The sequence below is a fragment of the Streptomyces sp. NPDC019224 genome, assembly GCF_040632605.1.
GTDB lineage: Bacteria > Actinomycetota > Actinomycetes > Streptomycetales > Streptomycetaceae > Streptomyces.
Map to the genome: position 1 here is coordinate 1 of NZ_JBEYCF010000022.1, position 56,522 is coordinate 56,522.

The 56,522-nt window shown below is 70.7% G+C and carries 47 protein-coding genes, 1 tRNA gene and 6 pseudogenes (1 of these 54 running past the window's edge); 21 read left to right on the top strand and 33 right to left on the bottom strand.

Features of this window, described 5'->3' with window-relative positions; genetic code table 11:
- Positions 1-231: 231 nt before the first annotated feature.
- Positions 232-335 (bottom strand): annotated as a pseudogene (locus ABZ564_RS16230) (IS5/IS1182 family transposase); the annotation flags it as partial.
- A 142-nt stretch (positions 336-477) separates the two neighbouring features.
- Here ABZ564_RS16230 and ABZ564_RS16235 point away from each other — a divergent pair.
- The 6 genes and pseudogenes from ABZ564_RS16235 to ABZ564_RS16260 all read left to right on the top strand — a co-directional run.
- Complete coding sequence (locus ABZ564_RS16235; protein WP_360855981.1) at positions 478-690, top strand: hypothetical protein; 213 nt, start codon at positions 478-480, stop codon at positions 688-690.
- Between the two features lie 482 nt (positions 691-1,172).
- Positions 1,173-1,598 carry a hypothetical protein gene (locus ABZ564_RS16240; RefSeq protein ID WP_360855984.1) on the top strand — a complete coding sequence of 142 codons (426 nt, stop codon included), beginning with the start codon at positions 1,173-1,175 and terminating at the stop codon, positions 1,596-1,598.
- Positions 1,599-1,611: 13 nt separating this feature from the next.
- Entirely contained in the window at positions 1,612-2,484 is an 873-nt protein-coding gene (locus ABZ564_RS16245) for a hypothetical protein (RefSeq protein ID WP_360855987.1), read from the top strand.
- Positions 2,485-3,116: 632 nt separating this feature from the next.
- Positions 3,117-3,669: pseudogene (locus ABZ564_RS16250) on the top strand (energy-coupling factor ABC transporter ATP-binding protein); the annotation flags it as partial.
- A 249-nt stretch (positions 3,670-3,918) separates the two neighbouring features.
- Positions 3,919-4,830, top strand: coding sequence for a hypothetical protein (locus ABZ564_RS16255; RefSeq protein WP_360856262.1), 912 nt, complete (start codon positions 3,919-3,921; stop codon positions 4,828-4,830).
- 79 nt (positions 4,831-4,909) lie between these two features.
- A pseudogene (locus tag ABZ564_RS16260) lies at positions 4,910-5,148 on the top strand (hypothetical protein); the annotation flags it as partial.
- Positions 5,149-5,943: 795 nt separating this feature from the next.
- On the opposite strand, the pseudogene ABZ564_RS16265 reads toward ABZ564_RS16260, so the two are convergent.
- Together ABZ564_RS16265 and ABZ564_RS16270 are read right to left on the bottom strand one after the other, a co-directional pair.
- Positions 5,944-6,069, bottom strand: a pseudogene (locus tag ABZ564_RS16265) (3-hydroxyacyl-CoA dehydrogenase family protein); the annotation flags it as partial.
- A gap of 70 nt (positions 6,070-6,139) precedes the next feature.
- Positions 6,140-6,379 (bottom strand): helix-turn-helix domain-containing protein, encoded by a 240-nt coding sequence (locus ABZ564_RS16270; protein WP_360855990.1) that lies wholly within the window; start codon positions 6,377-6,379, stop codon positions 6,140-6,142.
- Between the two features lie 447 nt (positions 6,380-6,826).
- On the opposite strand from ABZ564_RS16270, the gene panD reads away from it, so the two are divergent.
- From panD to ABZ564_RS16285, 3 genes are read left to right on the top strand one after another with little or no spacing between them, the layout of a single operon-like run.
- Entirely contained in the window at positions 6,827-7,252 is a 426-nt protein-coding gene (panD, locus tag ABZ564_RS16275) for an aspartate 1-decarboxylase (protein WP_360855993.1), read from the top strand.
- Positions 7,253-7,293: 41 nt separating this feature from the next.
- On the top strand, positions 7,294-7,656 hold the full coding sequence (locus tag ABZ564_RS16280) for a GNAT family N-acetyltransferase (RefSeq protein ID WP_360855996.1): 363 nt from the start codon (positions 7,294-7,296) through the stop codon (positions 7,654-7,656).
- A 21-nt stretch (positions 7,657-7,677) separates the two neighbouring features.
- Entirely contained in the window at positions 7,678-8,316 is a 639-nt protein-coding gene (locus ABZ564_RS16285) for an aspartate/glutamate racemase family protein (RefSeq protein ID WP_360855999.1), read from the top strand.
- A 496-nt stretch (positions 8,317-8,812) separates the two neighbouring features.
- Here ABZ564_RS16285 and ABZ564_RS16290 read toward each other — a convergent pair whose 3' ends face one another.
- From ABZ564_RS16290 to ABZ564_RS16315, 6 genes and pseudogenes are all read right to left on the bottom strand, one after another.
- A complete protein-coding gene (locus ABZ564_RS16290) occupies positions 8,813-9,253 on the bottom strand; it encodes a hypothetical protein (protein ID WP_360856002.1) in 441 nt (146 codons plus the stop codon).
- Between the two features lie 2 nt (positions 9,254-9,255).
- Positions 9,256-9,654 (bottom strand): annotated as a pseudogene (locus ABZ564_RS16295) (MarR family transcriptional regulator); the annotation flags it as partial.
- Between the two features lie 4 nt (positions 9,655-9,658).
- A complete protein-coding gene (locus ABZ564_RS16300) occupies positions 9,659-11,050 on the bottom strand; it encodes a diaminopimelate decarboxylase (RefSeq protein WP_360856005.1) in 1,392 nt (463 codons plus the stop codon).
- 137 nt (positions 11,051-11,187) lie between these two features.
- Positions 11,188-12,804 carry a helix-turn-helix domain-containing protein gene (locus tag ABZ564_RS16305; protein WP_360856008.1) on the bottom strand — a complete coding sequence of 539 codons (1,617 nt, stop codon included), beginning with the start codon at positions 12,802-12,804 and terminating at the stop codon, positions 11,188-11,190.
- 214 nt (positions 12,805-13,018) lie between these two features.
- On the bottom strand, positions 13,019-14,116 hold the full coding sequence (locus ABZ564_RS16310; protein ID WP_360856011.1) for a lytic polysaccharide monooxygenase: 1,098 nt from the start codon (positions 14,114-14,116) through the stop codon (positions 13,019-13,021).
- Between the two features lie 433 nt (positions 14,117-14,549).
- Complete coding sequence (locus ABZ564_RS16315) at positions 14,550-15,572, bottom strand: LacI family DNA-binding transcriptional regulator (protein WP_360856014.1); 1,023 nt, start codon at positions 15,570-15,572, stop codon at positions 14,550-14,552.
- 239 nt (positions 15,573-15,811) lie between these two features.
- On the opposite strand from ABZ564_RS16315, the gene ABZ564_RS16320 reads away from it, so the two are divergent.
- The gene (locus ABZ564_RS16320; protein WP_360856017.1) at positions 15,812-17,197 is read left to right on the top strand and encodes a cellulase family glycosylhydrolase; all 1,386 of its coding nucleotides are present in this window, start codon (positions 15,812-15,814) and stop codon (positions 17,195-17,197) included.
- 271 nt (positions 17,198-17,468) lie between these two features.
- The gene (locus tag ABZ564_RS16325) at positions 17,469-18,071 is read left to right on the top strand and encodes a TetR-like C-terminal domain-containing protein (RefSeq protein ID WP_360856020.1); all 603 of its coding nucleotides are present in this window, start codon (positions 17,469-17,471) and stop codon (positions 18,069-18,071) included.
- A 406-nt stretch (positions 18,072-18,477) separates the two neighbouring features.
- Here the strand turns inward: ABZ564_RS16325 and ABZ564_RS16330 are convergent, their stop codons facing one another.
- The 3 genes from ABZ564_RS16330 to ABZ564_RS16340 are packed head-to-tail and all read right to left on the bottom strand — an operon-like array spanning position 18,478 to position 20,464.
- Positions 18,478-19,290 carry a hypothetical protein gene (locus ABZ564_RS16330; protein ID WP_360856022.1) on the bottom strand — a complete coding sequence of 271 codons (813 nt, stop codon included), beginning with the start codon at positions 19,288-19,290 and terminating at the stop codon, positions 18,478-18,480.
- Complete coding sequence (locus tag ABZ564_RS16335; protein WP_360856025.1) at positions 19,287-20,189, bottom strand: sigma-70 family RNA polymerase sigma factor; 903 nt, start codon at positions 20,187-20,189, stop codon at positions 19,287-19,289. Before ABZ564_RS16335 ends, ABZ564_RS16330 begins: the two co-directional genes overlap by 4 nt.
- Complete coding sequence (locus ABZ564_RS16340; protein ID WP_360856027.1) at positions 20,186-20,464, bottom strand: hypothetical protein; 279 nt, start codon at positions 20,462-20,464, stop codon at positions 20,186-20,188. The genes ABZ564_RS16335 and ABZ564_RS16340 overlap by 4 nt, the downstream gene beginning before the upstream one ends.
- Before the next feature lie 1,133 nt (positions 20,465-21,597).
- Here ABZ564_RS16340 and ABZ564_RS16345 point away from each other — a divergent pair.
- Both ABZ564_RS16345 and ABZ564_RS16350 read left to right on the top strand, forming a co-directional pair.
- Positions 21,598-22,062, top strand: a complete 465-nt coding sequence (locus tag ABZ564_RS16345; RefSeq protein ID WP_360856030.1) for a GNAT family N-acetyltransferase — start codon at positions 21,598-21,600, stop codon at positions 22,060-22,062.
- A 154-nt stretch (positions 22,063-22,216) separates the two neighbouring features.
- Positions 22,217-22,900 (top strand): alpha/beta hydrolase, encoded by a 684-nt coding sequence (locus ABZ564_RS16350; protein ID WP_360856033.1) that lies wholly within the window; start codon positions 22,217-22,219, stop codon positions 22,898-22,900.
- A gap of 21 nt (positions 22,901-22,921) precedes the next feature.
- Here the strand turns inward: ABZ564_RS16350 and ABZ564_RS16355 are convergent.
- From ABZ564_RS16355 to ABZ564_RS16390, 8 genes and pseudogenes are all read right to left on the bottom strand, one after another.
- A pseudogene (locus ABZ564_RS16355) lies at positions 22,922-23,831 on the bottom strand (IS630 family transposase); the annotation flags it as partial.
- Between the two features lie 75 nt (positions 23,832-23,906).
- Positions 23,907-24,221, bottom strand: a complete 315-nt coding sequence (locus ABZ564_RS16360; RefSeq protein ID WP_360856036.1) for a DUF4253 domain-containing protein — start codon at positions 24,219-24,221, stop codon at positions 23,907-23,909.
- Between the two features lie 24 nt (positions 24,222-24,245).
- Entirely contained in the window at positions 24,246-24,860 is a 615-nt protein-coding gene (locus ABZ564_RS16365) for a hypothetical protein (protein ID WP_360856039.1), read from the bottom strand.
- Between the two features lie 42 nt (positions 24,861-24,902).
- A tRNA-Lys gene (locus ABZ564_RS16370) sits at positions 24,903-24,978 on the bottom strand.
- Positions 24,979-25,031: 53 nt separating this feature from the next.
- A complete protein-coding gene (locus ABZ564_RS16375) occupies positions 25,032-26,390 on the bottom strand; it encodes a GH1 family beta-glucosidase (RefSeq protein WP_360856042.1) in 1,359 nt (452 codons plus the stop codon).
- Positions 26,391-26,410: 20 nt separating this feature from the next.
- Complete coding sequence (locus ABZ564_RS16380; RefSeq protein ID WP_360856256.1) at positions 26,411-27,250, bottom strand: carbohydrate ABC transporter permease; 840 nt, start codon at positions 27,248-27,250, stop codon at positions 26,411-26,413.
- A 61-nt stretch (positions 27,251-27,311) separates the two neighbouring features.
- The gene (locus ABZ564_RS16385) at positions 27,312-28,322 is read right to left on the bottom strand and encodes a sugar ABC transporter permease (RefSeq protein ID WP_360856045.1); all 1,011 of its coding nucleotides are present in this window, start codon (positions 28,320-28,322) and stop codon (positions 27,312-27,314) included.
- Positions 28,323-28,332: 10 nt separating this feature from the next.
- Positions 28,333-29,646: a sugar ABC transporter substrate-binding protein gene (locus ABZ564_RS16390; protein WP_360856048.1), complete on the bottom strand. Its 1,314-nt coding sequence runs from the start codon at positions 29,644-29,646 to the stop codon at positions 28,333-28,335.
- A 145-nt stretch (positions 29,647-29,791) separates the two neighbouring features.
- On the opposite strand from ABZ564_RS16390, the gene ABZ564_RS16395 reads away from it, so the two are divergent.
- The gene (locus tag ABZ564_RS16395; protein ID WP_360856051.1) at positions 29,792-31,150 is read left to right on the top strand and encodes an ROK family transcriptional regulator; all 1,359 of its coding nucleotides are present in this window, start codon (positions 29,792-29,794) and stop codon (positions 31,148-31,150) included.
- A gap of 205 nt (positions 31,151-31,355) precedes the next feature.
- Here ABZ564_RS16395 and ABZ564_RS16400 read toward each other — a convergent pair whose 3' ends face one another.
- The gene (locus tag ABZ564_RS16400) at positions 31,356-32,453 is read right to left on the bottom strand and encodes a LacI family DNA-binding transcriptional regulator (RefSeq protein WP_360856054.1); all 1,098 of its coding nucleotides are present in this window, start codon (positions 32,451-32,453) and stop codon (positions 31,356-31,358) included.
- Between the two features lie 8 nt (positions 32,454-32,461).
- Positions 32,462-35,017, bottom strand: a complete 2,556-nt coding sequence (locus ABZ564_RS16405; protein ID WP_360856057.1) for a glycoside hydrolase family 3 C-terminal domain-containing protein — start codon at positions 35,015-35,017, stop codon at positions 32,462-32,464.
- 655 nt (positions 35,018-35,672) lie between these two features.
- Here ABZ564_RS16405 and ABZ564_RS16410 point away from each other — a divergent pair.
- Positions 35,673-37,022 (top strand): transglycosylase family protein, encoded by a 1,350-nt coding sequence (locus ABZ564_RS16410; RefSeq protein WP_360856060.1) that lies wholly within the window; start codon positions 35,673-35,675, stop codon positions 37,020-37,022.
- Here the strand turns inward: ABZ564_RS16410 and ABZ564_RS16415 are convergent.
- Positions 36,992-38,248 carry a DMT family transporter gene (locus ABZ564_RS16415; RefSeq protein ID WP_360856063.1) on the bottom strand — a complete coding sequence of 419 codons (1,257 nt, stop codon included), beginning with the start codon at positions 38,246-38,248 and terminating at the stop codon, positions 36,992-36,994. The two genes, ABZ564_RS16410 and ABZ564_RS16415, sit on opposite strands and share 31 nt — an antisense overlap.
- A gap of 268 nt (positions 38,249-38,516) precedes the next feature.
- On the opposite strand from ABZ564_RS16415, the gene ABZ564_RS16420 reads away from it, so the two are divergent.
- Complete coding sequence (locus tag ABZ564_RS16420; RefSeq protein WP_360856066.1) at positions 38,517-40,865, top strand: GH92 family glycosyl hydrolase; 2,349 nt, start codon at positions 38,517-38,519, stop codon at positions 40,863-40,865.
- 72 nt (positions 40,866-40,937) lie between these two features.
- On the opposite strand, the gene ABZ564_RS16425 is transcribed toward ABZ564_RS16420, so the two are convergent.
- The 6 genes from ABZ564_RS16425 to ABZ564_RS16450 form a co-directional block, all read right to left on the bottom strand.
- Entirely contained in the window at positions 40,938-41,270 is a 333-nt protein-coding gene (locus ABZ564_RS16425; RefSeq protein ID WP_360856259.1) for an STAS domain-containing protein, read from the bottom strand.
- 329 nt (positions 41,271-41,599) lie between these two features.
- Complete coding sequence (locus tag ABZ564_RS16430) at positions 41,600-42,055, bottom strand: ATP-binding protein (RefSeq protein ID WP_360856069.1); 456 nt, start codon at positions 42,053-42,055, stop codon at positions 41,600-41,602.
- A 98-nt stretch (positions 42,056-42,153) separates the two neighbouring features.
- Positions 42,154-42,597: a response regulator gene (locus ABZ564_RS16435; protein WP_360856072.1), complete on the bottom strand. Its 444-nt coding sequence runs from the start codon at positions 42,595-42,597 to the stop codon at positions 42,154-42,156.
- Positions 42,594-44,213 (bottom strand): CHASE3 domain-containing protein, encoded by a 1,620-nt coding sequence (locus tag ABZ564_RS16440; RefSeq protein WP_360856075.1) that lies wholly within the window; start codon positions 44,211-44,213, stop codon positions 42,594-42,596. Before ABZ564_RS16440 ends, ABZ564_RS16435 begins: the two co-directional genes overlap by 4 nt.
- The gene (locus ABZ564_RS16445) at positions 44,203-45,456 is read right to left on the bottom strand and encodes a SpoIIE family protein phosphatase (protein ID WP_360856078.1); all 1,254 of its coding nucleotides are present in this window, start codon (positions 45,454-45,456) and stop codon (positions 44,203-44,205) included. Before ABZ564_RS16445 ends, ABZ564_RS16440 begins: the two co-directional genes overlap by 11 nt.
- Before the next feature lie 210 nt (positions 45,457-45,666).
- On the bottom strand, positions 45,667-46,569 hold the full coding sequence (locus ABZ564_RS16450) for an RNA polymerase sigma factor SigF (RefSeq protein WP_360856081.1): 903 nt from the start codon (positions 46,567-46,569) through the stop codon (positions 45,667-45,669).
- Positions 46,570-46,772: 203 nt separating this feature from the next.
- Here ABZ564_RS16450 and ABZ564_RS16455 point away from each other — a divergent pair, with 203 nt between their 5' ends.
- The gene (locus ABZ564_RS16455) at positions 46,773-48,257 is read left to right on the top strand and encodes an SDR family NAD(P)-dependent oxidoreductase (protein WP_360856083.1); all 1,485 of its coding nucleotides are present in this window, start codon (positions 46,773-46,775) and stop codon (positions 48,255-48,257) included.
- A 346-nt stretch (positions 48,258-48,603) separates the two neighbouring features.
- The gene (locus ABZ564_RS16460) at positions 48,604-48,780 is read left to right on the top strand and encodes a hypothetical protein (protein ID WP_360856086.1); all 177 of its coding nucleotides are present in this window, start codon (positions 48,604-48,606) and stop codon (positions 48,778-48,780) included.
- 113 nt (positions 48,781-48,893) lie between these two features.
- On the opposite strand, the gene ABZ564_RS16465 is transcribed toward ABZ564_RS16460, so the two are convergent.
- Genes ABZ564_RS16465 through ABZ564_RS16475 form a run of 3 tightly spaced genes read right to left on the bottom strand, consistent with a single transcriptional unit; the run spans position 48,894 to position 51,716 of the window.
- Positions 48,894-50,297 carry a lipase maturation factor family protein gene (locus ABZ564_RS16465; protein WP_360856089.1) on the bottom strand — a complete coding sequence of 468 codons (1,404 nt, stop codon included), beginning with the start codon at positions 50,295-50,297 and terminating at the stop codon, positions 48,894-48,896.
- 34 nt (positions 50,298-50,331) lie between these two features.
- A complete protein-coding gene (locus ABZ564_RS16470) occupies positions 50,332-50,868 on the bottom strand; it encodes a DUF1990 domain-containing protein (protein ID WP_360856092.1) in 537 nt (178 codons plus the stop codon).
- A complete protein-coding gene (locus ABZ564_RS16475) occupies positions 50,865-51,716 on the bottom strand; it encodes a YndJ family protein (RefSeq protein ID WP_360856095.1) in 852 nt (283 codons plus the stop codon). The genes ABZ564_RS16470 and ABZ564_RS16475 overlap by 4 nt, the downstream gene beginning before the upstream one ends.
- Positions 51,717-51,919: 203 nt before the next feature.
- Here ABZ564_RS16475 and ABZ564_RS16480 point away from each other — a divergent pair, with 203 nt between their 5' ends.
- Positions 51,920-53,086, top strand: a complete 1,167-nt coding sequence (locus ABZ564_RS16480) for a DUF6777 domain-containing protein (RefSeq protein WP_360856098.1) — start codon at positions 51,920-51,922, stop codon at positions 53,084-53,086.
- 243 nt (positions 53,087-53,329) lie between these two features.
- Positions 53,330-54,382, top strand: a complete 1,053-nt coding sequence (locus ABZ564_RS16485) for a chitinase (RefSeq protein WP_360856101.1) — start codon at positions 53,330-53,332, stop codon at positions 54,380-54,382.
- Positions 54,383-54,446: 64 nt separating this feature from the next.
- Here the strand turns inward: ABZ564_RS16485 and ABZ564_RS16490 are convergent, their stop codons facing one another.
- Entirely contained in the window at positions 54,447-55,814 is a 1,368-nt protein-coding gene (locus ABZ564_RS16490; protein WP_360856104.1) for an FAD-dependent oxidoreductase, read from the bottom strand.
- 274 nt (positions 55,815-56,088) lie between these two features.
- Between ABZ564_RS16490 and ABZ564_RS16495 the strand changes: the two genes are divergently transcribed.
- A protein-coding gene (locus ABZ564_RS16495; protein WP_360856106.1) for a SpoIIE family protein phosphatase crosses the window boundary here: on the top strand, positions 56,089-56,522 show its beginning. The gene runs 1,633 nt beyond the window's last position; only the first 434 of its 2,067 coding nucleotides appear in the window; the start codon lies at positions 56,089-56,091; its stop codon lies off the right edge, out of view.

Here is a 56,522-nt window from a genome sequence, read left to right on the forward strand (position 1 = left end):
AGTGGAACAAGAACCCCAAGCCGTTCATCTGGACCAAGACCGCCGACGACATCCTCGACACCCTCGCCGCATACTGCACACGAATTAACGACTCAAGACACTAGGCGGCAGCACTGTCAGTGCCCGCTGCTCTTCGCCCCCCGGCTGATCGTCATGCTGGCTCGTCACGCCATCCCCCTTGCTGCGCTTGGCGATTTCAAGAGATATCACCGGGACGCGGCCACATCCAGACCCCAACAGCGGCGCGAGCTGCCGAATGGTCAGGTCCGCCAGTGCGCTGCGACCAGCAGTGCCCGGTCCTCCAGCGGAAGACTCCAGGGCAGGCCGCTGCGGAGACCACATCCGCACTCCGCCCCTCTGCGGCCGTTGTCCTTGAGTTCGTCCTCTCCGCAGAGTCGACCGGAAGCGGTACTGGGTGCCGGCAACGAGCGCAGGCTCGCCCGAGCCCGGCTGGCGCTGGCCCGCGAGCTGAGGGATATGGAGGAGCGCCTCCCGGTCGCGGAGGAGTACCTGAAGCTCGTCGACATCCTGTCGGGCTGGCGGGAGGACCGCGAGATCCACATCATGGTGGCGGCCGAGGTGGCCGTCTCCTTCGCGTTGGTGGACCGCTGGGAGCCCGCCGCTACCGCGTACCGGCGGCCGTTGCGGTCCAGGCCGAGGCGCTGCACCTGTTCTCGGTCTCGGCGATGACGAGGAGGTTCTGGCCCGGGTGGAGACCGCCATCGCATCGTGCGAGGAGGGCGGTCGGAACGGCGAGGTCCCGCGGACCGAGGCACTGCGGGTCGCGGCCCTGACCGAGGGCAACACCCTCGGCCGCTACGGCGACGCGGTGGCACGCCTCTCCGCAGGTGTCGGACGCTGCCGCGAGGCAGAAATGGACACGATGCCTGGGGCAAACGTTCCCGTTCGAGCGTTCGGACGGCCGCATTCGCCGCCCTCGACAGCTGGGGACATCGCGATATCGCACCCAGCCGCGTTCACGCGGACGAAGCGAAGCTGGCGTTCTACGCGGCACGGCTCCTTCGGACATCAGTCATGAACAGCATCTTCCCCCAGCTCAAGATCGGCCAGACAGTACCGAGAAGAGGCTCCCCGCCGCTACAAGGCCAGCTAGGCTTCTCGGTCAAGTGCTCGCACGAAGCTGTCGGACGCACAACTTAAGGGGAACACTCTTGCTAGACCCCGTAACCGCCGCAATTGTGAGTGGCGCGGCTGCCAACCTTGCCGCCACCGGCATCAGCTACGGCGTTTCTCGCTTCAGTGACGGTGTGCGGAGTGCACGCGGACGTCTTCGCAGCGCCCTTAGCCGTGCCACCGAGGAAGATCAAGCCGATGCTCTGCGTACATACGACAGCGCAACGGCTCAACTGGTATTGCGCCTGACCGGAGAGCGAGACATTCCTCTTGCAGAAGCTGAACTGACCACCCTGCTGAGGCTGATTCTTACCAGCTATGCCGAGCGCTATCCACAGGCTCGATCAGCCATTCAAAGTCTCTCCGCCCCAGCGGCCGATTCCGCGTCGATCACACAAACCGGATACGACCGGGCAACAGTCATCGGCAAGGTTGATGGCGGCCTCACCATCAACCACGGATAGAACCTCAGGAGATGTGACCAACGAGCTCATACGCGGATCCAGCATGAAAGTCATTCACTGGCCCTATATCCGCGATCACCTCGATGCCATCGGGGAGCACAGTCCGGATCTTGCCGGAACTCTCGAGTGGGTGCTCTATACGGATGAAGAAGAGAAGACGATCAGGCTCACAGGAGATGATCGGGATCGCGACGAAGGGCAGCGGCACCAGTCTTGCGACACGGTGGTTGCTATCCGTCAAGCAGCCGAACTGCTCGCCACCCTTTCCGAGCTTCAAAAACTGGCGCGAAATACCCTAAAGCAACAGGATTTTGGAGATATTGAGCAACACAGAGAGGGTATTACTTCCGAAATCACCGCGATCGCCACAGGTGCAGCAGGCACCCTCACTGCACGCATGATCGACTTCTCTCCAGCAGCGTTGCGTGCCGAGGTTGCCCAGCTCTACAAGCACGGCCCTCGAGAACTGATCCGCGCGAGCCTCGCTACTGTGTTCGAAGACGCGCGCATTCTGCGTGATCTTGCCCGCGAAGCGGCGGGACCGTTCCAGGCCAGCACTGAAGGTGAAGCCGCATACATCGCCCGCATCACCCGTGCCGAACTGGAAAACAGCGAGAACTCCCTAGCCGATGCTTGGGCGTATCGGCTCGCCTTGTATGTGGTCGCCTACCCCGAGGCCCTCCCCACTCTTGTCGATTTCACCGACGGGTCCCTTCTTTACGAACATCCTGGTGGGGCCCCAATCAGAGTGCACCTTCGGCCTGGTGGCGACGAGCAGGACACCGTGCCCATCCACCAGACTGCGAACCACCGAGCCGCCTCGGTCGGCACCGCTCAGACCGTGAATATCAATCACTACAGCCCCGCCGATGAGAAAGACGCTTAGTCACTGTAGTTGCGGAACCAGATGAGTTGGAACTGAATCCGGTCTTGACCTCGGTCCTTGCGACGGGGCAGTCGCACCAAACCGCTGAACTATCGGATTCTGATTCCGCTCGCCGACGGAGATCCGTATGGCTTTGCTGTGCGGTGGGCGGTAGGAAAAACGACCGCTTTTCTGGCAGTTCATACCTCGGGGACTACGCGGTGCGCAACCAGTCCCAGTCTGCGGTTGAGCCTGCTTTCCTGGCCGTTCAGGACGCCGTGAAGTACATGGGTATCTCGGTGAACATCCTCTACATCTGGCGCCACCGCTGGCAAGGACCGCCCTGCTTCCGGATGGGGGCGTTGGGTAGACGGCGGGTCCCCTCATCGATCAGACGTGGTCGGCGTGACGCCACCGACATCGAACGTTGCGAGGTCGCTTCGGCGACAACTCTGCGTAAAGGGTGACGGTCGCTCAGGTTGTCCTGATGCGCCGTCATGCGTTCAAGATCATCTTGCACATGCGTTGCACAAGGTGCTGAAAAACAACAGTGATCAGCGAAGGGTCGTGAAGGTAAGTATTCGCAGCTCAGCTGGCATGTTGAGATGGCGTGCCCCTTGCCCTCAAGGGGCACGACACCCCGCTGGTCAGATGTCGAGGAAACTCTCGACCTGCTCGGGCTCGCCGACCTCCGACACCGCGCCCTGTGCGAACTCTCCGGCGGTCAGCAGCAATGCGTGGCCATCGGCTCCGTCCTCACCGCACACCCCCGCGTCCTCGTCCTCGTCCTTAACGAACCCACCTCCGCCCTGGACCCCGCCGCCGACGAAGTCCTCGCGACCACCACCCGGCTCGTCCAGGACCTCGGTGTCACCGTCCTCATGGCCGAACACCGATTGGAGGACGTCGTCCAGTACCCCGACCGCATCGTCAACCTCCCCGGCGACGGACACGTCGTCCACGGATCACCTGCGGACATCCTGCGCACGTCCTCCATTGTCCCGCCCATCGTGGAAGTGTCCCGTGCCGCCCACTGGAACCCGCTGCCCCTCTCCGTACGCGACGCCCGCCGCGCCGCCGCCCCCCTACGGACCCGGCTTGTCGGCGTCACCTCACTCGGTCCGCGCGCACCGGCATCCCGGAATGAATCCCGCACTGCTGACCGCACGCGGCGTCACCGTCAGTTACCGCTGGGTCCCCGCCGTATGCGAGGTCGACCTCCGGCAAGTCCTCCCCGCTCTGGGCACGTCAGGGCGCCGGCCCACGCCGAGCCGGAACCGTACGTGTCACGGGCTGGAGGAAGATACCTCCGGTGGATCCCCACTCCATGCTGGAGAGCGTCGGGCAGGTACTCGACCAAGCCTTCCTGTGGCCGCGATGGATCCTCGGCAGTGGGTCTGTGCGCTCCTCGGTACTGTGCAGCGGACGCGTGATGCACACAAGGGGGAACCGGCCATGCCTGATCTCAGCACCTTTATATCCGAGGGCTTCGGTTCCGTAGCGACTGCCGCGGTATCACTTCTGGCGATCCCGGGCGTCATCATCGCCGGCCATATCCAGGGCAAGAACGCCCGCCAGGCGGGAGAGGTGCAGGCCAAGGCGGCTCTCGACGCGGCGAAGGAACAGGCTCACCTCTCCTACCGCGCCGCCCTCGACAGCGCCAGGGAGGTCTCCCGGGAGAACCACGCCCAGTGGCAGCGAGACCGGTGCCAGGAAGTCTGGGCGGACTACGTGAAAGAGCTTGATCTGCTGTTGCCCAAGGCGGAAGCCAACGATCAGGAAGCCAGGTCCGAGGGCTTGTTGAAGGCGTACGCCATGGTGGAGCTGCTGAGCCCGCCAAGCGTTTTGGCCAAGGCGCGCGAGGCGAAGGATCGGGCGCTGGACTTCACCACGGCGCTGTACGCGGAACACACGGAGCGCAGGAACCACATCAGCTTGGCACTGACGAGGAGGCGGCTGGTGGAAAGCGTGGCAGCAGCGTCACGGCTGTCCCGAGCCGCAGGAGGCAGCTTCGTCGAGCAGGTTCAGATTGCAGCTGACGAGTGGGACTACGTGGGGCCGGAGTCCCCCTCGGATTTTGAGGACATGTCGGCGAGGTTCGAGCGAGGCGAGACCGCTCGCGCTGCCCTTGAGGCGCTCGACGAAGCGGCGCAGGCACTCGGAGACGAAGCGGCAGAAAACCGAGCCTGCGAGGCGCTCATGGCCGCTGGCCTGAGCGAATCGGAAGCCGCCTTGTTGTCCCATACCGCGTGCGTGGACCGTCAAGCACGTGGTGAATCGCTGGCACAGAATCGTGTGGTGTTGAGGGGTCTCAGGGACGCACTCGTTATGGAGGCCCGCACCGAGTTGGATGCCCTGGGAGCGTAGCCCGCTTGGTATGCCCGTCGACCCGCTCCGCGTCGCGCTGGACCCCACCACCCGACGAGACGTACGCCGAGAAGGTGCGGTCGTGGAGATCGGGAGCGCCTGGTCAAGAGACTTGTGCGGCGGCACCCGCGTCGAGCATGCCGCCCAGATCGGCACCGTCATCCTCACTGCGGAGTCCTCCATCGGCGCCGGCATGCGCCGCCCGGAAACCGCGGCCGGAATCGAGGACTCGGATACCTGGCGCGCGAACGCGACCTGGTGAGTCGTATAGCCGATCACTTGAACGCGCCCCGTGCCGAACTGCTCGAGAGATCGGCATCGCCGTCAGCGGGACCATGCTCGCAGCACTCTTCACCGGCGACATCGCCACCTCGAACTGGAGCGCTGACCAGACAGCGGAGTTCGGCGAGGCAGTCACCCTGGCCGGCCTCCTGCTCACGGCCTTGGCCGCGGCACTGGTGGGATGGGGCATTGCCCACACATGTCGCGGCATGGACACCACGACACAGTCGCCGTCAGCCGATCGGACGGCGTGTAGGAAGAGAGGGCCGCGAGGCCACAGGACCCATCGTAGATCGCGGCTCGCTTGCGGTACTGGTCTGGATGGCGATGGCCCCGCCCTCACCCCGCGCCTATCGGTAAACGACGGGGAGTTAAGGCGATCTGGTTGAGGCGGTGCAGCGGGCGCTCCGCGTCGACCAGGAGGGCTGGTGCGGGCGATCAGTTCAGTCCCTTTGAGCCGATCTCGTGCGCCCCGCTTTGGAAGCGCCCGATCAACTGGCCGGGCGCCTCCGGACGGAGCAGGGACGTGAGCGCTCATGGCCTTGTAGCGCGTTGGTCTGGAGGCGAAGGTCCAGGGATTTTTTAGGGACTTTCAGCTTTGTCGGAGGGATATCCGAGGGATTTTTCGCAGTACAAGCACGGAAGGCCGCGACAGCGCTGAAAGGCTCAGGGCTTCGAGTCCGAGCCTCCGCGCCCTCCCTCCAAAGCGCTCCGGCACGGCGGCGGGCTGGTAGTAGAAGGCGAGACCCTTGGGGGCCACCCATTGTCCTTACCTGGGGGAACGCGCTTTGTCAGGCTCGGCGTCGTCATCGCCGGGCCCGCCAGGAACGGTCAGTCGTACGGGTAGAAGCCCGAGCCCGTCTTGCGGCCCAGCCGGCCCGCGTCGACCGTTCGCTGGAGCAGCGGGGGAGCGGCGTACAGGGGCTTCTTGTACTCGGCGTACAACTGGTCGGCACTGTGTGTGGTCCTGTGGCCTGCGCTCCCGTCAGTGCATCCGGCGGCTTGTAGCTTCGAGTTTGATTGGCGTTCAGTGGACCTTCTGTTGCTCCAGCCATTTGAAGACCTCAGCCCTCTTGTACAGGACCTTGGCGTTCCTTCCTCGACCGAGTTTGTACCCTTTCAAGCCCAGTTTCGACGCCTCCCTGTACACCCAGCTCGTTGACATGCTGAGCATCGCGGCGACCTCGGAAGTCTCCACGAGGACGGCCTCGACAGGATGATGCTTGCGTTGTGGGCTGTCTTTGGAGGGGCGTGGCTGCGATTCCATGAGGGAGGTGCTCCTTGAGGCTGGGCGAATGGAGAGTTGCGGGTCGCGTTCCGTGGTGGCACGGGGTGGCGGGTGAGTCGTGGTCATGGTCGCGAGAATCGTCGGCTTGGCCGAACCGGGATTCAGTGCTATCGCCGCCTCGAAACGTCCGGCGGAGATGCGGCCCGGGAGCGTCGGGGCCGTCGTCCTGGCGTCGAGGTGACGCTGATCACGAGTGCTCTTGAGAGGGGCGCTGCGTAGGGGTGCGAGGGTCGTCGAGGTAGAGGCCCGAGGGGGGCGAGGCCTCCGTCGACGCCTGATGATGCGTCAGTAAAGTCAGCAAGTGGTCAGCATGAGTCCTGAAAAACCTGGGGAAAGCTGCCCGCACATGCGACTCGTTGTAGAGTGTGGAAGCAGCACTTGACCTGCAAAAACGCAGGCAGGGAGCCTATGCCCAGGAGTACCTCAATGCTACGAACGATATTCAAGTCCAAGATCCACCGTGCCACCGTGACCCAGGCCGACCTGCACTACGTCGGTTCCGTCACCATCGACGCCGAGCTGATGGAGGCCGCGGACCTGCTGCCCGGTGAGCTGGTGCACATTGTCGACATCGACAACGGGGCCCGGCTGGAGACGTACGTCATCGAGGGCGAGCGTGGTTCCGGTGTGATCGGGATCAACGGCGCCGCCGCCCACCTCGTGCACCCGGGTGACCTGGTCATCCTCATCAGTTACGCCCAGGTCGAGGATGCCGAGGCGCGCGCCCTCGTCCCGCGTATCGTGCACGTCGACGCGGACAACCGCATCGTCGCACTCGGTGCCGACGCCTCCGCGCCCGTGCCGGGCAGTGACACCGAGCGCAGCCCGCACGCGGTGCCCGCGGCGCGCTGAGGCGGCTCGTCCAGCGAGACCCCACCAGGGAGCAATCCGCCATGGCAGAGCAGACCGGGCCCGAGATCCGTGACGACCGGGCGGCGGGCAGGCTGTCCGCGTACGAGGACGGCGAGGCCGTCGGAGTCGTCGCGTACTTCGTGATGGACGGTGAGCCCGCCGGGCTCGTCGCCGTCCACACGGTCGTCGAGCCCGGACACGAGGGCAAGGGCATCGGAGGTGCTCTGGTCGGGGAGTTCTACGCCATGGCGGGGCGCGAGGGCGTGCCCGTCGTGCCGTTGTGCTCGTACGCCGCCAAGTGGGCCTCCCGCCATCCCGACGAGGCCCCCGAGGCCCCCGAGGCGCCGGACGGGCTGGTGGAGCGCGCGAAGACGCAACTCGCCACGCACCCCGAGCTGTACTGAACCGGAAGGAACGGGCCGTCCGTGACGCTCGCGCTGCTCCACACCTCGCCGGTCCATGTCCCGGTCTTCGACGCCCTGCGCGACGCCGACCACCCGGGGACCCTCCTCCGCCACGTCGTACGCGAGGAACTGCTGGCCAGGGCCGCGGCGCTGGGGCCCGATGCGGTGGCGGGCGAGGTGGAGGCGCTGGTCGCGGGGCTGGCCGCCGAAGGGGCGGGCGCCGTGCTCTGCACCTGTTCGACGATCGGTGCCGTGGCCGAGTCCGCCGGGATCGTGGTCGGCGTCCCGGTCCTGCGCGTCGACCGGCCCATGGCGGCGGCGGCCGTCCGCGCCGGGCGGATCACCGTCCTCGCCACCCTCGCCTCCACCCTGGAGCCGACCCGCGCACTGCTCGCCGAGGAGGCGGCCGGAGCCGGCCTGCCGGGGGCGGATGTGCGCACCGTGCTGGTGGAGGGCGCCTGGGACCGTTTCGCCGCCGGTGACCAGGACGGCTGCCTCGACCTCGTGGCCGAGGCGGCCGACGCGGTGAGCGATGCGGACGTCATCGTGCTCGCCCAGGGCTCCATGGCCGGTGCCGCCGAGCGTACGACCGCCGCGGTTCCGGTACTGTCCAGCCCCCGCCCCGGGCTGGCCGCCGCGGTGGCGGCCGCGGGGCGCTGAACGGACGGTGGGTGCGCTCGGCCGTGCGCTGGTCCCGGGCGGTCCGGGATCGGCAGGCCCCGAGCCGAGCCGGTCGTCCGGGCCCAGCCGGCCGTGAGCCGAGCCGAGCCGATCCGACCGCAGCGGCGCTCCCGCCGGCCACCCTTCCTCGTCCGGACGCAGCAGTCTTCCTCGGCCGTACGTATGGGCTCGCCGGGCGCGGGCAGCCGCTCCGGGAGACGGTGGAAGAGAGCTCCACCCGCGATCGTCCGGAGGCCCGAGATGACTCATCCGTTCCCCGACCCCGTCCCGCCGGCGCCGACCCCGGGTCCGCTGCCGGAGCCGACGCCGCCCGCGCCGACCCCGCCCGCACCCACACCGCCCGCGCCGAATCCGCCCGGGCCCCCGCCGCCCGGCCCGGCGCCCGATCCGATCCCGCAGCCGCCGTCCCCGAACCCCGACCCGGTGCCGCCGCCGGAGCCGGAGCCGTCACCGGTCGGCTGACCGGGGCGGCCGGTCAGCCGGCGGCCAGCATCGCGTCGGCCCGTGCGGTCACCTCGGTCAGCACCCGGCCCGCCGCGGCCAGGTCCTCGGGCGGCAGGTCCCCGTACAGCGCGGCCGTGATGTCGGCGACGCCCGCCTTGTACGTCTGGACCAGCGCCTCGCCGACAGGGGCCAGCTCCAGCAGGGGCCGGTCCCCGGGCCGCTCCTCCAGCAGTCCGGCGGACGTCAGCTCCGCGACGGTCCGCTCCGCCGCCGGGAGATCGAGCTTCACCGCGCCGGTCAGACGCTCGGTCAGCGCCCCGCGTTCGATGGTGCCGCCCGCGGCGTCGGCGGCGTTCAGCGCCAGGGACTGGTGGAAGGTGGTGCCCTGGGGCAGGAGCCGTTCGGCGAGGGCGCGGGTGGCGTAGTGGGCCATGCCGATGACCTGGCCGTTGACAGCGGGTGCGGTGGCCATGATTACTCCTCGTGAGAGACGGTGGCGGGAGGAACCGGCACATCGAGCAGGGCCGTCAGTGCCTCGGTGAACGCCTCGGTACCGGCGCCGCCGATACCGCCCAGCGGGGCGAGCAGCCCGTCGACGAGCTCCCGGACCACCGCGACCGCGCGGCCGGTCGCCGCGCGGCCCTCCTCGGTCAGGGAGAGCCGGACCGCCCTGCTGTCCGCGGGATCGGTGGTCCGTTCGACGAGCCCCGCGGCCTCCAGGGCGCGGGCCAGTTTCGAGACGTAGAGCGCTTCGAGTCCGGTGTGGTCCGCCAGCGCGCGCTGACTCGGCCGCAGCCCCGCATGCTCCATGCCCCGCAGGGAAGCGACCAGCGAGTACTGCGCGTGCGTCAGGCCGAGCGGTGCCAGGGCCCTTGCCTCAGACCCCCGGATTCAGCAGCGCGTCGGCGTGCGCGAGGCCGCTCTCGGCGGAGACCGAGTCCAGGGACTGGGCGTCGCGCACCGGCGCGAACCGCACCACCGGCTCCGCGCGCCCGCCCGTACCGGCGACGTCGAATCCGTACACCGCCGGGCGCGGCAGACTGTTGTACGACCACGGGGTGGAGAAGTAGTACGCCCCCGTGTCGTACAGCACCACGTAGTCACCCGCTCGCAGCTCGGGCAGTTCCCGGGCGTGCGCGACGACGTCCCCGGCGAAGCAGCACGGCCCCGCGATGTCCTGGACCACCATGGGCCCGTCCTTCGGCCGCCCCTCGGAATCGAAGGCGCCGACCCGCAGCGGCCAGGCCTCCGGCATGAAGACCGTACGGGTGGCGGTCTGGGCGCCCGCGTGGGTCAGCGCGATACGTCGGCCGCCCGCGTCCTTCGTGTACTCGACCAGCGCGCCGATGAAACCGTTCTTCGCCAGCAGGGACCTGCCGAACTCGGTGACCAGCTCGTACCGGCCGTCGAAGAGTCCGGGCACCGCGGCCCGCAGCGCCGCGGCGTAGGCCGCGAAGGTGGGGCGTACCTCGTCGTCGGCGAAGTTGACCGGGAGGCCGCCGCCGATGTCGAGCCCGGTGACCTGCCGGCGGCCCAGCGTCTCGTTGATCTCCTCGGCCAGCCGGTACGTCTCGCCGATCCCGGCCGCGATCAACTCCAACGAGCAGCCCTGCGAGCCGACATGAGCGTGCAGCCGGGTCAGCCAGGGGTGCGCGGCGAAGGTCTTCACGACCTGCTCGCGCGCGCCGGAGTCGCGCAGCGCCACGCCGAACTTCGACGTGGCCGTGGCCGTGCTCATCGCTCCGATGGAGCCGCCGCCGACCTGCGGGTTGACCCGGAGCCCGATGGCGGACACCGCGTCCGCGGGCCGCAGCGAGGCGATCCGGTCCACCTCGTCGAGGTTGTCGGCGTTGATCGCCACGCCCACGGCCAGGGCGCGGCGGATCTCGTCCCGCGTCTTGGCGGGGGAGTCGAGCACGATCTTCGACGGCGCGAACCCGGCGTCCAGCGCGAGCCGCAGCTCGCCCGGGCTCGCGACCTCGCAGCCCATGCCGCACCGGGCGAGCAGCCGCAGTACGGGGACCAGCGAGGACGCCTTCGCGGCGAACGTGTGCAGCACGGCGGGCACCCCGGGGAACGCCTCGTGCAGGGCGGCGACCGACGCGCGCACGCCGTCCGTGTCGATGAAGCCGGCGACCGGGCTGGACTCGCCCAGCAGACCGGCGGCCACGGCGTGGCGGACCACCGCCGCGACACGCGCGGACGGGGCCCCCGCCGAGGGCGCCGGGGCGGAGGGGGGCAGGGCGGAGGGCGGCGAAGAGAGGCTCATGGAGCCAGAGTCGGCGATGGATGCCCCCAGGTCTCTGTCCGGACGGCCAAGAACGGCGCACGGCCTTGGCCATCCGGCCAACAGCCGTCATGAACTGCCTGCTTTCTCGGCCGGCCAACGTACGGACAGACGGCAACCTACCCGCTGAGCCGGACGGCGAGGGCGACCAGGAGCCGGGTGTCGGGGTCGTCCAGGTCCACCCCGAACCGCTCCCGGGCGCGCCGCAGCCGGTAGCGCAGCGTGTTGGGGTGGACGACCAGCCGGGCCGCCGCCCGCGCGACGTCGCCCGACGCGTCGAGGTAGGCCGCCAGCGACCGGACCAGTTCGCCGCCGGCCGCCAGGTCCACCCGTACGAGCTCGTGCACGGGCCCGTTCCCCGCCTCCCAGACCGGCCGGGCCGCGTCCAGGACCCGGGCGATGTCCAGTGAGGGGCCCACGCCCGCCGCGTCCGCCGACCGCTGCGCACCGCCCCTCTCCGCCCGCTCGCGCAGCACCCGCACGATGAGCAGGGCCTCGTCGCACGAGGCCCGCACCCCTTGCGCGCCCGCGACCACCGGACCGGCCCCCGCCAGCACCCCGGCGGCCCCGTCCTGGCCCGCCAGCTCCCGGGCCAGCGCCGCCGCGCCGCGTTCCGCCCCCGCGTCCACGGGCAGCAGCACCAGCAGCCGCTCGCCGTCGCGCAGTACCCGCACGGAGGGGCGGTACGTCGCGGCCTGGAGCGCCGGTACGTCGAGCGCGCGACCGCCCGGGGCGGACGCGGAGCTCAGGGGTTCGGCGACCACCACCGCGCAGGCGGCGTCCGGGGACAGGCCGAGCGCCCAGGCGTGCGTGCGGGCGTCCCCGTCCCCGTACAGCAGTCCGCGCAGCGCGATCTCGCTGCGGCGGGCGGCGCCGCTCTCGCGCAGCCGGTGCCGCACCAGCAGGGGAGCGGCGACCTCGGCGGCCCTGCGCAGGGCGTCCGGCGCGTCCGGGCGCAGGGGACGTCCGTCGCCGGCCACCCAGATGGAGCCGAGGACTTCGGGGCCGCTGCGGACCGCGATGATCAGGCGGTCGGGCCCCTCGGCGTCGGCCGCGCGGTGGACGACGTCCCGGGACGTCCAGAGCGTCCGCAGGATCCCGCTGCGGCGCAACTCCGCGACCCGCCACTCCGGCACCCGGCCCCCCAGGATGGTGGACCGGCGGAGCACGTCGGCGTCGGGGCCGGTCGCGGAGTGGGCCAGGACCCGCAGGCGCGTGTCCTCGATGGTGATCGAACCGCCGGTGTACTCGGCGACGGTCGCCGCGAGGGCGCTCAGGCTCTCCGGGACTCCGGCCGCCATCCGTCCCGCGGCCCCGTCGTCCGCGCCCGCCCGTGCGCAGGCCAGCGCGGAACGCAACAGCGCTGCGGTGTCCGTCCAGTCGGCCCACTCCGCGCGGGTGAGCAGGGCGACCCCCGCCTCCTCGGCGACGGCGACCACCTGCGGCGCGGCGGCCACCCCCTCCACGGCTCGCAGCACCACGCCGGACGCGCCGCGGCGCGCGGCTTCGCGCACCGGGGCGGCGGCGTCGGGCGACGACGCGGGCGGACCGGTCACCAGGACCAGGCAGCCGTCCAGCGGCCGGGCGGGGCCCTCGTCGCCCACGGCCACACCCCGTACCCCGACGTCGCGGCCGGCGGGTGCGAGGAGCAGGTGCAGGCTTCCGCCGTCGTCGAAGGCGAGAAGCTCACGCAACGCGACGGAGGGCTCCGGCGGGAGGGACGCACGGCTCGTCATGGCAGCCGAGCATACGAGCGCGCCGGCGCGCGGGGACGGCGTGTCCGGGACCCGGCCCTCGCCCGTGCGGTGACGGCCGGCGGACGGGTGCCCGCTCGGGGGTGGGGTGTCCGGGGCCCGGTCGCGAGCGGCACGGCGGCCGCCGGTCCCCGGACGGGACGAGACGGCGGCGGCTCCCGCGTCACTCGGGAACCGCCGCCGTCCGCATCAGCGGCTACGGGGTGACGCAGCCGATCGAGCCGACGGGGAAGTCGTTGCCGGTGGAGGTCGCGGTGAACCCGAAGGTGACGCTGCCGTCCGGCGGGATCGTCCGGTTGTAGTCGGCGTTCGTGACCGTCAGCGTGCCGTCGGACGCTGTGCTCAGCACCCCGCTCCACACGCTGCTGACCTTGGTGCCCGAACCGGGCTTCCACCGCACGGCCCAGCCGTCCAGCGCCGTCGTGTTGTGGTTCATGACCTCGACGGAGCCCTGGAAGCCGCCGCTCCAGGAGTTGGTCACGCTGTAGACGGCCATGCACCCGGTGTGCGGGTCGGTGGGGTCGGTCGGATCGGGCGTCGGATCCGGCGTCGGGTCCGGGTCCGGAGTGCTGCCCGAGCCGCGGATGCCGGTCACTTCGCCGTGGCCGCCGTCGAAGACGATGTCGGAGCAGGAGAAGAAGTTCTCCTGACTGTCCGAACGGACCCACTGGATGAACATCACCGCGTCACCCGAGCGGCCCGAGGGAAGGGTCAGGTCCCAGTAGTAGTGACCGCCGTCGGTGCCCGGCGAGCCCACCTGGGGCGGGTTGGTGACGGTCTGGATCAACTCCAGGTCGTCCCAGCCCAGTTCGGTCGTGGGCGAGTACCCCGGCTTGGACACGTACACCCGGAACGAACCCGGGTGCGCGGCCCAGTTGCTGTGGTCGACCTCGATCGTGGCGCCCGAGGTCAGGTGCGTACGGGGCCAGTCGCCGCGCGGTGCGTTGTAGCCGGTGAAGTCGTACGGGGACCGGTCTCCGGCGCTGCACAGCTTGCCGTCCGGGACATAACCCTCGCCCCGGCCGCCCGCGTTGGAGTCGAGTACGGCGAACCAGTTGTACAGGGAGGTCGCGCCGCTCTCCGCGAGTGCGGCCTTGCACGCCGGGTTGGTCGGGTCCAGGGAACCCGTGCTGGTCTTGGCGTCCAGGTAGCAGAGGTAGGTGCGCGATCCCGGCGACATCGTGACGCCGTGGGCCTGCGCGCTGCCCTGGCCCAGCAGGGTGAAGGCGATGCCGCCGAGAAGCGTCGCCAACACCGCTGCCAGCGAGGCCAGTTGTGTCCTGCGTCTTGCCATGGTGTCTCCTTCTGCGTGTGCGGGGGCTGCCGTCGTGCGGGACGTGCGTCAGGAGGTCGTACCGGACTGGGGCCGGTCCGGCGGCGCCGTGGGTGGTGAGGCCGTACGTGGGGGTGGCGCCGGGCGGGCGGAGGGGCGCGGGGGCCGCCCTCCGGGCCTCGTCGGTGGGGAGGCGGGGTGGGGGGACTACGGATGAGGTGCCGCATGGGAGCGCTCCCATGCATTCATTGGTAGGGGACTGTAGGGCAGTCGCCGTGTCCCTGACAACCCTTTGGGCGTCATCGGCCGAAACGGGCTGTGGGCCGGCGGCCGCACCCCACGCGGATGCCGCACCCGGCGCCGCCGCCCGAAGCCGCGGCGTGCGCCGATGTCTCCGGGCCGCGCCGCGCCCGGGTGTGTACCGCCCCCCGAAGCCGTCGCGTGACGCGCCCCCTCAGCCCGACTCGCGCACCATCAGCCGCGTCCGCAGGATCACGTGGTGCCAGGCCACCTTCGGCCGGCTCATCTCCTCCAGCAGCAGCCGCACCATGGCCCGGCCGATCTCCTCCATCGGCTGACGGACCGTCGTCAGCGGCGGTTCGGTCCGCTCGGCGAGTTCGAAGTCGTCGAAGCCGACCACCGCCACGTCCTCGGGCACCCGGCGCCCCGCCGCGCGCAGGGCGGCCAGCGCGCCGGCGGCCATGCTGTCCGAGGCGGCGAACACGGCGTCGACCTCCGGATGCCGATCGATCAGGCCGGTCATCGCGCGCCGCCCGCTGGCCTCGGTGAAGTCGCCCTGCGCGACCAGGGAGGGCAGCTCCGTGAGCCCCGCCTCGCGCAGGGCCTCCCGGTAACCGCGCAGCCGGCACCGGGCGACGTACATCTCGGGCGGTCCGGTGATCGCGGCGATGGTCTTCCGGCCGCCGCGCACCAGATGGCCCACCGCGTCCCGCGCTCCGCCAACGTTGTCGGCGTCCACGTAGGTGACCCGCTCGTCATTCGAGCGCCGGCCCAGCAGCACCGTGGGCACTCCGGCGTCCGCGAGCATGTCCGGCAGCCGGTCCTCGGCCCGCACGGACATCAGCAGCACCCCGTCGACCCGGCCGCCGCGCACGTACTCCAGGAGCCGCTGCCGTTCGCTGTCCGTCCGGACGAGGGTGAGCAGCAGTTGCACGCCCCGTTCGTCCAGGGCGTCCCCGACCGCGCGGACGATCTCCGAGAAGAACGGCTCTCCGAACAGCCGCCAGTCGGTCTTCGTCATCACCAGGGCGACGGCGCCCGCGCGCTGCCCGGCCAGGGAGCGTGCGGCCAGGTTGGGTACGTAACCCAGTTCGTCGATGGCGCGCTGCACGGCGCGGCGGGTGGACTCCCTGACGCCCGAGGCGTTGTTGATCACCCGGGAGACCGTGCCCCGCCCCACCCCGGCGAGCGCGGCCACCTCTTCCAGCGTCGGCGTGCCGGAACTCCTGTTCAGCATCTCCCACCCCCAAGACCACCCGATCCTACGGCCAGGAGGGTGAACGGCCGAGTGGACGGGGTGATTGCCGGCAGGTGTCGGCGCCCTCTCTGGGAGCGCTCCCAATTTTATTTGTGCATGACAGCGTCGGATGCCTATGCGTGCGCTCCCGCGGCGTGTACGGTCTCGGGCCGATGGGTTCTGGGAGCGCTCCCATTCGAATGTTCCTCAGTTGTTCCCTTCGGACGAGGAGAGATGCTGTGAAACGCTTCTTGGCTTTACTGGCGAGCGGGGCGACGGTCCTGGGCCTCACGGTCCTGGCCACCCCTCCGGCGGCGGCGGCCACCGGATGCAAGGTGGAGTACACCGTCGCCAGTCAGTGGGAGGGCGGCTTCCAGGGCGGGGTGAAGGTCACCAACCTGGGTGACCCGGTCAGCGGATGGCAGCTCAAGTTCACCCTGCCGGGCGCGGGACAGAAGGTGGTCCAGGGCTGGAACGCCACCTGGACGCAGTCCGGCTCCACGGTCACCGCCGGCCCCGTCGACTGGAACCGCACGCTGGCCACCGGCGGCACGACGGACCTCGGCTTCGTCGGCTCCTTCTCGGGTGCCAATCCGGCGCCCACGGGCTTCTCGCTCAACGGTGTCGCCTGTACGGGCACCGTCGGCGGCGGGGACGACGACGACCCGCCGCCCACCACGGGCGGCGGCACCCCGGTGGAGACCAACGGCCAACTCCGCGTCTGCGGCGTGAACCTGTGCAACCAGTACAACCGCCCCGTGCAGCTGCGCGGCATGAGCACGCACGGCCTCCAGTGGTTCAGCCGGTGCTACAACAACGCGTCCCTGGACGCCCTGGCGAACGACTGGAAGGCGGACCTGCTGCGTACCGCCATGTATGTGCAGGAGGACGGCTACGAGACCGACCCGGCGGCCTTCACCGGCCGGGTCAACAGCCTGGTCGACATGGCCGAGGCCCGGGGCATGTACGCCCTGATCGACTTCCATACCCTCACGCCGGGCGACCCCAACTACAACCTGGCGCGCGCCAAGACCTTCTTCGCCTCGGTCGCCGCCCGCAACGCCGCGAAGAAGAACGTCATCTACGAGATCGCCAACGAGCCCAACGGCGTGAGCTGGGCGGGCATCAAGAACTACGCCGAGCAGGTCATCCCGGTGATCCGGGCCGCCGACCCGGACGCGGTCGTCATCGTCGGCACGCGTGGCTGGTCCTCCCTCGGCGTCTCGGACGGCTCCAACGAGAGCGAGGTCGTCAACAGCCCCGTCAACGCCACCAACATCATGTACGCGTTCCACTTCTACGCCGCGAGCCACAAGGACAACTACCGCGCGGCGGTCAGCCGGGCAGCCTCGCGACTCCCGCTGTTCGTCACGGAGTTCGGCACGGTGAGTGCCACCGGCGGCGGAGCGCTCGACCGGGCGAGCACCACCGCCTGGCTGGACCTGCTCGACCAGCTGAAGATCAGCTACGCGAACTGGACCTACTCCGACGCCGACGAGAGCAGTGCCGCGTTCAAGCCCGGCACCTGTGACGGCGGCGACTACAGCAGCAGCGGTGTGCTCACCGAGTCGGGCGCGCTGCTCAAGTCCCGGATCAGTACCCCGGACAACTTCCCCACCGGCTGATCCGTGAGGTGGGGGGCTCCGGCGCGACCGGGGCCCCACACCCGTGTGAAGACCGGCCGAACCTTGACACCCCGTCGACAGCGGCGAGATACTGGGACCGTTATTGGGAGAGCGCTCTCCCGGAGATTCCGGCCACCGTGTCGACCCACTCCCCGCCGTCGGCACGGTACAGGAGCCCGCGGTGGTCACGGCTCTCCGTGGCCGCCGCGGGCTCCTGTGTATATTCGGCCGAAGCCAAGGGGGTCCGGGAAACACGTCGGCAGGGGTGGGGATGGTTCGCGCGGGGCTCACGGCCGAACGGGTCGTGGCGGCTGCGGCCGATCTGGCGGACTCGATCGGCTTCGACAAGGTGACCATCTCCGCGCTGGCCCGCGGCTTCGGCGTCAAGGACGCAAGCCTCTACTCCCACGTCAGGAACCTGGGCGACCTGCGCACCCGCGTCGCGCTGCTGGCCGCCGAGGAGTTCATCGACCGGATCGAGGCGGCGGTGGCGGGCCGGGCCGGAAAGGACGCGCTGGTCGCGTTCGCCGACACCTATCGCGCCTTCGCGCTTGAGTGCCCCGGCCGGTACGCGGCCACGCAGCTCCGCATCGACCCCGCGATCGCCGCCGAGGCGCCCGCCTACCACCGCACCCTGCGGACGACCGCCGCGATGCTGCGCGCGTACGGTCTGACCGAACCCGACCTCACCGACGCGGTGCGGCTGCTGCGCAGCACCTTCCACGGGTTCACCGCCCTGGAGGCCGACGGCGGCTTCGAGGCCCCGCGGCCCGTGCAGACCTCCTGGGAGCGGGCGGTGGAGGGCCTGCACTTCCTGCTGTCGAACTGGGCGGGGGCGACACAGGGTGAAGTTTCCCCGGAAGCTTCCCCTTGATCATGGACACCTGGAGACTGGGATCTTGAGGCTCCAGGGGAAGCTTCACCTATCACGTATCCCCCTTGACCACGGTCTGTCCGGCTGCCGGCACCGGCGATGTCCAGGAGAAACGTCGCGGTAACAGAGCGGGACAAGGGGGTCGCGCGCGTCCGCCCCGCACCCCAGCCGTGCGCGTCCGGCCCGCACCCCGACAAGGGGGCGGCGGCTGGGCGCGCCGCTGCGGTGCGGAGCATTGGGTGCGGCGCACCGCAGCGCGCGAGAGTGCCGGGCGTCCTCGGTGGGGTGCGGTGGCGCACGTCTGTTTCACCGCCGGCCTGGGCCGCCTCGCCCAGGGCGGCTGCTTCCATCGGGTCATGAGACGGGCTTCGCTGAGGACCTGAGGGCCGGGTACCGGTGTCGCCCTTCATCGCTTCGCGGTTTCGTCCACAGCCCGACGAGCCACCGGTGTCTCCCGGGTGGAGGGGCGGGGGGTCGGTCTGCGCGCTTTTCTCTGCGTGGCTGGTGCGGAGATCAACGCCCGGACGTGCTGGGCGAAGGTGTTGCCGGGGAGAGGAAGCTCGGTTTCGGGTTCGCGGAGGTAGCCGGCGGCGACCGCGTCTGGGATGTAGGCCATGAGCTTGAGCACCGTGGCCGACCGTGAGCGGGTGGTGTGCGCGGAGAGGTGGCGCAGGATGCGGAGGATGGTGGTGGTGGAGGTACTGGTGACGGGGTGGTTTCCGGGGTGCCAGTGCTGGTCGTTGTGCGGCCTGGGCTCGTCGTCCTGATGAGGGCCTGGCAACTCGGGTGGGGGTTGGACGTCGTCTGTCTGGTGGTGCCACCACTCGGCTGCGTCGCCTTCTCCCTGGGCAAGGTGGTGGAGGTAGAGGCAGTAGGCGGCGGCTGCTTGTCCGGCGCCGGCTGCGTACTGCCACCAGAACCGTGCCCCTTCGTCGGTGTCGGACAGCTGCAGGACGCAGGCGAGGGCGAGGGCGCTGCGAGGTTCGGGGACCTGGTCGGTGAGGAAGTCGGCCACGGCGGTGGGTGAGGTGTGGGTCAGGAGGGTTTCGCACAGGGCGCGCAGATCTTCGGCCGCCTCGTTGAGAGGCCCGTCCAGGGTCGGGTCAGGGAGTGCCGGAATGCTGGCCGCAAGGGCTGGGGAAGTAGGGGCCGGTTCGCGGGGGACCGTGCGGTTGTGAACGAGCAGGGCGCGGGAGAGGAGCTGTTCGATGTGGCTCAAGGGGTGATCCCTTCGGTGCTGGGCGGCGGGATGACGCTGTCCAGGAAGCGGGTGGCATGGCGTTCGTCGGAGCGGATGGTGGCCAGGGAGGCGCCCAGGAGGGAGGACACCTGCTCGGGGGTGAAGCCGCGCAGGCGACGCAGCACCATGACGTCGAGCTGGCGGTCGGGCAGGCGGCTGATCGCGGCGAAGAGTTCGAGGGTTTCGGTGAGCTGGTGGGCGCAGTCGGCCGGTTCGGCGAGGCTCTGCAGGATGACGGTGTCGAAGGCCGCGTCGCCCAGCTCGGGCCGGCCGTCGCGGTGGGGGGTGCGGGCCATGACGGTGGTGCGCAGGACGTTCCAGGCGTAGCGGCGGATGTCGTGGCTGGCGAGTGCTTCGTTCCAGGAGAGCCAAAGGCGGTCGAAGGCGTCGCGAACGGCTATGTCGCGCTGGTCGTCGTCGAGGAAGGTCTGAGCGTAGAGCTCGTAGTCCTTCTCCATCAGCTGACGGAGCGCGGAGTGGTCCAGGGGCGGGGCGATATGGGTGGTCTTCACCGCGGTGCGGTTGGTGCATCCGCTGATCCAGTCGCTGCTCTTGTGGGTTTCCAGGGCTGCCTGTTTCCAGAGCCGGTACAGGGGCCAGTTCGGCATGTCCAGCTCGGTGGCGAGCCTGAGAACGATCTCCAAGCGGGGGTAGAGGCCGACGCCGCGCAGCATTTCGGAGATCTTCGACTTGGCGAAACGGACTCGGGTGCTGAGTTCGTTCAGGGTCAGGCCGCTGCTCAGGTAGGCGGAGCGCATCGGGTCGAGCCAGGCTCGGTGGGCGCTGCCGACGTTGTCCGCGACGGGCCCGAGCTTGCGCCCCGGCCGTGTGGAAGCTGGTCCGCCGGAGGGTGCGGGCGGTTCGGACGGCGTCGTCACGGGGCGTCGCCCTCCTCGTCCTCGGCCGCATCGAGGCGCGTGCCTCCTGGGGCGGTCGCGGTCTCGGCTGGGCCGGCATCAAAGGTCGCGGCCGGGTCGGTGTCATGGGTGCACACGGTGCGAGAGCGAATCGCCTGGAGGATCTGCTGGATGGTCAGGGCGAGAACCGGGGCGAGCGTGGCGATGGCGGCCGTCTCGCCGGCGGCTGCCATCGCCGGCGCCCACGCAAGCACGGCCACCGTGACCGCGAGCGCGATCTTCTGTCGAGGTGTCATATGAGTAACTCCGATCGGTGTGGGTCCGGCCTTCTGGACCCGGCGGCCTATCCGGAAGGAGGCGCCGGCATCCCGAGCAGGCGGGTGCCGACGCCGCCGCGCTGGGAAGGGCAACCAGCATGACTAGAAGGGGAGTTGCTACGCCACGTGATCAAGGAATCACGGAACAATGACAGTCGCGGTGTTCTCGTCGGCGAGGGAAGTGCGCCAGCTCGCTACAGGGGCACGTAGAAGCGCTGACGGGTGGAAGTTCCCAGTTCTCCTTGCAATTGCCCGCCCGACCGACGTCAATGGAAGTGACGCCGTTGGTGTCGGCCTTCCATCCGGAAGGGCCCCTCCCCGTGCCGAGAACAAAGGGGGAGCGGGCATCCGCTCTCGCCTGGCCGGGGTCAGAGGCCAGGCGAGAGCGCAGCGGCCCCACACCGGGGCCATGACGACCGTAGACCATGGCACTGACACTGCCCCCTGGACGCCTTTCCCTGCCTACTTGTTCTCGACGTCGCCGTCGCGGGCCGGCGAATGACTGGGAGGCCAGGCCTACTCGCTGAAGAGCAGCCGAGGGCGGCCGGGGCCAGTGCGGCACGAGAACCGACTGCGATGCGGTATCAGCGCCTTCTGCCAGCATGCTTCCGTGACAGCCATACGTGATCAACGCCCAGCCGCGACCGCCCTAGAGTTCCTGCATTCCGTGCCCCCTCCGGAATGGTGTGAGCCGGCGCTCGGTCACGCCGCCGTCGCGAACTGGGAGCGGGACAACGGCGTGGTCCTCCCCGAGCCGTACCGAACATTCATCGCCGAGATCAGCAACGGATTCAGCCTCGGCCCGGCCGGTGACGGCGGTCTCCAGCCACTCGATTGGCTCCCGACACATGGCCCGACCTCGGCCCCCGGCAGCCTGGCTTCGCTCACTTCTGACGGCTCTGGCGCAACTTCCGTGAAGTCCAAGCCGATCTCCGGTGTCAGAGGCTGGTGAGCCCAGAGAACTGACAGGCCAGCGGCTTGCCCCGAGGCGGGCGCCTGCTCGGCCGGCATGGCTTCACACAAGTTGTGCCAGAGCCCGAGATTCGACGGCACCGGGACTCTCCTCCCCGTCTCTGCGTCGGAAGCCGAGCTGGATCGCTAGGTTTGGGTCCATGGAGATACATTCCTGCACTTACGACCACCCGCACGTCTCCCAGTTGGTTGAACGTTTGCAAGCGGAGTACACCAAGATCTACGGGGCGCCGGACGAAAGCCCGACTGAATCAGGCCAGTTCTCGCCTCCCCGCGGGGCGTTCGCGGTGGGATACGTGAAGGGTGGGCCCGTCGCCATGGGCGGCTGGCGTGCCCGTGAGGACGGCCGTGCGGAACTCAAGCGTATGTACGTTATCGATGAGCATCGCGGCCGAGGATATTCCCGGTCCGTCCTGGAGTGGCTGGAGGAATCGGCCGCTGCCGCAGGAGCGCCGACCATGGTTCTGGAGACGAACCAACGGCATCCTGCGGCGATCGGTCTGTACCGCTCGTGCGGCTATACCGACGTTCCCGCCTTCGGTTACTACGCCGACGATCCGCTCACCGTCTATCTGGGCCGGCGGCTGCAACCTCAACAAATCTGACCGTCCGAGCGCCGACCGCGTCATGCAACGACGGTCGGCCTGGCTAGCGCTGTGACCGGGAAGGTTTGCCGGGTTGGGGTGGCGTGAGCCCGTTGTCAGAGCCTCCCGATAACGTGCCGGCAGCCAGATCCGACTCTTCTCCGGGAGAACACCCGTGGACATCTTGCTCATCGCCGGCCTGTGGTTCGACGGATCCGCATGGGACGAGGTCGTGCCCGAACTCACTGCACTCGGCCACCGTCCCTTGCCGCTCACCCTCCCCGGGCAGGGCGACGGCACCGCCTCCGCGACGTTCGATGACCAGCTGGCAGCAGTGCTCGACGTGGTTGACGCGGCGCCCGGGAAGCCCTTGGTGGTGGGGCACTCCGCTGCGTCAAGCCTGGCCTGGCTGGCCGCCGACGCGCGACCGGAAAAGGTGGCCAAGGTCGCACTGATCGGCGGCTTCCCGGCCGCCGACGGGCGGGCCTACGCCGATCACTTCGCGATTGAGGGCGGCACCATGCCGTTCCCGGGCTGGGGCCCGTTCGAGGGAGCGGACTCCGCCGACCTGGACCAGGAGACCAGGGACCGCCTTGCGTCCGCCGCTGTTCCTGTCCCCGAGGGGGTCGCCCGAGGAGTCGTGCACCTGACCGACGAGCGCCGTTTCGACGTCCCCGTTGTGCTCATCTGCCCCGAGTTCACCCCCGCCCAGGCCGAGGAGTGGATTACCGCTGGCGAGAGCCCTGACCTCGCCCGCGCGGCCCACCTTGAGTACGTGGACCTCGACTCGGGCCACTGGCCGATGGCCACTTGCCCCCACGAGCTCGCCCGCATCCTGTCGGAGGCCGCGAACTCGTAGTGCTGTGGCGCGGTTGGGTCGTCAGGCCGCTGCCGGTAGTGGTCTGACGCCCCAGCGGATGCCCTTTTCGCCGCGGACGCGGGCGCGTTCCTTGCGTGGGGCGGCGAGTATGCCGGGGTGTCGGGCGTTGGCGTTGCGCCGGCGCAGGTAGGCGTGCGGGGCCCGGGTCTGCACCGGCTGGTGCGGGTGGTTGGAGTTGGCCAGGGTGAACTGCCGCAGCGGCCCGAAGCGCGCCTCGATCGGGTTGGCCCAGGAGGCGTAGGCCGGGGTGAAACATAGCTCGACCGTGTTGCGAGCGGCCCAGGCGCGGATCTTCGTGCCGCAGTGCGCGGACAGGTTGTCCAGGATCACGTAGATCGGGGCGCCATCCGGACGGGCTGCCCGAATCGACTTGAGCGCGGCGAGGGGGCCGGCGCCTTTGCGGCGCCGGTTGACGCCCACTAGCCGATCGGTGCCCACGGTGTAGCAGCCGTGGAAGCAGGTGACGCCGTGGGTACGGTGGTAGGTGGCCGGCAATCGGTCCGGATTGCTCAGCCGGCCCAGCAGGATCCGGCGGTGAGCCGGATACCGAGCGGCCTGAACTCGTCGAAGGCGAAGGTCCTGTCCGGCCGCTCGTGCAACGCGAATTCGATCTGCGCCGGCTTCGCCTCGAAGTGAGGTCCGGTGACTCCTTCCAGGTCCTGGTGCGCTGGAAGGTGATCCCGCGGCGGGACAGTAAGCAGCGCAGCGCCTCGCGGCCCATGCGGATCGGCCGCGATGGCAGGCGCTGCAGGTGCTCTGTGAGCTTGCGGATCGACCAGTGGGTGAACGGCTTGCCGAGCCTGGTCGGGCGGGTAGTGGCCGCCGCCACGACGAGGTCCTCGTCGTCAGGCGTCAGTAAGCGGGGACGGCCTCCCGTCCCTCGAGGGTCCAGGCAGGCCAGGCCGATCTCACGGACAGATCTCCGCCATCCAATCCGGGCAGGCCCAGCCACCGGGCAGAAACCGGTGAACCCATGTGGTCACAGCTAGTCCCACCAGAACGACCACGATGTCCGTCCCATGAGGTCCATCGCGTACTCGGGGAACGGTGCGGGCGGGTCGTCGACGATGTTGTTGGCGGACGAGAGCACGTGTTCCAGAGCGAGCAGGTTTGCGTGCTCTGCTTCGACGGGTGGCCTGGCGACCGATACGTGCAGCTCGCTGCCGAACACCGCCACGACCCGGGCGCCGAAGCGGTCCTCCCAGCTCCGTAGGAGTGCACACAGCAGAGGCAGCGGTGCCTCGGCGGACCAGCCGATCGACGCCAGAACGTCGCTGCTGCGATGGGCCGGGACAAGCATGAGTCTGCACTGGCCCAGCCCGGACTACCCCGTTTCGATAAACCAGGACAGCAGATGTGCAGCCGCCTCCTCAGGCTTCGGGTCTGCGGACGCAGTCGGTATCTGCGGGGCCAGGCCCGGCCACTGCTCGAAGGGCGGTCCGGGATCGTGCGGCCATGGTTCCACTCCCTCAGGGACCGGGACCGGTGTCGGGTCCATCCAGAAGGGCAGCCTCCTGCGCCGGTACTCGGCGAAGTTCGTGGCCAGCACCTCCTCCAGACGGACGGCATCGACGTGGTTCAGGCCGAGCGGACTTCCCAGGACATCGGGCCAGCACAGGATCGGAACCAGGCCACGGGCCTCCTGATCGCTCAGCAGGCGAGGCCACAGCTGATCGATGTCTTGAGGAAATTCGTCAGAGACCCATACGTGTGTGGGACCGGAAGACAGGAACCGGCCGGGAGGCATACCGTCGGGCAGGACAAATGACATGGTCGCACCGTAGACCGTGGCGCTGACATCGCAGCTACCCACGAGACACAAGAGGACGCCCCGGCAGCAGTGATCCGAACGAATCGTCCTGGGGGAGGGGCGGTCGGCTGTGAGGGCAGAGCGGCTGGTGAAGCCGTGCACATCAAGCCCGAACATCTCGACGCTCATCAGTCCGAACGACGTCTTTTAGCAGGTCGAGGTCCGATCGCGTGGGCCGTAGGGCACTCGAACCCCCGACCACCCGATTAAAAGTCTGCCGGTCGCGACTTCCCGCAACGCGAAACCCCCGGCGGCGGCGATCCGTCGCGGCCGGGGGCTGCCCATGTGCCTGACCAGGAGTCAGGCAACCTTGCCGGAGCGGGTGGTTGTCGCCTCGCGGATCAGCTCCGCGTAGCGACGGCCGCTGCTCTTGACCGTACGGCGCTGTGTCGCGTAGTCGACGTGGACCAGGCCGAACCGCTTGTCGTAGCCGTACGCCCACTCGAAGTTGTCGAGGAGCGACCAGGCGAAGTAGCCGGCCAGCGGCGCGCCCTTGTGGACGGCGCGGGCGCACGCCGCGAGGTGTTCCTCCAGATACTGCGTCCGCTCCGGGTCGTGCACCGAGCCGTCGGCGAGGACGACGTCCTGGTAGGCCGAGCCGTTCTCCGTCACGTAGATGCGCTCGACCCCGTACTCCTCGGTCAGGCGCAGGAGCAACTGCTCCAGGCCCCGGGCGTGCACCTCCCAGTCCATGTGGGTGTGGCGGGAGCCGGGCAGGTAGACCTGCTTGGCGTGCGGGACCGGGCCGGACGGGTCGGCGGTGACGACCTGGCGGAAGTAGTAGTTGACGCCCAGCCAGTCCAGTGGCGCGGAGATCAGCTCCATGTCGCCTTCCTGGACCGGGAGTTCGACTCCGTACAGGTCCACCATGTCCTGCGGGTAGCCGCGTCCGAGGATCGGGTCGAGCCACCAGCGGTTGGTGTGACCGTCGCCGCGCACCGCGGCCGTCTTGTCGGCCTCGCGGTCGGTGGCGGGTTCCACCGGGCTGAGGTTGTTGACGATGCCGACCCGGGCGTCGGGGGAGATGCCCCGGATCGCCCGCACGGCCAGGCCGTGGCCCAGGTGCAGGTGGTAGGAGGCCCGGACGGCGGCGGTCAGGTCGGTGAGACCCGGCGCCATCGTGCCCTCCAGATGGCCGATCCACGCCGAACAGAGGGGTTCGTTGAGGGTCGCCCAGTCCTTGACGCGGTCCCCGATCCGTTCCACGACGACCGAGGTGTACGCGGCGAAGTGCTCCGCGGTCTCCCGTACGGTCCAGCCTCCCCGGTCCTGGAGCGCCTGCGGGAGGTCCCAGTGGTAGAGCGTGGCGAAGGGGGTGATCCCGGCCTCCAGGAGCCCGTCGACCAGCCGGTCGTAGAAGTCGAGGCCGGCCGCGTTGACCGGTCCGTCGCCGCCGGGCACGATCCGCGGCCAGGCGAGCGAGAAGCGGTACGCGTTCGCTCCGACCTCCTTGATCAGGGCGATGTCCTCCGGCACCCGGTGGTAGTGGTCGCAGGCCACGTCCCCGGTGTCGCCGCCGGCCACCTTGCCCGGGATGTGCGAGAAGGTGTCCCAGATGGAGGGGGCGCGGCCGTCCTCGGCCACGGCTCCCTCGATCTGGTACGCGGCGGTGGCGACGCCCCAGGTGAAGCCGGCCGGCAGGGTGCTGAGGTCGTTCACGGACTTCCTTTCCGGAGCGGTCACTTGACGGCTCCCGCGGTGAGACCGGCCACCAGGTAGCGCTGCAGGAGCAGGAAGCCGGCGACGATCGGCACGCTGACGACGAGCGAGGCGGCCATGACCTGGTTCCAGTAGACGTCGTTCTGGGTGGCGTAGCCCTGGAGGCCGACGGCCAGCGTGCGCGTGGTGTCGTTGGTCATGACGGAGGCGAAGAGGACCTCGCCCCAGGCCGTCATGAACGCGTACACGGCGACGGCCACGATGCCCGGCACGGCGGCCGGGACCACGACCCGGAACAGGGCGCGCACCGGCCCGCAGCCGTCGACGAGCGCGGCCTCGTCCAGATCCCGGGGGATCGAGTCGAAGTAGCCGATGAGCATCCAGATGGAGAACGGCAGCGAGAACGTCAGATACGTGAGGATCAGTCCGCCGCGCGAGCCGTACAGGGCGACGCCCGTGCTGTTGCCGATGTTGACGAAGATGAGGAAGAGCGGCAGCAGGAAGAGGATGCCCGGGAACATCTGGGTGGAGAGCACCGTGACCGTGAAGACGCGCTTGCCGCGGAACTTGTAGCGGCTCACCGCGTACGCCGAGAACACCGCGATGATCACCGAGAGGACCGTCGCCGCACCCGCCACGATCAGCGAGTTGACGAAGTAGCGGGCGAGGGGGACGGTCTCCCAGATGTCGAAGTACGGCTTGACGGTCAGCCCGGACGGGATCCAGCTGAACTTCCCCGACACGTCCTGGAGCGGCTTGAGCGAGCTGCTGACCATCACATAGACGGGCAGCAGGACGAAGGCGGTCAGGAACGTCAGGATGACCCGGCGGGTCCAGAGGAAGGACTGCGGCGCGGCCATCGGGGAACGGGTCCGCGGGCGCGGTCCCGTCTTCGCCGGCGGCGCGGACTGCTGGGCATGGCTAGGCATCGGCACCCTTCCTTCCGCGTGAGGTGACGAACAGGTAGACGGCCGTCACGACCAGCAGGAACAGCAGCAGGAGCACGGACATCGCGGATCCGGTGCCGAAGTTCCAGGTGACGAACGAGGACTGGTAGATGTGGATGGAGATGAGGTCGGCGTTCTCGGGGGCGGCCTTCCCGAACAGCACGTACGGGGTGTTGAAGTCGTTGAACGTCCACAGGAACAGCACGAGCACCAGGACCTGGTTGACCGGGCGCAGCGAGGGCAGCGTGATCCTGCGGATCTGCTGCCAGATGCCGGCGCCGTCGATCGAGGCGGCTTCGTACAGTTCGCGCGGGATGTTCTGCAGCCCGGCCATCACGATGAGGAAGGCGAAGGGCCAGCCCTTCCAGACCGAGACGATGATCAGCGCGTAGATGCTGTTGTCGCCGATCAGCCAGAACGACGGCTGGTCGGTGAGCCCGAGCTGGTCGTGGAGCACGTGGTTGACCAGGCCGTTGTCGCGCTGGAACATGAAGGCCCAGGTGATGACGGCCGCGTAGACCGGCAGGGCGTACGGGACGAGGAAGACCGCCCGCAGGAAGCCCCTGCCGCGGAAGTTCTCCTGCAGCATGATCGCCGCCGCGACCCCGAACAGCCACGCCAGGCCGACGGCGAAGAACGTGAAGACGCAGGTGACGAAGAACGAGTGGAGCAGTGCCTCGCCGATCGGGGCGTTGACGTCGACGGCGATCCTGTAGTTGTCGAAGCCACTCCAGGGCGCCCCGCCCCAGTTGTTGATGTAGAACTGCGTGAACTGGCGGAAGCTCATCACGATTCCGATGATCATCGGAATCACATGGATGAGGAGTTCGAGCAGGACGGCCGGCAGGAGCAGGAGATAGGGCAGTCCGCCCTGGCGGATCCGGTCGGGGACGCGCGGCAGTCTTCTGCGCGCACCCCCGCTGCCCCGGCTCGTCACCCTGTCCGACTTTTCCGTCAGGCTGTCGGTGGTCACGGTGGCGGTCATGAGGGGTGCCTTACTGCTGCATCGTCTGCTGGGCCTTTTCCAGGCGCGCCTTGACGGATTCGGTGGTCACGGGGCGTCCGGCCGCTGCGTCGGCCCACAGTTCCTTGACCGCGGTGCCGACGGCCGTCTCGAACTGCGACTCGTTGGGGACCTGCGGCAGCGGGGCCGCGCTCTTGGCCAGCGTGTCGCGCAGGACCGCGAGGTCGGGCGCCGAGAACGCCTCGTCCGCCTGGGCGGTCCTGACCGGCGGGATCGACCCGTAGGTCTTGTTGAGCAGCTTCTGCTCGGCGTCGCTGGTCATGAACTTCACGAACTTCTTGGCGCCGTCGAGGTTCTTGGTGTTCTTGAACACCGCCATGTTGATGCCGGCGACCATGGAGTTGACGTTCTTGCCCTGGCCGGGAGTGCCGGAGGGCACGGGGACGGGTGCGACGCCCCACTCCTCGGGCTTCATGCCCTGCGAGGCGAAGGTGGAGGCGGCGGTCTGCCACAGCACCATCGCGGTCTTGCCCTTGGCGAAGTCCGTCAGGGACTGGTTCTGTGCGTACTCCGCGTTGCCCGGGGCGATGATCTTGTCCTTGGCCATGAAGTCGATGTACTGCTTCACGGCCGCCACCGCGCCGTCCGAGGTGAAGGTCGGCTTGCCCTCGGCGTCGAAGAAGTCGGCGCCGTGCTGCTGGCCCAGGACGAAGGTCTGGTGGATGTTGCTGGAGAGGTTGGAGCCCTCGGCGCCCAGGCCCCACTTGCCGTTTTTGGAGAGCTTCTTGCCGTCCGCGACCAGCTCGTCCCAGGTGGCCGGGGGCTTGTCGATGCCTGCGTCGGCGAAGCTCTTCTTGTTGTAGTAGAGGGCGTACGCGAGGGAGTACAGCGGTACCGCGGCGGGGTCCTTGCCCTCCGCGCCGGCCGAGGCGACCGCCGAGTCGACGAAGCGGTCACGGCCGCCGATCGCGTCGAAGTTCTCCTTGTTCCAGGGGAGCAGCGCACCGGTCGCCTGGAGCGAGGCCGTCCAGGTGTTGCCGATGTTCAGGACGTCCGGGCCCTGACCGGACGTGGTGGCGGCGAGGATGCGGTTGAGCAGGTCGGCCCAGGGCACGACCTCCAGCTTGACCTTGATGCCGGTCCGCTTCTCGAACTTCTTCAGCTCGGGAGTCAGGATCTTCTTGTCGGCCTCGATGCTGGGGCCCTGATTGGAGGCCCAGTACGTCAGGGTCTTCGGCGAATCGTTGCTGCCGCCGCCCGAGGACGTACCGCCTCCACAGCCGGTGACACCGGCGGCTATGGAGAGTGCGAGGGTGACGGCTGCCGCGGCTCTGATGGTGCGCATGCGGGATGGCCCCTTTCCGGGGAGGAAGGCCGTGTTCGAGAACCGAACGACCTTCAGGACTTAATTTATGACGTGATTTAAGAGCTGAGAGAAGGTCGCGTCAAGTCCCCGGGGCGCGGTATGTTGCGGGCAGGGAAGGAGCCACATGGCTGAGCGCAACAGACGGACCGTGCGTGACCTGCGACGGGGCAACCGGGCGCGGGTATTGCAACGGTTGTATTTCGACGGCCCGCTGAGCCGCCAGGAGCTCGGTCCCGCGACCGGGCTGAGTTCGGGGTCCATCAGCAACGTCGTCGCGGAACTCGCCGCGGAGAACCTTTTGGAGGAGGCCGGCGTCGTCGACTCCGACGGCGGCCGCCCCCGCACCCTGCTGCGCGTCGCCCCCGGCGGCGGCCTCCTCATCGGCATCGACATCGGTGAGACCCGGATCAGGGTGGAGCTCTTCGACCTCTCCCTCACCGAACTCGCCCGCACCGAGCGTCTGCTGGCCCAGCACGGCTACGACGTGGACCGCATCGTCGGTCATGTCCGCAGCGGCGTCGCCGATGTGCTGCGGGACGCCGGCGCCGACCCGCACCGGCTGCTCGGCATCGGGATCGGCGTCCCCGGCATCATCGAGCGCGCCGCGCCGGACGGCGTCGTCGGCGACGTGGGCTCCGTCGTCCACGGCCAGACCATCGACTGGAGCGCCGTCCCCTTCGAGCAGCTGCTCCGCGACGCCGTACGGGTGCCGCCCGAGGTCCCGTTCTTCATCGACAACGGCGCCAAGACGCTCGGCCAGGCCGAGATGTGGTTCGGTGGCGGGCGGGGCGCGGGTGCCGCCGCGATCGCCCTCATCGGTTCCGGCGTCGGCGCCTGCGTGAATCACGGCGACCTCCTCGACGAGGACCGCAGCAGCCAGGCCCTGGAGTGGGGCCACAGCACCGTGCAGCTGCGCGGCCGGCGCTGCCGCTGCGGCTCGATCGGCTGCCTGGAGGCGTACGCGGGCGCCGAAGCGATGCGCGAGCGCTGGCAGGAGGCGGGCGGCCCGCTGCCCGCCGACGCCGACGACGAGACCGCCCTCGCCGCACTGCTCGCCGCCGCCTACCCGGCCGACGGCGGCGAACCCGACCCGGTGGCCGTCGCGCTGCTCGACGAGACGGCCGAGTGCCTGGGCGCGGCGCTGGGCGACCTGATCAACCTCTTCCTGCCCGAGCGCATCCTGCTCGGCGGCTGGGCGGGCCTGCTGATCGGCCCGCATCTGCTGCCCGACATCCGCCGGTACGCGCAGGAGTACGCGCTGAAACACGCGGCGGCCCGGACCACGATCGAGATGGGCCGCCTGGGTCCTGACGCGGTCACCGTCGGCGCGGCGACGCTTCCTCTGGCCGACTTCCTGGCCCGCGGCGGCAGCCGTCCCTCACCGGCGTCCCCGACCGGCTCCACGGCACCGGCGCCCCGGACCCCGGCGGCCGCCGTCCGCGGCAGAGAACGGCCCCGGACGGGGGCGGACGCGGCGGGGTGAGGCGAGGCGGACAGGCGCTGCGCCGGGTTCCCGGCCCGCGGCTTCACGGGCGCGGTCCAGGCGCTGGGCCGGGTCCGCCCCGGCCCGCGGCTTCACGGGCGCGGCCCCGGCGTTGCGGCAGGGCCCATCCCGGCCCGCGGCTTCACGGCACGCCCCAGGCGCTGCGCCGGGTCCGCCTCGCCCTGCGGCCGCACGGTCCCCGGTCCTATGCCGATTCCCGCACCACCAGCGACGGCTCGAAGATCACGGACGTCGCGGCGCCCTCCGGCTTCCCCAGCCGCTCGATCAGCAGCCGGGCCATCTCGGCGGCCATCGCCTCCACCGGCTGGCGGACCGTCGTCAGCGGCGGACGGCAGGCCAGGGCCGCGCTGCTGTCGTCGAAGCCGATCACCGCGACGTCCTCCGGCACCCGCTTGCCGCGGTCCCGCAGGACGTGGCAGGCGCCCGTGGCCATCAGGTCGTTGGCCGCGAACACCCCGTCCAGATCCGGGTGTTCGGTCAGCAGCCGTTCCATCGCGGTCTCGCCGCTCTCCTGGGTGAACCGCCCCTCGGCGATCGCGATGTACGGGTGTCCGTTCCGCGCCATCGTGTCCCGGAAGCCTGTCAGCCGCTCCTGCACGGCGGGCACGTCGAGCGGTCCGGTGATGGTCGCGATCCGACGGCACCCCCGGGCCAGCAGATGCTCGGCGGCCAGCCGCGCGCCGTCCTGGTGGGCGACGTCGACATAGCTGATCCGGGCCGCGCGGGCGGGCCGCGCGTAGAGCACGGCCGGCAGCCCGGCGTCCGTCAGCATGCCCGGCAGCGGGTCCTCCGCGTGCGTCGAGACGACCAGCGCGCCGTCCGCGCTGCCCTGGCGCAGGAACGCCACCACGTCCTCCCGTGCCCGTGACGTCTCGGCGAACATCAGGACCGGGTGCATGCCGCGCGGCCGCAGGTAGTCGACGACCCCGGTCACCACCCGGCCGAAGAACGGGTCGGCGAAGACCTGCCCGGTGAACGAGGCCCCCGCACTCCCGTCCGCCTCGTCCGGCGGTGTGTCCTCCTCCGTCTCCGTCTCCGGCTCCACGCCCGCGCCGGACACCACCAGCGCGATGGCGTCGGTGCGCCGGGTCACCAGCGAGCGGGCCGCGCGGTTGGGCGCGTAACCGGTGGAGGCGACCGCTTGGCGGACGGCCTCCTGGATCACCGGGTCGACATTCCGTACCCCGTTGATCACCCGGGAGACGGTGGCGCGGGAAACGCCGGCCGCCCTCGCCACGTCCTCAAGAGTGGGTGTACCGGCCGGTCGCAGATCATCCGTCATGAGCGCATTTATAGCATCAGCGGAGAGCGCTCTCCATCGTGCTCCGAACCGTTACCGGATCCTTTCCCGGCCGAGTCCGGGCCCGGCCGCGCCACGATCCGCGCGGTGAGCGGCAGATCGCCCGCGGAACGGCCGCCGAGCAGCGTGAACGCGCCCGCCTCCGTCTCCCACCCGTGCCTGCCGGGCGACCAGTGGGCCAGAGCCCGCCCGTCCATCCGGACCACCGCGACCACGCTCTCCCCGGGCTCCGCCTCGACCGCCGCGTAACCGATGAGCTTGCGCACCGGCCGTTCGACGGCGGAACCGCTGCGCGCCAGATAGACCTGCACCACCTCCCGGCCGCGCCGCCGCCCGCTGTTGCGCACCCGCACCCCCACGTCGAAGGGTTCTCCGGCCCGCACCGCCGCCGGGGCCGTCAGCTCCTCGTACTCCCAGCGCGTGTACCCGAGGCCGTGGCCGAACCAGTACGCCGGAGCGGCCCCGGACCGCAGCCAGGCCCGGTACCCGAGGTGCGGGCCCTCCGCGTAATGCAGCCGCCCGTCGGCGCCGGGAGCGGTGGTGAGCACCGGTACGTCGTCCTGGGCGGCGGCCCAGGTGGTCGGCAGCCGGCCGCCGGGCTCGGTCCGGCCGAACAGCACGTCGGCCAGTCCGTCCCCGGCCTCCTGGCCCGGGAACCAGGCGAGCAGGAGCGCGGGCACCCGCTCGTGCCAGGGCAGGGCGACCGGGCCGCCCGCGTTGACCAGGACGACGGTGCGCGGGTTGGCCCGGACCACCGCCCCTACCAGCGCGTCCTGACCCTCCGGCAGGTCCAGGCTCTCGCGGTCGTGCCCCTCCGACTCGCTCTGCTCCGTCGTGCCCACGACCACCACCGCCACGTCGGCGACCCGTGCGGCGGCGACCGCATCGGCGAGCGCGGCATCCGCGTCGCCGGCCGGCGGGGCGGCGGCGAGGACCGTCGCGACCCCCGACCCCGGGGCGAGCGAGCGCCGCGCGACCACCTCCACCTCCCGGCCCGCGGTCATCTCCACGCGGGCGGTGTACAGCGGCGGGGCCACGTGCACCCGGGTCGGGTCGTCGCTGTCCAGCGGGAACGTCCCGTTCAGCACCTCGTGACCGTCGACGGCCAGCGAGATGTCGCCCCAGCCGCCCACCGCCCAGGTCCACGTGCCGCTCTCGGCGGGCCGGAACAGGGCCCGGATCTCCACCAGCACGGCGTCCCCGGCCGGCACCGAGGGCTCCACGATCCGGCCGGACAGCCGGTGCTCCGCGTGGAGTTCGGCCCGCTGGGCGTCGAGCAGCCGCACGAGCACCCCGGGCTCCCCGTCGCGCGGATCGCGGGCCCGGTCGCGGCCGAGCGGCTGCGGCCGGACGGGCGGGGGGAGGCCCGGCCGGTACGTCACCGCCGCCACCCCGTCGAGCACCCGCTCGATCCCGGCCAGCGGCGTCACCACGTGCTCGGGGAACACCTCCGCGCTGCCTCCGCCCTGGATGCGTACCGCCGTGGCGTGCGGACCGATGACGGCGACGGACTTCAGCGCCGCCGGATCGAGCGGCAGCAGCCCGCCCTCGTTGCGGAGGAGCACCGCACCCGCGGAGGCGGCGCGGCGCAGCAGGGCGCGCCGGGCCCCCGGAGCCACCGGGGACCGGTGCGCAGGGTGCCCGGATCCGGACGCGCCCGCCCGGTGCGCCGGCCGGTCCGGTCCGAGTGCGCCCACCCGGCGGGCCAGTCGCAGCAGCCTGCGTACCTTGTCGTCCACGGCCTCGGCGGGGACCAGGCCCTGTTCGAGTGCGGCGAGCAGACCGGTCGCCCAGGGGCCGTCCGGGCCCGGCATGGCCAGGTCCTGGCCGGAGCGGGCGGTCTCCAGCAGGGTGCGCACGCCTCCCCAGTCGGAGACCACGAGGCCGTCGAAGCCCCAGTCGTCCTTGAGGGGGCGCTCAAGCAGCGGAGACGCGGACATGGTGACGCCGCCGACCTTGTTGTACGCGGACATGACCGCCCACACCCCGGCCGCCACGGCCTCCTCGAACGGGGCGAGATACACCTCGTGCAGGGTGCGTTCATCCATACGGACGTCGACGGTCAGCCGGTCCGTCTCGGCGTCGTTGCCGACGAAGTGCTTCGCGGTGGCCGCCACTCCGCCCGACTGGATGCCCCTGATGAGCGCCGCGCCCGTGCGGCCGGTGAGCAGCGGGTCCTCGGAGAAGCACTCGAAGTGCCGGCCGCCCAGCGGTGAACGGTGCAGATTCAGGGTGGGGGCCAGGAGCACGTCGACGCCCTTGCGTCGCGCCTCGGAGGCGAGCAGGGCGCCGAGGTCCGACAGCAGGCGCTCGTCCCAGGAGGCGGCGAGCGCGGTGGGGGAGGGGAGGACGAGCGAGGTCTCGCGTTCGTCCCAGGTCTCGCCCCGCACGCCGGCCGGCCCGTCGGAGAGGGTGAGCGGCCGCAGCCCGACGGCGGGTTCGCCGTAGGTGCGCCAGGTGCTGGCGCCGGTGAGCAGACGAATCTTCTGGGCCGCGTCGAGCTTGTCGAGCAGCGGGTCGGTCTCTTCGTCCGTCATGGCGGTCATGCTCCTTCGTGCACCGCGCTCCCATGTGTATCGGAGAGCGCTCTCCCAGGCTGTCGCGCCCAGCGTCGCCGGTCGCCGCCGATCGTGTCAATGGGGGCTGTGGGGGCGCCTTCGCGAAGGCGGGGAGGAGTTCCGGTGGAGGTCGCCGTGGCCGAGGGATCACGGGCACCCGCGCGCGGGCACGGGTCGGTCTGCGGGGCCGTCTCGGACAACCCGACGAACCACGGACACTCGCGTACGGGTACGGGTACGGGTCACGAGACACGCACCGCGGCGGCCGGTTCCTCGGCGCCGACACATGCGCACGCGCACGGGCACAGGCACGGGTCACGAGTCGACCGCTGCTCTTCTTCGCGATGGGCCACGAACACGCGGGCGGGCATGGATCCGTGCGGCCGGCCGCACCCCCGTGCCCCGGCCCGCCGAACCCGGCCGGGAGTACAGGCCCGCACGCCCCCGGTCGACGGGAAGGTCGTCGGCGCGTCGGAACGCTCCCCGCGCATCGCGTCACCACCTGCTTCCGTCCTCCGCCGACGAGTCCGGGGCCGCCCTTCGCGGCGATGGCCGAAACATACCGTGGTCTTGTCATCACCCGCTGTTTGCACATAAGTTGACCGCTTGCGACATGTCCTACAGCCAGCGGGGGAGCCACGTCATGGCCGCGAACGGACGGCACCGCAGATATCAGCCGAGCCGCATCAACCGGGCTTCGCTCACGGTCACGGCGGGAGGGGCGGGCCTCGCGCTCCCGTTCCTCACGGCGGCCTCGGCGGGCGCCGCCTCGGTGGACGTGTGGAACAAGGTCGCCGCCTGCGAGTCCACCGGGAACTGGCACATCAACAGTGGCAACGGCTACTTCGGCGGCCTCCAGTTCACCCGCTCGACCTGGGCGGCGTACGGCGGCACGGTCTACGCACCGCGCGCCGACCTGGCCACCAGGGACCAGCAGATCGCCATCGCGGAGAAGGTCCTGGACGGCCAGGGTCCCGGCGCCTGGCCGGTCTGTTCCGAAAAGGCGGGACTCACCCAGGGCGGCACCACGCCCGACGTCAGCCCGCAGAGCGAGCGTACGGCCCGCGTCCCGGCCCCGAAGAAGCCGGACAACGCGTCCTTGCCCTCCCGTACGCCGCAGACCAAGCAGGCCGCGGCGACCCCGACGACGGTGCCGGGCAAGCGGGACTCGTACACCGTCACGCCCGGCGACTCGCTCTCCGGGATCGCGGAGGGCCAGCACCTTCAGGGCGGCTGGCAGCGGCTGTACGCGGCGAACCGCGCGATCGTCGGCGACGACCCGGACCTGATCTTCCCCGGCCAGCGCCTGACCCTGACCGGAACGCCGGGAGCGGCCACGAAGCCCGCACCGGGAACGGCGACGAGGAACGAGCCGAAGGCCGCGACGAAGACCGGCCCGAAGACCGCGGCCAAGGCGGCCCCGAAGACAGCTCCGGAGAGGCAGCGGAAACAGCAGGACAAGGCGCGGTCGCAGTCGCAGCCTCAGCCGAAGAAGACGCAGCCGCACAGGACCGAGCCACGTAAGACCGAGCCACGTAAGACCGAAACCCGTAAGACCGAAACCCGTAAGACCGAGCACGCGCAGAAGCACAGCTCGCTCACCGCCCCCGTCGCGGCTCGCACCGGCACGCCGTACCACCAGGCCGGTTCCTGGTCCAGCGGCTACCACACGGGCGTCGACTTCCCCGTCCCCACCGGCACGTCCGTGAAGGCGATGGCCGCGGGCACCGTCGTGTCGGCGGGCTGGGCGGGACCCTACGGCTATCAGATCGTCATCAGGCACAGCGACGGCAAGTACAGCCAGTACGCGCACCTGTCCTCGTTGCTCGTGCGCGGCGGGCAGCACGTCGGCGGCGGCCAGCGGATCGCCCGCTCCGGCGCCACCGGCAACGTCACGGGGCCGCACCTGCACTTCGAGGTCCGTACCGGTCCGGAGTACGGCTCCGACATCGACCCGCTGGCCTACCTCAGGGCGGGCGGCGTCAGGGTCTGAACGCCCCCGCCGTCACCGGCCTCTCCGGCGGCGGCGTGCCCGGCCCCCGGGGGAGGGCCGAACTCCACTCGGCCGGCCAGGCCTTCCAGGGGCATCCGGACGGGCAGCGCCGGGGGAGGGGTCCGCGGACCCGGGGGCCCGGAAACGGCCACGGCGGGCGGAACCGGCGGCACCGGGCGAGGCAGGACGCCCGTCGGGGCCGGCGGTCCGGCGGGACCGGCGAAATCCCCGGCCTCCCCGAAAACGTCGGCCTCCCCGAAACCCCCGGCCTCCCCGGTCACGGCCGAAGACCCGCCCGCGGGGGGTGCGGCGGCCGGCGGGGCGTCGAGTGGCGGCTCCTCGGGCTCCGTGGTCTCCTCCGGTGCCTTCGCGGGCGCCGGCTCCAAGCGCTCCGCGCTCATCCGTTCCGTGGTCAGCATGATCAGCCCGCCGGCCGCGACCGCCCCGCACAGCAGGGCGAGCACCGTGCCCGGGAGCCCGTGCCGGAACTGCTCACCGAACAGCGTGAGGCCCACCGCCGCGGCCACCACCGGGTTCACCACGGTCACCGTGGCCAGCGGAGCCGTCAGCCCCGCGCCCCGGTAGGCCGCCTGGGACAGCAGCAGGCCGGCACCCGCCAGCGCCGCGATCACCAGCAGGGTCGGCAGTCCGGACCCCACGGAGCCGGTGGTCCACTCCATGGCCACGGTCTTCGTGTACACCGAAGCGATGCCGAACGCGACGCCCGCCGCCCCGGCCAGCACCACGCTCCGCATCACCGGCCGGCGCATCGCCCGGGAGACCAGGATCAGCGCGGCCACCCCGCCGAAGGTCACGACGGCCAGCATCAACTGCTGGGGACCGCCCAGGCCGTGAGCGTCGGAGCTGCCGGTCAGGGCCAGCAACCCGGCCAGCCCCACCGTCGCCATGACCGCCCCGCGCCAGGCCGTGGCCCCGGCCCTGCGGCGTACGAACAGCGCGGCCATCGGCAGCGCGAAGACGATCGTGAGCGCTCCCAGCGGCTGTACGAGGCTCAGCGGGCCGTACGCCAGCGCCACGACGTGCAGGACGGCGCCCAGGCCGTTCAGGGTGACCGCCGCCCACCAGACCCGGTTGCGCAGCGGTGCGAGCGAGCGGCCGTCGGAGGCCGAGGCCACGCGCTCCTGGACGATCGCCCCGGCCGCGTAGGCGACCGCGGAGACCAGTGACAGCAGCACGGACAGCGCAAGGGAACTCATGTACACCACGATCCCCTTTTCCAGCCGCCGCGTCGTCGTCCCTGAGGCGGCGATCCGGCGTACTGCTCTGGGAGTACGGGAATGGTCCGGGTGTCCTCCTCCTGACGGTAGTCCTCCACGCGGCAGACGTCAGAAGGATCATCCCGGGCGGGCGCACACGCGGGCCGGCCGCCTTCACAGGACCGACACGCAAGGGGCCCGTCCGACCCCTTGACGTGGATCACGGCCGAATCCAAGAATGATCGCGCTCTGACAACGTTGTCCTAAGGAGTAACCCATGCATCGGACCCCACGGCCGAGACTGCGCGGCCCGGCGGCCGCACTCGCCGCCGCCGCGCTCCTGGGCGGTGTGCTCCTTCCCGGGGCCGCGGCCGAGGCCGCCCCCCGGAGCGACGGCCGGCTGACCGACCTGGTCAATCCGTTCATCGGCAGCCAGAACGAGGGAAACACCTACCCCGGCGCCTCGGTGCCCTTCGGCATGGTGCAGCTCTCCCCGGACACGGGCCACAACACCGGTTACGACTACGGCGAGAACCACATCCGCGGCTTCTCCTCCGTCCACATCTCCGGTGTCGGCTGCGGCCTCGGCGGTGACCTGCCGACGCTGCCCACCACCGGCGACGTCGCGGAGACCGACTACGCGAAGTACGCGGCCGAGTTCAGCCACGACGACGAGAAGGCGAGCCCCGGCTACTACCGGGTCGGACTGAAGACCGGCATCGAGGCGGAGCTGACCGCCACCCAGCGCACCGGCGTCCAGCGCTACACCTTCCCCGCCACCGACAAGGCCAACGTCCTGCTCAACGCGGGCCAGTCGCTGCACCGGACGCTCTCCTCCGAGGTGGAGATCCTCGACAACCGCACCGTGCGGACCGCCATCACCGGCAGCGGCTTCTGCCAGGACACCAAGGCGTACACGGTCTACACGGTCACCCGCTTCGACCGCCCCTTCACCACGTCCGGCACCTGGAACGGCGACGCCGTCACCGGCGCGAAGAAGTCCACGGCCGCCGATGCCCGCAACGGAGCCTGGCTGCGGTTCGACACCACCGAGGACCGCACCGTCGAGGCCACCACGGCCCTCAGCTACGTCGACGCCAAGGGCGCCGCACTCAACCTCCGCGCCGAGGGCGGCCACAGCTTCGACCACGTCCGGCGCGCCGCCGAGCACACCTGGGAGGAGCGCCTGGAAGGCGTGAAGGCCCAGGGCGGCAGCGACGAACTGCGCCGGACCTTCTACTCCTCCCTCTACCGCTCCTTCCTCGCGCCCAACGTGGGCAGCGACGTGGACGGCCGCTACACCGGCTGGGACCAGAAGAAGCACCGCGCGAAGGACTTCACGTACTACCAGAACTGGTCGCTCTGGGACACCTACCGCTCCCAGGCCCAGCTGCTCGCGCTGCTCGCCCCGCGCGAGTCCCGCGACATGGCCATATCCGTCCTGCGCATCGACGCGGAGAGCGGCTGGCTGCCCAAGTGGGGCTACGGCACGGTCGAGACGAACATCATGACCGGCGACCCGGTCACCCCCTTCCTCACCAACGCCTACCAGCAGGGCCTGCTGAAGGGGTACGAGGAGGAGGCGTACCGCGCCCTGAAGAAGAACGCGGACGGGGTGCCGCCCACCGACTCCGCGCCCGTGGGACGGGAGGCCAACGTCCAGTACCTGAAGGACGGCTTCGCCCCGTACATCAAGGGCCGGCCGCACGCCAAGCCCGGCGACTCCGACTTCGACCACGGCGCCTCCGCCACCCTGGAGTACGCCCTGGCCGACGGCATGCTCGCCGAGATGGCCCGCGACCTCGGCCACGAGGCCGACGCGGCACGCTACGAGGCCCGCGCCCAGAACTACCGGAAGATCTTCGACCCCTCGACCGGCTTCTTCCGCGCCCGCGACACCGCCGGCGCGTTCACCGGCCCCGCCGATCCGGCCCGGAGCGAAGGCTTCCACGAGGGCACGTCCTGGCAGTACCAGTGGATGGTCCCGCAGGACATCCCCGGCATGGTCGGCCTCATCGGCGGGAAGGACGCCGCGAACCAGCGGCTCGACTCCTTCTTCGCGTACGACAAGCTCCTCGCCGACCCCGCGAAGACCGCCCGCGAGGTGTGGGTGAACGGCCCGTACGCGTACTACAACGCCGACAAGTACAACCCGCAGAACGAGCCCGACCTCATCGCCCCGTACACCTACCTCTCCACCGGCCAGCCGTGGAAGACCACGGATGTGGTCCATGCGGCCCTGACGCTCTTCACCAACGGCCCGACCGGCATGACGGGCAACGACGACCTCGGCACGATGTCCGCCTGGATGGTGCTGTCGTCGATCGGCGTCTTCCCGGTCCAGCCGGGCACCGACACCTGGGGTCTGTCCACGCCCGCCTTCGAGCGCGTCGACATCAAGCTCGACCGCCGCTACTACCCGCGGGGCGCGCTGACCGTCAGCGCTCCCGGGACCTCTGCCTCCGACCGCTACATCCAGTCCGCCAGGCTCGACGGCACGCGGCAGTCGCGTACCTACCTGACCACGGACGACATCCGCTCGGCCCGCTCGCTCTCCTTCACGGTGGGCGACGAGCCGTCGTCCTGGGGCACCTCGCCCCAGGACGCCCCGCCCGCCCTCGGCTGAGAGAGCTCACAGAGCCGAGCGCCCTTCCTCCCGTCCGGACGGGAGGAAGGGCGCTCGGCGTTTGCGGCCCGTCTACGCGGGAAGCGGAGGATCGATCGCCTCGGCGACATCCGGGAAGACCGGGACCGCGCTGTCGAGGCCCAGAACGGAGATCAGCCGTTCCATGAAGGCCGAAGGCGCGGCGAGCCGCAGCCGGGGACCGAGAGCCGTCTGTGCCTGGAGAAGCACGTTCACCGTCGTGGAGTCGGCGAAACTCACGTCCGCCAGATCGACGACGACCGGCCCGGTGCCCTCCCGCGACGCGTTCTCCAGCGCGGCGCCGAGGGGCGCGACGTTGTCGATGTCGAGGTCACCGGTTATCGCGAGCACCAAAGCGCCGCGTTCGTGCCGTGGGACGATCTGCATGGTTCGGCCGGCGCTGGGGGGTGGAAGCATGTTCACCTCATGATGCACGGGGGCGGCGGGGGCACCGCCGGATCGGTCGGACGGTGCGATTGTGCTCCGTTCCCGCCTGCGGCGGGAATGCCCGACGACAGAAGTGGCCCCATGGCAGAAGCAACAGGCGGGCGGCTCTGGAAGCCCGGCTTCCGCCGGGGATGTCCGAGGAGTCGCAGTACGCCGGGCAGCCCCTTCGGGTCCACCCCGGCGGCCGCGCGGGGCCCGGCGCGGTCCTGTCGGCCGGATGCCAGGGGCCGAGCCCGGCCCGGGGTGCTGCCGGTGCGGCGCTCTCCGGTTCAGCTGCTCAGCGTGAACTCCGCCCGGATGCGCTTGCCGACCGGCACCCGCTCGGCCGTGACGCGGTCGCACAGGGCCACCACGATCTCCATGCCGTGGCCGCCCAGGCGGCTCGGGTCGGGGGCGTAGAAGACGGGCAGCGCGCTGCTGCTGTCGTACACCGTGATGCTGATCCGTTCCGCCGTGCCCTCCAGCTCCAGCAGATACGGGCCGTGGCTGTAGCGGTCGGCGTTGGTGACCAGCTCGCTGACGGCCAGCATCAGATCGTTGCGGGTGTGAGTGCCGAGCACGGCACTCCGCTCGGACACCAGCCTGCCGAGGAAGCGGTCCGCCAGTGCCCGGGCCTGGGAGATGCACCCCGGTTCGCCGTCGAACACTTCGGCGCTGTGCAATGCCTCCGTGGGCGGACAGCTCCGGGAGGAGTCGTCCGGCCGGGAGATCGCCTGTTCGTTCATGTGCTCCAGCCAGGGCGCAGCGGGGAGGTCGCAGACCTCTTTCCTGTGCTCGTGTACCCGCGTCGGGAGATCCCACTCCCATGCGTCGCCAGCGAATACTACGCGCGACCGGGAAGCCGCACCACGGTGACGAAGAACTCGTCGATCTGGCGGACGGCGGCGATGAACTGGTCCAGGTCGACCGGCTTGGTGACGTAGGCGTTGGCGTGCAGCTTGTAGCTGCGCAGGATGTCCTCCTCGGCGGAGGACGTCGTCAGCACCACGACGGGGATCAGCGCGAGCTCCGGATCCTGCTTGATCTGTTCCAGTACCTGGCGGCCGTCGTACTTCGGCAGGTTCAGGTCGAGCAGGATCAGATCGGGCCGGGGCGCCTCGGCGTGCGCTCCGCGGCGGTAGAGGAAGTCGAGTGCCTCCTCGCCGTCGCGGACCACATGGAGCGTGTTGCGGATCTTGTTGTCCTCGAACGCCTCACGCGTCATCAGCTCGTCGCCCGGATCGTCCTCGACGAGCAGGACCTCGATGGGCTCTACGGGAGTGTTCATGCGGCGTCTCCGGAGATCTCTGCGGGGGGTGCGGTGTCGTTCGTTTCCGCGGGTGCGGCGTCGGCGGGCAGGGAGAAGTGGATCCGTGCCCCCTGACGGGAATCGGGATCGAGCCAGATCCTGCCGCCGTGGAACTCGATGATCTTGCGGCACAGTGCGAGGCCGATGCCGGTTCCCTCGTACTCGTCCCGGCCGTGCAGGCGCTGGAAGATGACGAAGACCTTCTCCGCGAACTCGGGCGCGATGCCGATCCCGTTGTCCGCCACCGTGAAGTGCCAGTCGTCCCCCTCCCGCTCGCACCCGACCGTGATCACGCACGGCTCGTCGGCGCGGCGGAACTTCACGGCGTTCCCGATCAGGTTCTGCCAGATCATCGCGAGCGTCGTGGGGTCGCCGGTCACCGAGGGGAGCGGGCTCTCGCGGACGACGGTGGTGCCCGACTCCTCGATCACCAGCGTCAGGTTGGCGAGCGCCCGGTCCAGCGCCCGGTCCAGCTCCACGGGCGTCCAGCTGTCGTGGACCCGTCCGACCCGGGAGAACGTCAGCAGGTCGTTGATGAGGACCTGCATGCGCTTGGCGCCGTCGACCGCGAAGTCGATGTACTGCTTGCCCCGGCCGTCCAGCTCGTTCCCGTACCGCTTGTCCAGCAGCTGGCAGAACGAGGCCACCTTCCGCAGCGGCTCCTGGAGGTCGTGCGAGGCGACGTACGCGAACTGCTCCAGCTCCGAGTTGGACCTGCGCAGCTCCACGGTCTGCTGCGCCAGCACCTCCTCCCGCTCCTCCGCGGCGTCGAGCTCCGCCACCAGCCTGCCCCGCATGTCCTCCACCGCGGCGGCCACCGCCCGTACGTCGGAGGGGCCGCGCACCTCGATCCGCTGCCGGCGGTAGCTGCCGGAGCGGACCCGCCGGGACGCCTCGGCCAGGGCGTTCAAGGGCCGGCCCACGGTGCGCTGCAGCAGCACGCTGAGGGCGACCACGCAGAGCGCGAAGACGCCCAGCAGGGCGATGAGCACCCGGTCGCGGGTCCGGCGGGCGTCCTCCAACTGGTCGCGTACCCGGTCCCGGGCGGCGTCGAGGTGCGCCTGCTGGGTGCTGTACAGCCGGCGCAGCTTGTCGAACGCGGCCTTGCTCTCGGAGGTCCTGGCGGACGAGCGCGCCCCGGGGCCCTCGCGTCGGACGTCGGCGATCAGCGGGTCGGCGTGCACCCGGCGCCACTCCGACGCGGCGGCGGCGATCCGGTCCAGGTCGCGGTTGTACGGCCTGCCGTCACCCATCGCGGAGCGCACCCGGGCGAGCCGGTCCGTCTCCTCCTTCTTGCCGGTGGCGAACGGCTCCAGGAACGAGGCGTCACCGGTCAGCGCGAAGCCGCGCACCCCCGTCTCCTGGTTGAGCAGCGCGTTCTGGAGCTGAAAGGAGGCGGCCCGGGCCGGCTGGATGCGGTCCACCAGCTCGGTGGTCCGGTCCGAGATCCGGGCCAGGACGAGGCCGCCCGCCACCACGCAGCCGCAGACCACGAGGACGAAGGCGCCCAGGATCAGATGGACCCAGTTCTGGACCGACAGACGCGCCCACCTGCCGTTCGGCGTGACGGGGGCCTGCGGTATCTCACTGTTCATGCGCGGTACTTCTCCAACCGAGGTGCAGGACGGCGACATCGTCGGCGAGGCCCCCGTGCGGGGCGGCCGCCGCCGAGGCACCCGCGACCAGCGCGTCGACGAACGGGCGGGCGGCGAGCCGGCCCAGGTCCCGGGCCATGCCGAGGAGCCCCTCCTCGCCCAGCCGGCTGCGCGGTCCGGTGCGCCCCTCGAAGAGGCCGTCGGTGAACAGGACGAGCGCGGCCCCGGGCGCGAGTTCCACATCGGTGACCGACCACTGGCCGTGCCCGGGCAGCAGCCCGAGCGCCATCCCGCCCTCGGGCTCCACCCAGTCGACCTCCGTGCCGTGCCGCAGCAGCAGCCCCGGGTGGCCGGCCCGCACGATGCGGACCCGGTCGCGGCCGGGCGGGAAGACCAGCGAGGTGACGGTCGCGAAGACATGGGGGTCGGAGCGCTCGGCGACCAGGATCGACTCCAGGAGCCCGAGCTGTTCCAGCGGATCGGTGCCGCACAGGACGGCGGTGCGCCACGCCACCCGCAGGCAGACGCCGAGTGCCGCCTCCGCCGCCCCGTGCCCCGACACGTCACCGATGACCGCCCACACCGTGCCGTCGGCCGTCTGGACCACGTCGTAGAAGTCACCGCTGAGCAGCCCGTGGGCGCGGCCCGGCTCGTAGCGGGCGACGGTCTGGAAGCTGTCGTCGTTCAGCAGGGGGACAGGCAGCAGCCCGCGTTCGAGGCGCGCGTTCTCCTGGGCCATCAACTGGTTGGCGCGCAGCGCGGAGGCGGCCCGCTCGACCTGCTTGCGCTGGAGGGCGTACCGGATCGCGCGCGAGAGCGCCTGCGGATCGAGCCGCCCCTTCACGAGGTAGTCCTGCGCACCGTTCGCCACGGCGTCGAGGCCGGCGTCGGCCTCCGCGAGACCGGTCAGCACCACGATCGCGGCGTCCTGGGACGTCTCGACGATCTGCGTGACGGCCCGCAGCCCGTGTACGTCGGGCAGGTGCAGGTCGAGCAGGACACAGACGGGCGTTCGCTGCGACCGCAGGTACGCCAGCGCCTCGGACAGGGTCTTGCACCAGGTCAGCGCGGAGTCCAGCTCACCGTCGGCGAGCATTTCCTCGACGAGGAGCGCGTCGCCCGCGTCGTCCTCGACGAGCAGGATGGTGCCGCCGACGTCCCAGACCGAGGCCCTGCGGTCCGCCTCGTGTTCCGTCTGGACCGGGAAGGACGCCGGGACGGGAGGCCGAGCAGAGGCGCTCATGCGCGTCTCAGCCACGCTTCACCCTCTCGTTGCCACCCGGCGGGCCGCCCGCCGGTGTGTCCCGCAGCATATGCGGAAGGCGCCCGCCGATTCGCCGTCGGGCGCCGTCCCTTGCTGTTTCGGCCGTACTCCGTCGGTGCGTGGCCGATTCGGTGGGAGTGGGAGAGAAGGGGTCCTGACCCGCCATTCCGACGCGCCCGACGCGAGTGTTCAGGCCTCGAGGGACATCCCCGCCCGCAGCCGCTTGACGATACGCGCGAGCAGCCGGGACACGTGCATCTGGGAGACGCCGAGCTCCGCGCCGATCTGTGCCTGCGTCATCTCCTCGCCGAAGCGCATCTGGACGATCCGGCGCTCGCGCTCGTCCAGCCTCTCCAGCAGGGGCGCCAGCGTGTGGAGGTTCTCGACGGTCTCCATGCCCGGGTCGGTCTCGCCGATCACATCGGCGTACGACCGCTGCTCGTTGCCGGAGTCGGTCTCCGTCGTGGGGGTGTCGAGCGAACCGGCGGAGTAACCGTTGGCCGCGACGAGGCCCTCGATGATCTCCTCCTCGGGCAGATCGAGGTGGGTGGCCAGCTCGGCGACCGTCGGGTCGCGGTCCAGCCGCGCCGACAGCTCCTCCTTCGCCTTCGCGAGGTCGACCCGCAGCTCCTGGAGCCGGCGCGGGACGTGCACCGCCCACGTGGTGTCCCGGAAGAAGCGCTTGATCTCGCCGACGATGTAGGGGACGGCGAATGTGGCGAACTCCACCTCGCGCGACAGGTCGAAGCGGTCGATGGCCTTGATCAGGCCGATGGTGCCGACCTGGATGATGTCCTCGGTGTCGTCACCGCCGCGGTTGCGGAAGCGCGAGGCGGCGTACCGCACGAGCGAGAGGTTCATCTCGATGAGGGTGTTGCGCGCGTACTGGTACTCGTGCGTGCCCTCCTCCAGCGTCTGCAGCCGGTCCAGGAACATCTTCGACAGGGCGCGGGCGTCCTTCGGAGCGACCTTTCCGGTGTCCTCGACCCACGGGAGATCCGCGATCTTCGCACCGAGCGGGGCGCCGTCCTGCTCGGAGAGTGTGCACGCGTCGCCGAGGACTCCGCCGGTCTTCTCCGTCGTGGTCGCCATGATGTGGGCCCCTCCTTGTCGCCGAGTGCTTCGCACACCGCTTGCCCCGGATCGGCGAGGGCATGCACAACCGACGCACATTATTTTTTGCCGTCGTTCCGCACGACCCGTCCACCCGAATGGAGCAGCCGGCGGATCATGGCAGACTTGACCGGGCGTTCGGCCCGCAGTGAGGCCGGCGGCACGAGTACAGAGGAACGGCGATGACGGTGACAGAGAACGGCCCCGAGATCGTGGCCGGAACCGAGGAATTCGGTCCCGGTATCGACCCGGAGCGGCTGGCCGTCTGCCTGAGTGTGCTCGACGAGCTCGACACCATCGAGATCGACCACCCGGACGCCATCGCGGTGCGCCGGGCCACCGCCGGGATCTACCGGACCGTGAAGCAGCGCCGCCGCCAGGAGCGGCGGGCCGCCAAGACCGCGCACGACAAGGCGGTGACCGAGGCCACCGCCACCGGTTCGGCCGAACGCATCGACGACGAGACCCAGGGGGTCCTGCCGTCCTCGTCCGCCACCGGTGAGATCGCCGGCATCCTCCAGCGGCCCCGGTCCTGCTACGTGTGCAAGACGCGGTACGTCGAGGTCGACGTGTTCTACCACCAGCTCTGCCAGGACTGCGCCCGGGAGAACCGCGCCCGCCGCGACGCGCGCACCGACCTGACGGGCCGCCGGGCGCTGCTCACCGGCGGCCGCGCCAAGATCGGTATGTACATCGCCCTGCGGCTGCTGCGTGACGGGGCTCACACCACGATCACCACGCGCTTCCCCAACGACGCGATCCGCCGCTTCAAGGCGATGGAGGACAGCGACGAGTGGATCCACCGGCTGAAGATCGTCGGCATCGACCTGCGCGACCCCGCCCAGGTCGTCGCCCTCGCCGACTCGGTGGCCGCCGAGGGCCCGCTCGACATCCTGATCAACAACGCGGCGCAGACGGTCCGCCGCTCGCCGCAGGCGTACAGCGAGCTGCTGGCCGCCGAGTCCGCCCCGCTGCCCGCCGGTGAGCTGCCCGCCGCCGAGGTGATCGGCACCTTCGGCAGCGGCAGCGTCGACCGCGTCGCCGCGCTGCCCGCGGCGCGCAAGGAGCCGCTCACCGCGCAGGACGTCACGGAGCTGGCCCTGGTCAGCGGGTCCGCCTCGCCGGCCCGGATCGCCGCCGGCACCGCGATCGACGCGGGCGGGCTCGTACCGGACCTGCATGACACCAACAGCTGGATCCAGACAGTCGACGAGGTCGAGCCCATCGAGCTGCTCGAAGTCCAGCTCTGCAACTCCACCGCGCCGTTCATCCTGATCAGCCGGCTGCGCCCGGCCATGGCGGCCACCGCGGCCAAGCACTCCTACGTGGTCAACGTCTCCGCGATGGAGGGCGTGTTCGGCCGCGGTTACAAGGGCGCGGGCCACCCGCACACCAACATGGCCAAGGCCGCGCTGAACATGCTGACCCGCACCAGCGCGCAGGAGATGTTCGAGAAGGACGGCATCCTGATGACCGCCGTCGACACCGGCTGGATCACCGACGAGCGCCCGCACCCGGACAAGATGCGGCTGGCGGAGGAGGGCTTCCACGCCCCGCTCGACCTGGTCGACGGCGCCGCCCGGGTCTACGACCCGATCGTGCGCGGCGAGGCGGGCGAGGTGCTGTACGGCTGCTTCCTGAAGGACTACGCCCCCGCCAACTGGTAGGGGAACGGGGTCCGCACGCCGCACCGTGCGAAGACCCGGCCTGGATGTTTTCCTGGCCGGGTCCTTTTCGTACGCGGTGGCTGAAAGCGACTGACGGAACACGTTCCATCGAGCGCAGCCGCGCTCATTTGGTTACTCTGATGCGAACGGACGTCATCGAGGAGTCCACGAACCTTCCTCGACCGTCCTGGGACAGGCTTGTCAACCAAGTCGCCGTCCCGCCCCGTACCCGGCGCCACCGCGACCGAACTGTTCCTGCCCCTGCCCCGCATGGGCGGCTGATTCCCGGCAATGAGAACCGGAGCGTCGGCGACGCCCGGGGCTACGCGACACGAAGGAGTGCGCGGTGACGACACCGGAACTGACGAAGCAAGAGGAGCGGCCGGCCGAACGGCGCCGAAAGCCGGGGTCCGGCGGCGACAAGCTCCAGAACATCGAGGTCTGGGCGAGGTCCGCGCCGATCCGCCTGGCCGGCTACGAGGATGACCTCGCGGAGCCGCACATCCTCCCCGGCATCGACTGAGCCTCGCAACGGGCTGTGGCCCGCCCCCGCCGGGGGCGGGCCACAGCCCGTTCGCCTGCGCGGCGCGTCCTCAGGACACCGCGCGCCACGGCGGCCGCGGCGAAGGACAGGTCCTACGCCCTCGTGGGGCGCAGGAAATCCCGTACGAAGGTGCGGTGCCACCAGCAGCCGGTGGCCCGCAGCTCGTGCCAGGTCGTGAACCGGTAGCGGAACACCCGGGCCCGCACCTGGGCCGGCGGGGCGTCCGGGAACGGGTTGTGCCGCAGCAGCCGCAGTGTGTCCCGGTCGTTCTCCAGCAGCCGCTCCACGAACGGGCCGAACCAGGCCCTGGCGTACGCGGGCGAGAGCGCCGCGAACCACATCATCCAGTCCAGCCGCAGATGGTACGGGGCGAACTGGCGCGGCATCCGGCGTGGATCGCCCGGCTTGCCCTTGAATCCGTACTCCCTCCACACCGTGCCCGGGTGGACCACCGCGTCCTCGGTGCCCTCCACCACGACTTCCAGCCGGACCCGGCTGATGCTGCCGAACGCGCCGTACGTGTTGACCAGGTGCAGCGGATCGAAGGACCGGTTCATCACCTGGCGGCGGGAGAGCAGATTGCGGGCCGGGCGGTAGCTGAGGGCCAGGACCAGCGCGGTGACGGCGATCACCACCACCGCGTACCAGACCGGAGCGCCCCGCTGGGCGGGCGGCTCGGTCACCGGCGACCAGTCGACGACCGGCAGGGCGAGCGTGATGGTCAGCCAGTTGAGCCAGGCGAAGTTCCCCGAGAGCACCAGCCACAGCTGCGTGACGATCATCAGCCCGGCCGCCACGCTCGCCACCGGCTGCGGGGTGAACAGCAGCACGGGGACCAGCAGCTGGGTCACATGGTTGGCCGCCACCTCGACCCGGTGCACGGGCCGGGGGAGACGGTGGAAGAACCAGCTCAGCGGCCCGGGCATCGGCTGCGTCTCGTGGTGGAAGTCCAGGCACGTCAGGTCCCGCCAGCAGGCGTCGCCGCGCCACTTGATGAGCCCGGCGCCGAACTCCAGCCGGAACAGCACCCATCGCAGCAGCCACAGCACGAGGACCGGCGGTGCGGTGTCCGCGTTCCCCAGGAAGACGGCGAGGAAACCCGTCTCCAGGAGCAGCGATTCCCAGCCGAAGCCGTACCACACACCACCCACCTGCACGATCGACAGATACAGCAGCCACGGCAGCGCCCAGAGCGCCATCGCGGCCCCCAGCGGCACCCGGTTGTCCACACCCGCGATCAGCGCGACGGAGACGGCGCAGCCGGTCCAGGCGACCACGGCGAAGAAGCGGTCGGAGTAGTGGAGGCGGAAGAGGCCCGGGGCGGTGCGCCAGGACGTACGCCGCAGGGTCCCGGTGGCGGGCAGCATGCCGCGCTCACCGATCAGGGCCCGGAACTGCAGCGCCGCGGTGAGGAAGGCGGTCAGGTAGATGACGGCGAGGGCCTTCTGGAAGACCAGCCGGCCGAGCCAGTATCCGTCAGCGGTGAACCACTCCATCGTTACCAGTATCGGCCCGGCGAGGTCCCTGGGCTCATCGGCCCGGCGCTCCGCGTCGCTCCCGCTCCTCCGCGACGATGCGGCGCAGGGTGCGACCGAGCCGGCGGGCGTACCACCGCTGGAGGGGCGGCACGAGCGGACCGGCGAGCCGTGAGTACCAGCGGGCGGGCCGGCTGAACGCCGTCACCGTGAACGAGACCGTTCCCTCCTCGGCGAGTTCGGCCACGAAGCACTCTTCGCCGCACTCGGGGTGGCCGGTCACCGTCCCGTATCCGAACCCGATCCGCCCGGGACCGTACTCGGCCCAGATCACCCGGCAGGGGGCGGCGAGCCGCAGCGGTCCGGCCTTCACCGCCACCCGAACGGCCGTCCCCGCGCCGGCCCGTGGCGCGGACGCCTCGACACGCGCCCCGGACCCGCGGTGCACGCGGAACTCGGTGATCGCCGCCCCGGCCGCCTCGAAGTCGGCGCGGCCGTGCCCGACCCGGGTGCGGTGGTGCAGGTGGTGGTAGCCGTCGGGGAGCGGGCCGCGTCGGGTGGCTCCCGCCTCCGGGTAGTTGAGGCTGCTCATCGGATGCTTCCTTCGTCGTCGTGGAAGTGCAGGCGCTGCCAGGCGAGTACCGAGCAGAGTGCGAATCCCAGCGCGTTGCCCACTCCGTGGGTGGCGGCCATCCAGAGAAGGCCGGGGTGCGGCAGCCCGGTCGCCTCGCCCAGCGCCCAGGTCAGGGCGAGAACCATGGTCACCGCGAGCACGGCGGCCGAGACGGCGAGCAGCAGTCGGGCGGCGCGGTCGCCGTGGGCGGGCCGGACCGTGCGCCAGGTCAGGAGCGCCACGGTCCACATCCCGGCCGTCAGGATCACCGCCCCGGCGAGTTCGGCCCAGTCGCCGATGAAGTAGCCGGCCAGCACGGCCAGGGTGCCCAGGGGCACGCTGAGCGCCGCGAACCGGCCCGCCGCGCCGTCGGCCACCCGGCTCACCAGCCCGGCGACCAGGGCGGCGGCGAACCCGGCGAAGTGGAAGTGCGGCACGGTCAGCGCCAGGATGCCGAGGCCGAAGCCGAACAGCGGGTGCCCGGCGCGTTCGGCCACCAGGGCGGCGGCGGCGACGGCCGGGGTCACCAGCGCGGTGAGCAGGGCGATCTCGGTGGGCGCCGTTGCCGGGGAGCGCAGCGGGCCGTCGCGGCGGGCGGCGCGGGGCAGGGCGTGCAGCGCGAGGAGGGCGGTCCCGAGGCCGTAGCAGAGGGCCAGGGTGGTGGCGGCCGTGCCGCGCGGCAGCCAGAGCGAGACGGCGCCGGGGGCGGCGAACACCGGCCAGAACCGCCGGATCCGGTCCAGTTCCGGCGCGTCGGCGAGCCGCAGCCCGGCCGGCACGATCACCAGCATCCCCAGCATCACGATCAGTCCGACCACGACCGACATGACCCATCCACCCCCGAGTTGAACGCGTTCAAGTCGTTGTCGGGGCAGACTCTACGGGCTGTCTTGAACATGTTCAAGACAGCAGGGGGGCGGTCTCCGGCCGCCCGCCCCGCCGGGAGGCGGTCGGCTTGCGGGGCCGGGGGAAGTGCGGCAGACATGAGGGGAGGGACCGGGAGACCGGTGACCAGGCAGGAGACCTCCTCGTGCACTCACGCGTACATCTGCGGCGCACCGTGTCCGCCCTGCTCTCCGCCGGCCTCCTCCTCGCGGCGGGCTGCGCCCGGGACACCTCCGGGGGCGGCCCCGCCACCGGTACGGCCGGCGCCGGGGACGTCCTCCTCCAGCCGGCCGCCGACCCCGGCACCGCCCCCTTCACCGCCTCCACCGCGGGCGGTCCCGTCGTACTCCCGGACGCCACGCGGTCGGGGGCGGCCCGCTCGCCGTCCGCACCCGGCGGGGGAAGGGGGCTCACGCGCACCGGCTCGACACCGGGGCTGTACGCCGGCACGCGTGCCGTCCCGTCCTGCGACGTCGAGGCCCAGATCCGGATGCTCGCCGTCGATCCGGCGAGGGAGGAGGCGTTCGCCCGCACCGTGTCGGTCGCGCGGGACCGGCTCGCCGGCTTCCTGCGCGGCCTGACGCCCGTCCAGTTGCGTGCCGACACGCTGGTCACCGGCCACGGCTTCCGGGCCGGGGCCGTCACCGCGTACCAGGCCGTACTCCAGGCCGGCACCGCGGTGATGGTCGACGGCCGGGGGCTGCCCCGGGTCCGCTGCGTCTGCGGAAACCCCCTGGACCCGCCGGCCGGAGCGGGGGGCGCCGCCCTCGGCGCGGGGGAGCGGTGGGCGGGGTTCGACCCGGCGCGGACCGTCGTCGTCGAGCCCGCCGCGCGGCCCGTGGCGGAGCTGGTGATCGTCGACGTGGTGCACCACAGCTGGATCGTGCGGCCCGTCGGTGACGAGGGCGCCGGCGACCGCGTTCCCGAGGTGCCGCCGCCCTACGGCCCCGGTACCGACATCACCGGCCCGCTCCCCGACGTACCGCCGGCCGGCACGAAGGAGCCCGGGACCCCGACGAAGTCCCCGCGCCCCGACAGGACGACGGAACCGACACCCTCCCGCACCCCGTCGCCGGAGGACTGCCCCGCGCCGGACGCGCCGACACCGCCCGGTGAACCGGCGGTGGACGGCGGCCCGCCCGGCCGGTCACCGGGGGAAACGCGCTGTCCCACGCCGACCGTCGACCCCACGGACGAGCCCTCCGGGAACCCGCCGGAGACGGACGGGCCGCCCATGACCGACGAACCGCAGACGTCCATCCAGCTGCCCCGGGGTGACGGGACCGACGACGGTCCGGAGGCCCGGAGGTGAGGGGCGGCGGGCTCGCTCCTGGACCGGTGGTCGGTTCCCGTGGAGGGCCGGCGGAGTCCGGGGCGGGCGCACCCGGATGCGGGCCGGGCCGGCTCTCCATCCGGCCCCCGCCTCCATGGAGCACGTCGGCCCACTTTGGTCCAGACCTATTGACGGAAGGTCTGGACCACTTTACGTTGGGCGCCGTTCGCGATTCCGCTTGCGTGTTGTCAGGGGCATGCCATTTCAGGAAGAGGTCCCGCCATGTTCGGTCGCACATCACGTCTGCTGGGGGCCGGCCTCGCGGCGGCGTGCATCGTGCAGATGCTCGTCGGCGCGACGCCGAGCTCCGCGCAGGAGGACACCTGCGCGGTCAAGTCGAAGCCCGCGGGCAAGGTGCTCCAGGGCTACTGGGAGAACTGGGACGGCGCCTCCAACGGCGTGCATCCGCCGCTGGGCTGGATCCCCGTCACCGACAGCCGTATCCCGCAGCACGGCTACAACGTGATCAACGCGGCCTTCCCGGTCATCCTCCCGGACGGCACCGTCCTGTGGGAGGACGGGATGGACTCGACGGTAAAGGTGCCGACTCCGGCCGAGATGTGCCGAGCGAAGGCGTCCGGGCTCACCACCCTCATGTCGATCGGCGGCGCCACCGCCGGTATCGACCTCAGCTCCGCCGCCGTCGCCGACCGCTTCGTCGAGACGGTCGTGCCGATCCTGAAGAAGTACAACTTCGACGGCATCGACATCGACATCGAGACCGGTCTGACGGGCACCGGCGACATCAACCAGCTGTCCGCCTCCCAGGCCAACCTGATCCGCATCATCGACGGCGTGCTGGCGCGGATGCCGTCCAACTTCGGCCTGACGATGGCGCCGGAGACGGCGTACGTCACCGGCGGCAGCATCGTGTACGGCTCGATCTGGGGCGCGTACCTGCCGATCGTCAAGAAGTACGCGGACAACGGCCGGCTCTGGTGGCTGAACATGCAGTACTACAACGGCAGCATGTACGGCTGCTCCGGCGACTCGTACTCCGCCGGCACCGTGCAGGGCTTCACCGCGCAGACCGACTGCCTCGACAAGGGCCTCACCATCCAGGGCACCACGATCCGGGTGCCCTACGACAAGCAGGTCCCCGGCCTGCCCGCCCAGCCCGGCGCCGGCGGCGGCCACATGTCGACCGGCCTCGTGTCACAGGCGTGGAACCACTACGGCAACAGCCTCAAGGGCCTCATGACCTGGTCGCTGAACTGGGACGGCTCGAAGAACTGGACCTTCGGTGACCACGTGAAGGCGCTCCAGGGGCGCTGACTCCGCCCGCACGGCCGACGGCCCCGCACACCTCTTCGGGGTGGGCGGGGCCGTCGCCGTGGTGTCAGTTGCCGGCCTCCGAGGCGTCCAGCATCGCCTCGCGGTCCACCACCTTGACGCGCTCCCGGTCCTGCTCGGCCCCGAGGGCGCGCTCGTGCGCGTCGAGGCGGTACCAGCCCTCACGGGTGGTGTAGCGGATGCCGCGCTCCTGGAGGAAGGCGGTGACGGCCTCCGGCTCGGGTCGCTCCGGGGCGGGCAGCCGGCCGGCGGCGTGGTCCTCCAGCAGGCAGGCGACCGTCTCGTTGGCGTCGCCCTTGGTGTGCCCGATCAGGCCGACCGGGCCCCGCTTGATCCAGCCGGTGACGTACACCGACTCCATCGGCTCGCCGCCTTCGAGCACGCGGCCCGCGGCGTGCGGCACCGTGCCGGACGCGATGTCGAACGGCAGCTTGGGCAGCTCCCGCGAGTAGTAGCCCACCGCGCGGTAGACGCTCTGCACGTCCCAGTCATGGAAGGTGCCGGTGCCCCGCACGTTGCCGGTGCCGTCCAGCTCGGTGCGCTCGGTGCGCAGCCCGGTGACCCGGCCGTCCTCACCGAGGATCTCCACGGGCGACTCGAAGAAGTGCAGGAAGAGCTTGTGCGGCCGGTCGCCGGCGTCGCGGATCGCCCAGTTCTCCAGAGTGGAGGCGACCATGTTGGCCTGCTTGTTCCCGCGCCGGGTCTCGATCGACCCCGCGTCGTAGTCGATGTCCTCGGGATTGACGATGACCTCGATGTTCGGCGAGTGGTCCAGCTCCCGCAGCTCCATCGGGCTGAACTTCGCCTGGGCGGGGCCGCGCCGTCCGAAGACGTGCACCTCCAGGGCCTTGTTCGCCTTCAGGCCGTCGTAGACGTTGGCGGGGATCTCCGTCGGCAGCAGCTCGTCGGCGGTCTTCGCGAGGATGCGGGCCACGTCCAGGGCGACGTTGCCGACGCCCAGCACGGCGACCTTCTCGGCCTCCAGCGGCCAGGTGCGCGGGACGTCAGGGTGGCCGTCGTACCAGGAGACGAAGTCGGCGGCACCGTACGAGCCGTCCAGGTCGTTGCCCGGGATGTCCAGGGCGCGGTCCGCATCGGCGCCGGTCGAGAAGATCACCGCGTCGTAGAAGGTGCGCAGCTCGTCGAGGTCCAGGTCGTTCGGGTAGTCGACGTTGCCGAAGAGGCGCAGCTGCGGCTTGTCCAGCACCTGGTGCAGGGCCTGCACGATGCCCTTGATGCGCGGGTGGTCGGGCGCCACGCCGTAGCGGATCAGGCCGAAGGGGGCGGGCATCCGCTCGAACAGGTCGATGGAGACGCCCGGGTCGGCGGCCGCGTCGGATTTGAGCAGCGCGTCCGCCGCGTAGATGCCGGCGGGACCGGCTCCGACGATGGCGACGCGGACGGGGCGTGTCATGGCGAGCTGTTCCTTCGAACGGATGAGCAGGAGCAGGGCCGGTTGGTAAGGCAAGGCTTAGTCGACCCCCGCCGCACACGTTAGCCCCTGCTCGGACCCGGTTTGGGGGCGGGGCGGCGTTACTGGCCGGTATTCGGCTCTCCGGTGTGGTCCGGCGTACCGGGATTCCTTGAAATCAGGCCTCTCCGGCCCTTCCGTGAATGTGTTCCATCGCACGTTCACTCCCTGGATGGTTCGGTCGAAGATTCGGACAAATGATGGCAGAGTGACGCACATGGATGATCGGGTAGCGGGTGCCCTGTCACTCCCGGACGACTGGCCCGCCCCCCCGGATCTCAGCCTCGCCCTGAACCGAATGGGCAGCTTCGACTGGGATCTCGACAGCGGCCTCATGCACATGGACCGGCCCGCCCTCGACGTGTTCGACCTGAGGGCCGACGAGTACGACAGCCGGCCGCAGACGCTCGGGCTGCGTGTGCCGCCCGACGAGGGGGCCCGGCTGGACGCCATGCTCTCCGAGGTGCTGAAGAGCGGCCGCAGCGACTACGGGGCGTACTTCCGCCTCCAGTCACGCGAGGGGACCCTGCGCTGGACCCACACCCAGGGCTTCGTGTGCCGCGACGACGACGGCCGGCCGCGCCGGATCATCGGCATCGTCAGGGACGCCGGCCCGGAACTCGCCGAGTCCGCCGCCCGTCGCGAGCTGGA

Excerpts from the sequence above, each read along its gene's own strand:
- ABZ564_RS16235 (WP_360855981.1), top strand. The coding sequence starts at position 478 with ATGGAGGAGCGCCTCCCGGTCGCGGAGGAGTACCTGAAGCTCGTCGAC.
- ABZ564_RS16255 (WP_360856262.1), top strand. The coding sequence starts at position 3,919 with ATGCCTGATCTCAGCACCTTTATATCCGAGGGCTTCGGTTCCGTAGCG.
- ABZ564_RS16270 (WP_360855990.1), bottom strand. The coding sequence starts at position 6,379 with ATGGAATCGCAGCCACGCCCCTCCAAAGACAGCCCACAACGCAAGCAT.
- panD (WP_360855993.1), top strand. The coding sequence starts at position 6,827 with ATGCTACGAACGATATTCAAGTCCAAGATCCACCGTGCCACCGTGACC.
- ABZ564_RS16280 (WP_360855996.1), top strand. The coding sequence starts at position 7,294 with ATGGCAGAGCAGACCGGGCCCGAGATCCGTGACGACCGGGCGGCGGGC.
- ABZ564_RS16290 (WP_360856002.1), bottom strand. The coding sequence starts at position 9,253 with ATGGCCACCGCACCCGCTGTCAACGGCCAGGTCATCGGCATGGCCCAC.
- ABZ564_RS16300 (WP_360856005.1), bottom strand. The coding sequence starts at position 11,050 with ATGAGCCTCTCTTCGCCGCCCTCCGCCCTGCCCCCCTCCGCCCCGGCG.
- ABZ564_RS16305 (WP_360856008.1), bottom strand. The coding sequence starts at position 12,804 with ATGACGAGCCGTGCGTCCCTCCCGCCGGAGCCCTCCGTCGCGTTGCGT.
- ABZ564_RS16310 (WP_360856011.1), bottom strand. The coding sequence starts at position 14,116 with ATGGCAAGACGCAGGACACAACTGGCCTCGCTGGCAGCGGTGTTGGCG.
- ABZ564_RS16315 (WP_360856014.1), bottom strand. The coding sequence starts at position 15,572 with ATGCTGAACAGGAGTTCCGGCACGCCGACGCTGGAAGAGGTGGCCGCG.
- ABZ564_RS16325 (WP_360856020.1), top strand. The coding sequence starts at position 17,469 with ATGGTTCGCGCGGGGCTCACGGCCGAACGGGTCGTGGCGGCTGCGGCC.
- ABZ564_RS16340 (WP_360856027.1), bottom strand. The coding sequence starts at position 20,464 with ATGACACCTCGACAGAAGATCGCGCTCGCGGTCACGGTGGCCGTGCTT.
- ABZ564_RS16345 (WP_360856030.1), top strand. The coding sequence starts at position 21,598 with ATGGAGATACATTCCTGCACTTACGACCACCCGCACGTCTCCCAGTTG.
- ABZ564_RS16360 (WP_360856036.1), bottom strand. The coding sequence starts at position 24,221 with ATGCTTGTCCCGGCCCATCGCAGCAGCGACGTTCTGGCGTCGATCGGC.
- ABZ564_RS16365 (WP_360856039.1), bottom strand. The coding sequence starts at position 24,860 with ATGAGCGTCGAGATGTTCGGGCTTGATGTGCACGGCTTCACCAGCCGC.
- ABZ564_RS16380 (WP_360856256.1), bottom strand. The coding sequence starts at position 27,250 with ATGGCCGCGCCGCAGTCCTTCCTCTGGACCCGCCGGGTCATCCTGACG.
- ABZ564_RS16385 (WP_360856045.1), bottom strand. The coding sequence starts at position 28,322 with ATGACCGCCACCGTGACCACCGACAGCCTGACGGAAAAGTCGGACAGG.
- ABZ564_RS16390 (WP_360856048.1), bottom strand. The coding sequence starts at position 29,646 with ATGCGCACCATCAGAGCCGCGGCAGCCGTCACCCTCGCACTCTCCATA.
- ABZ564_RS16395 (WP_360856051.1), top strand. The coding sequence starts at position 29,792 with ATGGCTGAGCGCAACAGACGGACCGTGCGTGACCTGCGACGGGGCAAC.
- ABZ564_RS16400 (WP_360856054.1), bottom strand. The coding sequence starts at position 32,453 with ATGACGGATGATCTGCGACCGGCCGGTACACCCACTCTTGAGGACGTG.
- ABZ564_RS16405 (WP_360856057.1), bottom strand. The coding sequence starts at position 35,017 with ATGACCGCCATGACGGACGAAGAGACCGACCCGCTGCTCGACAAGCTC.
- ABZ564_RS16410 (WP_360856060.1), top strand. The coding sequence starts at position 35,673 with ATGGCCGCGAACGGACGGCACCGCAGATATCAGCCGAGCCGCATCAAC.
- ABZ564_RS16420 (WP_360856066.1), top strand. The coding sequence starts at position 38,517 with ATGCATCGGACCCCACGGCCGAGACTGCGCGGCCCGGCGGCCGCACTC.
- ABZ564_RS16425 (WP_360856259.1), bottom strand. The coding sequence starts at position 41,270 with ATGCAGATCGTCCCACGGCACGAACGCGGCGCTTTGGTGCTCGCGATA.
- ABZ564_RS16430 (WP_360856069.1), bottom strand. The coding sequence starts at position 42,055 with ATGAACGAACAGGCGATCTCCCGGCCGGACGACTCCTCCCGGAGCTGT.
- ABZ564_RS16435 (WP_360856072.1), bottom strand. The coding sequence starts at position 42,597 with ATGAACACTCCCGTAGAGCCCATCGAGGTCCTGCTCGTCGAGGACGAT.
- ABZ564_RS16440 (WP_360856075.1), bottom strand. The coding sequence starts at position 44,213 with ATGAACAGTGAGATACCGCAGGCCCCCGTCACGCCGAACGGCAGGTGG.
- ABZ564_RS16445 (WP_360856078.1), bottom strand. The coding sequence starts at position 45,456 with ATGAGCGCCTCTGCTCGGCCTCCCGTCCCGGCGTCCTTCCCGGTCCAG.
- ABZ564_RS16450 (WP_360856081.1), bottom strand. The coding sequence starts at position 46,569 with ATGGCGACCACGACGGAGAAGACCGGCGGAGTCCTCGGCGACGCGTGC.
- ABZ564_RS16455 (WP_360856083.1), top strand. The coding sequence starts at position 46,773 with ATGACGGTGACAGAGAACGGCCCCGAGATCGTGGCCGGAACCGAGGAA.
- ABZ564_RS16465 (WP_360856089.1), bottom strand. The coding sequence starts at position 50,297 with ATGGAGTGGTTCACCGCTGACGGATACTGGCTCGGCCGGCTGGTCTTC.
- ABZ564_RS16470 (WP_360856092.1), bottom strand. The coding sequence starts at position 50,868 with ATGAGCAGCCTCAACTACCCGGAGGCGGGAGCCACCCGACGCGGCCCG.
- ABZ564_RS16475 (WP_360856095.1), bottom strand. The coding sequence starts at position 51,716 with ATGTCGGTCGTGGTCGGACTGATCGTGATGCTGGGGATGCTGGTGATC.
- ABZ564_RS16485 (WP_360856101.1), top strand. The coding sequence starts at position 53,330 with ATGTTCGGTCGCACATCACGTCTGCTGGGGGCCGGCCTCGCGGCGGCG.
- ABZ564_RS16490 (WP_360856104.1), bottom strand. The coding sequence starts at position 55,814 with ATGACACGCCCCGTCCGCGTCGCCATCGTCGGAGCCGGTCCCGCCGGC.